This is a genomic window from Gelidibacter mesophilus DSM 14095 (genome assembly GCF_000423005.1).
Classification (GTDB): domain Bacteria; phylum Bacteroidota; class Bacteroidia; order Flavobacteriales; family Flavobacteriaceae; genus Gelidibacter; species Gelidibacter mesophilus.
On the sequence record NZ_AUHD01000005.1, the window covers coordinates 230,687 to 288,357 of the forward strand.

At 38.0% G+C, this 57,671-nt stretch carries 59 protein-coding genes (2 of these 59 running past the window's edge); 29 read left to right on the top strand and 30 right to left on the bottom strand.

The window, feature by feature from the left end:
• From ggt (G525_RS0106265) to G525_RS0106285, 5 genes are all read right to left on the bottom strand, one after another.
• Positions 1–1,080: the 5' portion of a gamma-glutamyltransferase gene (gene ggt, locus G525_RS0106265; RefSeq protein WP_027125392.1), read on the bottom strand. It extends 618 nt beyond the left edge of the window; 1,080 of the gene's 1,698 nt are visible here — the first part of the coding sequence; it begins with the start codon at positions 1,078–1,080; its stop codon lies beyond the left edge, outside the window.
• Positions 1,081–1,227: 147 nt separating this feature from the next.
• Positions 1,228–2,229 (bottom strand): endonuclease/exonuclease/phosphatase family protein, encoded by a 1,002-nt coding sequence (locus G525_RS0106270; RefSeq protein WP_027125393.1) that lies wholly within the window; start codon positions 2,227–2,229, stop codon positions 1,228–1,230.
• A gap of 233 nt (positions 2,230–2,462) precedes the next feature.
• Entirely contained in the window at positions 2,463–3,242 is a 780-nt protein-coding gene (locus G525_RS0106275) for a hypothetical protein (RefSeq protein WP_035479166.1), read from the bottom strand.
• A 329-nt stretch (positions 3,243–3,571) separates the two neighbouring features.
• A complete protein-coding gene (locus tag G525_RS0106280) occupies positions 3,572–5,068 on the bottom strand; it encodes a SusD/RagB family nutrient-binding outer membrane lipoprotein (RefSeq protein WP_027125395.1) in 1,497 nt (498 codons plus the stop codon).
• A gap of 12 nt (positions 5,069–5,080) precedes the next feature.
• Positions 5,081–8,137 (bottom strand): SusC/RagA family TonB-linked outer membrane protein, encoded by a 3,057-nt coding sequence (locus G525_RS0106285; protein WP_027125396.1) that lies wholly within the window; start codon positions 8,135–8,137, stop codon positions 5,081–5,083.
• Between the two features lie 221 nt (positions 8,138–8,358).
• On the opposite strand from G525_RS0106285, the gene G525_RS0106290 reads away from it, so the two are divergent.
• A complete protein-coding gene (locus tag G525_RS0106290; RefSeq protein WP_027125397.1) occupies positions 8,359–9,108 on the top strand; it encodes a DeoR/GlpR family DNA-binding transcription regulator in 750 nt (249 codons plus the stop codon).
• Positions 9,109–9,315: 207 nt separating this feature from the next.
• Here G525_RS0106290 and G525_RS0106295 read toward each other — a convergent pair whose 3' ends face one another.
• The 7 genes from G525_RS0106295 to G525_RS0106325 all read right to left on the bottom strand — a co-directional run bounded on the left by G525_RS0106295 (position 9,316) and on the right by G525_RS0106325 (position 12,788).
• Positions 9,316–9,648, bottom strand: coding sequence for a hypothetical protein (locus tag G525_RS0106295; RefSeq protein WP_027125398.1), 333 nt, complete (start codon positions 9,646–9,648; stop codon positions 9,316–9,318).
• A gap of 98 nt (positions 9,649–9,746) precedes the next feature.
• Positions 9,747–9,980 (bottom strand): hypothetical protein, encoded by a 234-nt coding sequence (locus tag G525_RS0106300; RefSeq protein WP_027125399.1) that lies wholly within the window; start codon positions 9,978–9,980, stop codon positions 9,747–9,749.
• Positions 9,981–10,019: 39 nt separating this feature from the next.
• The gene (locus G525_RS0106305) at positions 10,020–10,325 is read right to left on the bottom strand and encodes a hypothetical protein (protein WP_157491894.1); all 306 of its coding nucleotides are present in this window, start codon (positions 10,323–10,325) and stop codon (positions 10,020–10,022) included.
• Positions 10,326–10,417: 92 nt separating this feature from the next.
• Positions 10,418–11,257 carry a class D beta-lactamase gene (gene blaOXA / locus G525_RS0106310; protein ID WP_027125401.1) on the bottom strand — a complete coding sequence of 280 codons (840 nt, stop codon included), beginning with the start codon at positions 11,255–11,257 and terminating at the stop codon, positions 10,418–10,420.
• 38 nt (positions 11,258–11,295) lie between these two features.
• Positions 11,296–11,997 carry a Dph6-related ATP pyrophosphatase gene (locus tag G525_RS0106315; RefSeq protein ID WP_027125402.1) on the bottom strand — a complete coding sequence of 234 codons (702 nt, stop codon included), beginning with the start codon at positions 11,995–11,997 and terminating at the stop codon, positions 11,296–11,298.
• 201 nt (positions 11,998–12,198) lie between these two features.
• On the bottom strand, positions 12,199–12,501 hold the full coding sequence (locus G525_RS0106320) for a hypothetical protein (protein WP_157491895.1): 303 nt from the start codon (positions 12,499–12,501) through the stop codon (positions 12,199–12,201).
• A gap of 77 nt (positions 12,502–12,578) precedes the next feature.
• Positions 12,579–12,788 (bottom strand): hypothetical protein, encoded by a 210-nt coding sequence (locus G525_RS0106325; RefSeq protein ID WP_027125404.1) that lies wholly within the window; start codon positions 12,786–12,788, stop codon positions 12,579–12,581.
• 255 nt (positions 12,789–13,043) lie between these two features.
• Here G525_RS0106325 and G525_RS0106330 point away from each other — a divergent pair, with 255 nt between their 5' ends.
• From G525_RS0106330 to G525_RS0106340, 3 genes are all read left to right on the top strand, one after another.
• Positions 13,044–14,324 (top strand): DEAD/DEAH box helicase, encoded by a 1,281-nt coding sequence (locus tag G525_RS0106330; RefSeq protein WP_027125405.1) that lies wholly within the window; start codon positions 13,044–13,046, stop codon positions 14,322–14,324.
• A 99-nt stretch (positions 14,325–14,423) separates the two neighbouring features.
• Positions 14,424–14,639, top strand: a complete 216-nt coding sequence (locus G525_RS0106335) for a DUF6500 family protein (protein ID WP_035479169.1) — start codon at positions 14,424–14,426, stop codon at positions 14,637–14,639.
• Positions 14,640–14,913: 274 nt separating this feature from the next.
• On the top strand, positions 14,914–15,132 hold the full coding sequence (locus G525_RS0106340; protein ID WP_027125407.1) for a VF530 family protein: 219 nt from the start codon (positions 14,914–14,916) through the stop codon (positions 15,130–15,132).
• Positions 15,133–15,236: 104 nt separating this feature from the next.
• Here G525_RS0106340 and G525_RS22885 read toward each other — a convergent pair whose 3' ends face one another.
• The 16 genes from G525_RS22885 to G525_RS0106420 form a co-directional block, all read right to left on the bottom strand.
• Positions 15,237–15,437 carry a DUF805 domain-containing protein gene (locus G525_RS22885; protein WP_084647718.1) on the bottom strand — a complete coding sequence of 67 codons (201 nt, stop codon included), beginning with the start codon at positions 15,435–15,437 and terminating at the stop codon, positions 15,237–15,239.
• A 151-nt stretch (positions 15,438–15,588) separates the two neighbouring features.
• On the bottom strand, positions 15,589–16,428 hold the full coding sequence (locus G525_RS0106350; protein WP_027125408.1) for an alpha/beta hydrolase: 840 nt from the start codon (positions 16,426–16,428) through the stop codon (positions 15,589–15,591).
• Positions 16,429–16,786: 358 nt separating this feature from the next.
• On the bottom strand, positions 16,787–17,446 hold the full coding sequence (locus G525_RS0106355; RefSeq protein ID WP_027125409.1) for a hypothetical protein: 660 nt from the start codon (positions 17,444–17,446) through the stop codon (positions 16,787–16,789).
• 2 nt (positions 17,447–17,448) lie between these two features.
• Positions 17,449–18,969: a carbon-nitrogen hydrolase family protein gene (locus tag G525_RS0106360; RefSeq protein WP_027125410.1), complete on the bottom strand. Its 1,521-nt coding sequence runs from the start codon at positions 18,967–18,969 to the stop codon at positions 17,449–17,451.
• A gap of 62 nt (positions 18,970–19,031) precedes the next feature.
• Complete coding sequence (locus G525_RS0106365; protein ID WP_027125411.1) at positions 19,032–19,484, bottom strand: tRNA (cytidine(34)-2'-O)-methyltransferase; 453 nt, start codon at positions 19,482–19,484, stop codon at positions 19,032–19,034.
• 143 nt (positions 19,485–19,627) lie between these two features.
• Positions 19,628–19,771, bottom strand: a complete 144-nt coding sequence (locus tag G525_RS22380; protein WP_169514431.1) for a hypothetical protein — start codon at positions 19,769–19,771, stop codon at positions 19,628–19,630.
• 161 nt (positions 19,772–19,932) lie between these two features.
• Positions 19,933–20,343 (bottom strand): DUF805 domain-containing protein, encoded by a 411-nt coding sequence (locus tag G525_RS0106375; protein ID WP_027125412.1) that lies wholly within the window; start codon positions 20,341–20,343, stop codon positions 19,933–19,935.
• Positions 20,344–20,386: 43 nt separating this feature from the next.
• Positions 20,387–21,157 (bottom strand): tryptophan synthase subunit alpha, encoded by a 771-nt coding sequence (gene trpA, locus G525_RS0106380; RefSeq protein WP_027125413.1) that lies wholly within the window; start codon positions 21,155–21,157, stop codon positions 20,387–20,389.
• A 347-nt stretch (positions 21,158–21,504) separates the two neighbouring features.
• Entirely contained in the window at positions 21,505–22,686 is a 1,182-nt protein-coding gene (gene trpB, locus G525_RS0106385) for a tryptophan synthase subunit beta (RefSeq protein ID WP_027125414.1), read from the bottom strand.
• 44 nt (positions 22,687–22,730) lie between these two features.
• On the bottom strand, positions 22,731–23,426 hold the full coding sequence (locus G525_RS0106390) for a phosphoribosylanthranilate isomerase (protein ID WP_035479214.1): 696 nt from the start codon (positions 23,424–23,426) through the stop codon (positions 22,731–22,733).
• 140 nt (positions 23,427–23,566) lie between these two features.
• On the bottom strand, positions 23,567–24,349 hold the full coding sequence (gene trpC / locus G525_RS0106395; protein ID WP_027125416.1) for an indole-3-glycerol phosphate synthase TrpC: 783 nt from the start codon (positions 24,347–24,349) through the stop codon (positions 23,567–23,569).
• 86 nt (positions 24,350–24,435) lie between these two features.
• Positions 24,436–25,431 carry an anthranilate phosphoribosyltransferase gene (trpD, locus tag G525_RS0106400; protein ID WP_027125417.1) on the bottom strand — a complete coding sequence of 332 codons (996 nt, stop codon included), beginning with the start codon at positions 25,429–25,431 and terminating at the stop codon, positions 24,436–24,438.
• Between the two features lie 226 nt (positions 25,432–25,657).
• Entirely contained in the window at positions 25,658–26,257 is a 600-nt protein-coding gene (locus G525_RS20450) for an anthranilate synthase component II (protein ID WP_051209830.1), read from the bottom strand.
• Between the two features lie 66 nt (positions 26,258–26,323).
• Positions 26,324–27,727 (bottom strand): anthranilate synthase component I family protein, encoded by a 1,404-nt coding sequence (locus G525_RS0106410; protein WP_027125418.1) that lies wholly within the window; start codon positions 27,725–27,727, stop codon positions 26,324–26,326.
• Between the two features lie 289 nt (positions 27,728–28,016).
• Positions 28,017–28,571, bottom strand: a complete 555-nt coding sequence (locus G525_RS0106415; RefSeq protein WP_027125419.1) for a YceI family protein — start codon at positions 28,569–28,571, stop codon at positions 28,017–28,019.
• A 37-nt stretch (positions 28,572–28,608) separates the two neighbouring features.
• Positions 28,609–29,121 (bottom strand): MarR family winged helix-turn-helix transcriptional regulator, encoded by a 513-nt coding sequence (locus G525_RS0106420; protein ID WP_245577739.1) that lies wholly within the window; start codon positions 29,119–29,121, stop codon positions 28,609–28,611.
• A 57-nt stretch (positions 29,122–29,178) separates the two neighbouring features.
• On the opposite strand from G525_RS0106420, the gene G525_RS0106425 reads away from it, so the two are divergent.
• The 8 genes from G525_RS0106425 to G525_RS0106460 all read left to right on the top strand — a co-directional run bounded on the left by G525_RS0106425 (position 29,179) and on the right by G525_RS0106460 (position 35,882).
• A complete protein-coding gene (locus G525_RS0106425; RefSeq protein ID WP_027125421.1) occupies positions 29,179–29,706 on the top strand; it encodes a TlpA family protein disulfide reductase in 528 nt (175 codons plus the stop codon).
• Positions 29,707–29,786: 80 nt separating this feature from the next.
• On the top strand, positions 29,787–30,392 hold the full coding sequence (locus tag G525_RS0106430) for a thioredoxin family protein (protein WP_027125422.1): 606 nt from the start codon (positions 29,787–29,789) through the stop codon (positions 30,390–30,392).
• A gap of 136 nt (positions 30,393–30,528) precedes the next feature.
• Entirely contained in the window at positions 30,529–30,840 is a 312-nt protein-coding gene (locus tag G525_RS0106435; protein ID WP_027125423.1) for a rhodanese-like domain-containing protein, read from the top strand.
• Positions 30,841–30,881: 41 nt separating this feature from the next.
• Positions 30,882–31,280 carry a rhodanese-like domain-containing protein gene (locus G525_RS0106440; RefSeq protein WP_035479173.1) on the top strand — a complete coding sequence of 133 codons (399 nt, stop codon included), beginning with the start codon at positions 30,882–30,884 and terminating at the stop codon, positions 31,278–31,280.
• A 314-nt stretch (positions 31,281–31,594) separates the two neighbouring features.
• Complete coding sequence (locus tag G525_RS0106445) at positions 31,595–32,041, top strand: protein-disulfide reductase DsbD domain-containing protein (RefSeq protein ID WP_035479174.1); 447 nt, start codon at positions 31,595–31,597, stop codon at positions 32,039–32,041.
• A 265-nt stretch (positions 32,042–32,306) separates the two neighbouring features.
• On the top strand, positions 32,307–33,014 hold the full coding sequence (locus G525_RS0106450) for a hypothetical protein (RefSeq protein ID WP_027125426.1): 708 nt from the start codon (positions 32,307–32,309) through the stop codon (positions 33,012–33,014).
• A 589-nt stretch (positions 33,015–33,603) separates the two neighbouring features.
• Positions 33,604–35,097, top strand: a complete 1,494-nt coding sequence (locus G525_RS0106455) for a sulfatase family protein (protein ID WP_027125427.1) — start codon at positions 33,604–33,606, stop codon at positions 35,095–35,097.
• Positions 35,098–35,237: 140 nt separating this feature from the next.
• Positions 35,238–35,882 carry a carbohydrate-binding family 9-like protein gene (locus G525_RS0106460; protein WP_027125428.1) on the top strand — a complete coding sequence of 215 codons (645 nt, stop codon included), beginning with the start codon at positions 35,238–35,240 and terminating at the stop codon, positions 35,880–35,882.
• Here the strand turns inward: G525_RS0106460 and G525_RS0106465 are convergent.
• Positions 35,879–36,919: a LacI family DNA-binding transcriptional regulator gene (locus G525_RS0106465; protein WP_027125429.1), complete on the bottom strand. Its 1,041-nt coding sequence runs from the start codon at positions 36,917–36,919 to the stop codon at positions 35,879–35,881. The genes G525_RS0106460 and G525_RS0106465 overlap by 4 nt on opposite strands.
• Positions 36,920–37,113: 194 nt before the next feature.
• On the opposite strand from G525_RS0106465, the gene G525_RS0106470 reads away from it, so the two are divergent.
• The 17 genes from G525_RS0106470 (at position 37,114) to G525_RS0106555 (ending at position 56,673) form a co-directional block, all read left to right on the top strand.
• A complete protein-coding gene (locus tag G525_RS0106470) occupies positions 37,114–38,025 on the top strand; it encodes a nucleotidyltransferase family protein (protein ID WP_027125430.1) in 912 nt (303 codons plus the stop codon).
• A gap of 1 nt (position 38,026) precedes the next feature.
• Positions 38,027–39,091 (top strand): phosphotransferase enzyme family protein, encoded by a 1,065-nt coding sequence (locus G525_RS0106475; RefSeq protein WP_027125431.1) that lies wholly within the window; start codon positions 38,027–38,029, stop codon positions 39,089–39,091.
• A 58-nt stretch (positions 39,092–39,149) separates the two neighbouring features.
• Complete coding sequence (locus G525_RS0106480) at positions 39,150–40,466, top strand: sugar MFS transporter (RefSeq protein ID WP_027125432.1); 1,317 nt, start codon at positions 39,150–39,152, stop codon at positions 40,464–40,466.
• Between the two features lie 39 nt (positions 40,467–40,505).
• On the top strand, positions 40,506–41,504 hold the full coding sequence (locus G525_RS0106485; RefSeq protein WP_035479175.1) for a Gfo/Idh/MocA family protein: 999 nt from the start codon (positions 40,506–40,508) through the stop codon (positions 41,502–41,504).
• Between the two features lie 12 nt (positions 41,505–41,516).
• Positions 41,517–43,445: a glucosamine-6-phosphate deaminase gene (nagB, locus tag G525_RS0106490; RefSeq protein ID WP_027125434.1), complete on the top strand. Its 1,929-nt coding sequence runs from the start codon at positions 41,517–41,519 to the stop codon at positions 43,443–43,445.
• A 95-nt stretch (positions 43,446–43,540) separates the two neighbouring features.
• Entirely contained in the window at positions 43,541–44,098 is a 558-nt protein-coding gene (locus tag G525_RS20455) for a LacI family DNA-binding transcriptional regulator (RefSeq protein WP_051209831.1), read from the top strand.
• Between the two features lie 564 nt (positions 44,099–44,662).
• Complete coding sequence (locus G525_RS0106505) at positions 44,663–46,117, top strand: sodium:solute symporter family protein (protein WP_027125436.1); 1,455 nt, start codon at positions 44,663–44,665, stop codon at positions 46,115–46,117.
• A 122-nt stretch (positions 46,118–46,239) separates the two neighbouring features.
• Entirely contained in the window at positions 46,240–47,967 is a 1,728-nt protein-coding gene (ggt, locus tag G525_RS0106510) for a gamma-glutamyltransferase (RefSeq protein WP_027125437.1), read from the top strand.
• Positions 47,968–48,041: 74 nt separating this feature from the next.
• Positions 48,042–48,920, top strand: coding sequence for an AraC family transcriptional regulator (locus tag G525_RS0106515; protein WP_027125438.1), 879 nt, complete (start codon positions 48,042–48,044; stop codon positions 48,918–48,920).
• Positions 48,921–49,054: 134 nt separating this feature from the next.
• Positions 49,055–50,374, top strand: coding sequence for an L-fuconate dehydratase (locus G525_RS0106520; RefSeq protein WP_027125439.1), 1,320 nt, complete (start codon positions 49,055–49,057; stop codon positions 50,372–50,374).
• A gap of 2 nt (positions 50,375–50,376) precedes the next feature.
• Positions 50,377–51,153 (top strand): SDR family NAD(P)-dependent oxidoreductase, encoded by a 777-nt coding sequence (locus G525_RS0106525; RefSeq protein ID WP_027125440.1) that lies wholly within the window; start codon positions 50,377–50,379, stop codon positions 51,151–51,153.
• A 236-nt stretch (positions 51,154–51,389) separates the two neighbouring features.
• Positions 51,390–52,241 carry a fumarylacetoacetate hydrolase family protein gene (locus G525_RS0106530; protein WP_027125441.1) on the top strand — a complete coding sequence of 284 codons (852 nt, stop codon included), beginning with the start codon at positions 51,390–51,392 and terminating at the stop codon, positions 52,239–52,241.
• A gap of 1 nt (position 52,242) precedes the next feature.
• Entirely contained in the window at positions 52,243–53,073 is an 831-nt protein-coding gene (locus tag G525_RS0106535; protein ID WP_027125442.1) for an amidohydrolase family protein, read from the top strand.
• Positions 53,074–53,077: 4 nt separating this feature from the next.
• Positions 53,078–53,857 (top strand): L-fucose dehydrogenase, encoded by a 780-nt coding sequence (locus G525_RS0106540; protein ID WP_027125443.1) that lies wholly within the window; start codon positions 53,078–53,080, stop codon positions 53,855–53,857.
• Position 53,858: 1 nt separating this feature from the next.
• Complete coding sequence (gene fucP, locus G525_RS0106545) at positions 53,859–55,187, top strand: L-fucose:H+ symporter permease (protein WP_027125444.1); 1,329 nt, start codon at positions 53,859–53,861, stop codon at positions 55,185–55,187.
• On the top strand, positions 55,174–55,515 hold the full coding sequence (locus tag G525_RS0106550; protein ID WP_027125445.1) for an L-rhamnose mutarotase: 342 nt from the start codon (positions 55,174–55,176) through the stop codon (positions 55,513–55,515). The genes fucP and G525_RS0106550 overlap by 14 nt, the downstream gene beginning before the upstream one ends.
• A 9-nt stretch (positions 55,516–55,524) precedes the next feature.
• Entirely contained in the window at positions 55,525–56,673 is a 1,149-nt protein-coding gene (locus G525_RS0106555) for an alpha-hydroxy acid oxidase (RefSeq protein ID WP_027125446.1), read from the top strand.
• A 59-nt stretch (positions 56,674–56,732) separates the two neighbouring features.
• Here G525_RS0106555 and G525_RS0106560 read toward each other — a convergent pair whose 3' ends face one another.
• Positions 56,733–57,671, bottom strand: the 3' portion of a protein-coding gene (locus G525_RS0106560; protein ID WP_035479177.1) for a 2-hydroxyacid dehydrogenase. It continues 6 nt past the right edge of the window; only the last 939 of its 945 coding nucleotides appear in the window; its start codon lies beyond the right edge, outside the window; it ends in the stop codon at positions 56,733–56,735.

Consider the following 57,671-nt stretch of genomic DNA (forward strand, 5'->3'; position numbering starts at 1 on the left):
GCTTGGAGAGGCTCTATTTTGATCAATATTTTGGTAGCGCATTTTAGCAAATTCCTTTGAAGTCAATCGGTCCAATGGCATCTCCAGATTAAAATCGGGGTCGCCCAAGTGTTCCGCTCTATCCGCAAAAGCGCGACGCATGGTTTCAGCAACCAAATGCACATATGGGGTTGAATTAAAGGCAATAGAGTCTAAATTGGCCTGTTCCATGATGTTCAACATCTCAATTACGGCAACACCTCCTGAACTTGGTGGTGGCATGGCTACGATGCCATATTCCTTGTAAGTTCCGGTAAGTGCTTTACGTTCTACGGCTTCATATTTACTCAAATCTTCCAGGGTAATGATCCCACCATTGGCCTTCATGAAATCGGCTATTTCTTTGGCCACACTGCCTTTATAAAACCCGTCTTTCCCCTTATCTCTAATCAGTTTTAAGGTCTTTGCCAAATTTTTTTGGACCCATACTTCGCCAAATTTGGTCAGTTCACCGTTTGGCTTTTTATAATAATCCTTTAAGAATTGAGGTTGGGTACTGGTAGCAGAATTGAAATTCTTTGCATGTTCTGAAAGAGCGTAAGAAAGCACCACACCTTTTTCAGCTAAATCTACTGACGGCTGCACCAAATCCTTCCAAGGCAGAACGCCATATTTTTCATGCGCCAAATATAATCCGGCAACAGTGCCTGGAACACCAACGGACTTCAGACCTTGATGATTGCTGCCAGGAATTAAATTTCCAGAATCATCTAAATACATGCCTGCAGTAGCAAGCAACGGCGCTTTTTCTCTAAAATCGATGGTTGTGGAAGTGCCTGTAAGATCTGAATAAACAAGGAATCCGCCGCCACCGATGTTTCCTGCTTGTGGATGCGTTACAGCAAGCGCAAATGCGGTAGCAATAGACGCGTCAATTGCATTTCCGCCTTTCTTGAGGATTTCAGTGCCAACTTGTGATGCCACGGAATTATCTGAAACCACCATGCCATTTTGAGCATAGGTTTGCGCAAAACTATGGTTTGAGAAAATAAATGTCGCTAAAAAAAGAACCAGGATAAAAGAGATTTTAGTTTTTTTCATAATGCTGTTTATATGTTGCAATGGAGTGTGTGTTGAATTATATTCAAACTCCTAATTTAGGAAATAATTATTCCAATATATAGTTTTTGTGACAATGTTGATGTCAGTGCTTGTATAATTACAATATGGGAGGTAATAAATGCATTTCTAATTCAATTTAAAAACAGCCATCACATTTTTATGATCCGTGGGCCAAATGCCTTCGGGCGTTTCAATAGGATCGTCAGAGGTTTCCAATTGGCGTTTGTTACCCACAATAGAGCCTTTAGGACCGATGATTTTAACCTCTATAAGTTCTAGTTCTTTGGATGGCAAATAAAAAATATAATCAATCCGATCTCTGTCGTCAGCATCTGGCGCCCAGGCTAATTTTTCAAGAGGCACCAAAGGGGTGTCGGCTGGAAAAGTAAATCCTGGATGGCTTACGGGGTCTGGAAAAAGTTTGCGATAAGCGTCGATAAATCCTGCCTTGTCCAGTTCTAAGGTATTGTGCCAAGGCATCACCACACCGTTATGGTCGTAGAGGTCTTTTGTGGTTGCTGTCCAGTCTAAAAATGAGGCCTCATTAAGATCGCCACCCAAAATTACAAGTCGGCCTTGTGATTTCTCAACCATGGCATCTGCAATAAATGCGCTAACGGCTTCATCTCGCATAGAGGCTAAATTATCGGTAGCAATGGTTAAGGAATCAGTAACTATAGTGTCCAGCTTTTTCCAGGTAGAACTGTCATATCCTCTGGGTAAATAAATACTGCAATGTCTATAATCGAGATGGGCACTATAAAAGGCAATTTCAGCACTTTCGATTTTTAGGACTGCTTTTGTAATAGAGCCTTGGTCATTTTTTACAGGAAACACTGCTGTTTGGGAAAGAATGGGATAACGCGAAAGAATACCAGAATCTTCACTGCGTTCTGAATAATAGGTATGACCACGTTTTTCCAAAGCAGTTACCAATCGTTCTGCCAGACTTTTATTGTCGTAATTTCTTACCTCGCTCAAAGCTATTAGGTCAGCATCGGTGCGAATAACTTCGTCAATAATCGCATCAAAACCATCGGGAACGATGGTGCCTTCTTGCCAAATATTAAACTGTAATACTTTTAGAGATTGTTCTTGCTGTGCAACACAGCAAAATGTGAAATACATAAAAAACAAAATAAATAGACAATATGCGTTTCTAGACATTGTAAATGAAATTTAATGACTGGTAGAAAGGTAATGCTAATTTTTTAATCTATTAACGTCATGATTTTTGAGGTACTAATAACGATGTCGAGGTTTGTGCAGATTTCTAATTAGTTTTAAAGAAATACTTCGGTTGTTAATACTATTAATTCCAATTCTTAGATTGGTTTTATGATGTTTGAGAAAAATTATCTCTAATTTTTAAATGCATGGTTAGGTTTGTAATCAATCAACCAAAAATTTACTTTTAAACTGTTTAACAGTTCATATTCCATGCGCACAAAACCATAGATTGTTGAAAAATAGCTTTTTAGTTTGGTCTCTCCAAGCTCTGATTTTGCTGAACTTTCAATAATATAACACTCGATATCGCCAACGCCAGATTTAAGAACTTCCATTGCCGTGACTTTATAATGGTAGGAGAGCAGTAAATGGCCTTCCCATTTCCCCCATAATTCATTTCCCCAAGGTTCTCCAATCAACATTTTATCCGACCATTCAGTACCAACCATCAGCGGTTTTTTTATAAATGGAAATGGGGCGGTTTCCAAAGCATTAAAAAATCCGGTTCGGATAGGGTGGAGCCAAATGTTTTTGGAATTATCTACAAGTCCTGTTGAACTCATGCCTCTAGAAAGTGGTTCCTGAATATATGAGATTTCAGTTTGACCTTTATTGGTTCTCTCAGCATCTGAAACTTGTTGTACAATCAATCGGATCTTGTCTACTTCAATGTTCTTGGTCGTTGAGGTTACTAGCTCAAAATCGGTACTGGCAAACATACCTTTGTTTCTTTTGAGTTTTAATTTTTTGCCATGCTGGATAATTTCATAATTGAAAACATAATTGTTCCCAACTCTATACACTTCATTATTGGCATCAACCTCTCCCGCTTCAATAATTACCGAGCCATACTGTTGGGCAGCTCCAATTTGGAAAACTATCAGAAATAGCAAGGTCAATTTTAGGTGCATTGTAACTATTTTAAATGAGAATGGACAGATATTTTAAAGATAACGAAATTAAATATTTGAAAGCGTTCCCAAAAGAAAATAACCTGAAATGATAAGTTCTGCTAAGTTTTTGAAAAGTCATTTCGTATTCTGGTTTGTTTCTGGAGAATTTCTTAGATACGAAATTCATCGCTGCTTTTTTGAAGACGATAGGGGTCTACTCTCTTTAGGGGTTCCTTTTTTAATTGCTTTTTGATTGGAATTGTGATGACATAACTCTTGGAATTTAAAAATAAAAAGAGCCAACTTTTTGAAAGTTGGCTCTTTAGTAAATTCTAATGTGATCGTTATTAGTTAGAAGTATTCCACCATAATGGTGTTTTTAAGCGAATTAAAGGATCGTTTGGAGGCATGTTTAGGTAATTTCGATCTTCCTCGTTATACTCGTACATCATTCCCTGAATCCATTCATCATCACCAGGAAATATGTCAAGATTGACATTAACTGGTCTTTTTAAACCGGGATAGATCTCATCACTGTAGTCCATTCGTCGCATATCCACCCATGTTTCTGGATTGAGCATATTGGCAATATACTTTTGAACCATGATGGAGGATAAATTGATTTTGGTTGGACCAACTTCTGTATCCAACAAGGCCAAATAAGCAGTCATCTCGCTCGTTGGAACGTTTAGTTTTTGCATATCAGCCTGAACACCTTCTTTAAATGCAGCATAAGCACCTGGCAAATCATTTTTTCTGAAACGAGCTTCTGCTTCAATAAACTTTACCTCACTATAGGTAAACATATAAGTAGGTGCGGTTGGACTTGTATAAAATCCGCCGTTTCCTTTTGAATAGTTGTCTCCAGAATCTCCATCCAGTCCACGGCCTACATCTAGACCAACATAGCCTCCATTAACCGCTTCAGGAACAATAATCGATAATCTAGGATCCTCAACTGCTACTTCTAAATCCAACGGATTTTTCAGAAGGTTGACAAAAAACGTTGAAAAATATCTGAATCGAGAAGATCCATACCCACCTTCGGCAAATGGTTGTCTTTGGTTTTCAGCTTCACCACCTACAAAGTCTTGTTGTGCATTTAAAGCATTGGAATTGATTCCAGCTTCGCAGGCTGCAATAATAGCATCGGCGTCATAGGCCATATCTCCTGAAGTTTTCTTACTTAAGTGATTTAAGTAACGCGCTTTTAAGGATTTTGCGAATCGGATCCACTTTTCTTGATCGCCTTCATAAAGCACATCGCCACTCTCAACATTAAGTCCGATTGGACTTGAAAGTTGAAGTTCTAAAACAGCTTCGTCCAATAGTCTGAAAATAGTTTTATAAGCTTCTTTTTGAGTCACAAATTTAGGTGTAATGTTCATATTGGATTCACCATCATAAGTGTCTTCCGTTACAATATCACCATATTGATCTGTGGTCATCCCAAAAATATAGGCCCGCAATATTTTGCCTACAGCGGTATAATTTGGCGCATCATACTTTTTGCCCAATACAATCAAATCGGCCGTATTTGGCAATCCGTACACATAAGCGTTTTGCCATAAAAAGTAGCGCCCGGTAGTAAAATTGTTGGTCCACGAGTTAGATTCATAGGCAGCTGTGTGATGTGCTGCGTACTGTGTAACCCCTATTATTTCTCTCGCACCTCTATATTGGGCCGTACCTGTCGTGTTTTCAATAGCTCCTTGTATTCTGAACTGTGGCGCTAATGAAGTTGTTGTAGGAGCAGTTACTGAACTGTTAACATCAAAGTAGTCTTCACTACATGACGTTGCCATTACTGCTAATGCAATGCATGTATATTTTAAAATTTTCATAATTGTTATTTTTTAAAATCTAAATTTTAAACCAAAATCGATTCCTTTCACATTCGGAGTTCCAAGATTATCAATGTTCATGGAACCAGCGCCAGCAATACCAGCACCAAATGTATTGACTTCAGGATCTACACCGCTGTAATTGGTAATCGTAAATAAATTACGGCCAGTTACATAAAGTTCTAAACCGGTTAATGAGAATTTCTCTAAAACATCGGTTGGAAATCTATAGGATAAAGTTACATATCTCAGCCTTGTGAATGAACCATCTTCAACGAAATTCTCAGAATTTTGTGAATAATAATTTTGGTAGTAGTTCTGATCTTTTTCTACCGGAACGGTATTCGTATTTCCGTCGACATCAACGCCTGGCAACACTACCATTTCATTTCTGCCATCAATGGTGTTGGTGCTGAGACCGTAATAGGCCAATGCTGATTCCGTTGCATTGTAAACATCGCCACCTTGCACGAAGTCCAATAAGAATGACAAGTTGAAGTTTTTATAGCCTACAGAATTCGAAATGCCCAAGGTCCAATCTGGCGATCTATTCACGTCATCATAAGTTTGGTCTGTTAATGTTGGCAACCCATTGGAATTGATGATGACATCACCATTTTCATTTTTTACTGGGCGCTTTCCACGCAATCCAAATAATGAACCATTCAAAATAGCGGCTCCAGCAGCGGAGTTTCTAAACGTCCATGAATCAGAAAGGTAAACTTCAGACAGGAAGCCAGGTAATTCTTTTACCTTACTTTTATTGGTGCCAAAGTTGAAATCTAAATTCCAATTTACTTTGGAAGTTTTAGGAAGCATTTGTAGTCTTAACATGGCTTCAACACCGCTGTTGGTAATGGAACCACCATTTAAGGTTGCATAAAATGTTCCTGTAGTTGGCGGGACTCTAATGTCTCTTAAAATTTGATTATCAGAGGTACTGGTGTAATAAGTGAAATCCAATCCTATGCGGTTTTGAAAAAAACGAATGTCGGTTCCTATCTCAAAACTGTTAGTAAATTCAGGCTCCAGATTAGGGTTTCCAACGTTAACCCCATTCCACGTATAAGCTGAACTTGCCAATCCATTGATATTTGTTCCTAAAGAACTTTCTAAGGCTCCAATTGGTGCATCTTTACCAACTTGGGCCCAAGTAGCTCTTAGTTTAAAATAAGTTAAGCCTTTGTCAGAGGTAATATCATTACCGTAAACTTTGAATAAATCACTGACTACGGCAGACATCCCTACAGATGGGTAAAAGAAGGATCTCTTATCCTGTGGAAGGGTTGATGACCAGTCATTTCGCCCGGTTAGGTTTAAAAATACGGCGTTTTTCCAGCCAAATTTTACTTCTCCAAAAAGCCCTACGATTCTTTTTCTTGTAATCAACTCTGAAATCGTTTGATTTTCTTTAAGGATATTTCCAATACTATAAATTCCAGGTGCCAGAAATGAGGTACCAGAGGTGTAAGTGGTTCTCACATCGAGTTCTTCAACAGAATTACCGATCATCCCGTCAAAGGAAAAATCTTCAGTGATGTTTTTTTGATAGGTTAAAAAGATGTTGGAAGTTAAACGTGTATGGTCTTTTTCATATTGACTGATATAACCATCTTCCCTATTTTCTATAAAAGAACCATCTCCTGTAATTTTCTTATTAAACTCAGTGTAGTTATCCGTTCCTATTTTATAAGATAAATTAAAATCATTTAAGAACTTATAGTTCAGGCTTATAACACCAATTAACCGTTTAGTTTCATCGGTATTAGGGCTGTTGTGGACACTCCAATAAGGATTGTCGAATTGTTGGTCTAAAAAAAATGATTTTTGAGAGCCGTCTTCATTTAAATAATCTTTGGCATTGACATCACCAGGATAGGCCAACAAACTACCAAAGCTACTCCCGGAGGCATTCCCTTGCTTACTGCTGGAAATATCCGTAGTGATATAGTTTGCGGAGATGCCAACCGTAAAATTATCGGTAACATTAGAATTCGCATTTACCTTGAATGATGTTTTATCATAACTCGTGCCTTCTATGACCCCTTTTTGTGATAAGTCGCCAATGGACATATAAATATTACCTTTTTCAGTTCCTGAAGAATAACTCACGTTATGATTTTGGGTGGTGGCCGATTTATAAAAATCTTCAATATTATTATATATTGGTGTGCCTGCAGCTATCGGTAATCCAAATGATAACGGCGATTCTGGATCATAAGTGATACCAGCTGTAGTTCTAATTTGGGCACCTTTCCCATAAGTGGTTTGAACGTCAGGCGTGCCAATAACTTTGTCTGAAGAGATAGAGCCGGAATAGGTAACTGTGCTCACACCAGCTTTTCCTCTTTTGGTAGTGATGATCACGGCACCACCGGCAGCTTGAATACCGTATAATGCAGCGGCTGCAGGTCCTTTAAGAACAGAAACGCTCTCAATATCTGCAGGGTTGATGTCAGAAGCCCTGTTGGTGCTTGCTACTTCTAAACTAGAACTCGTAGAGTTGTCAATAGGAATTCCGTCAACCACAAATAAAGGTTGATTGTTGCCTGTAATAGACGATCCTCCCCGAATTAAAATAATAGAGGAAGAGCCCGGAGCACCACCAGAATTTGTGACCGTCACCCCAGAGACTTTACCCTGAAGACCATTAACCATATTGTTCTGGTTACCTTCAAGAAGAGCGTCAGACTCTACAGCCTGTACAGCATAGCCTAATGCACGCTTCTCTTTTTTAATTCCTAAAGCTGTAATGACCACTTCGTCCAGCACATCACCAGGTTCAAGAGAAACATTCAATGATCCTGTGGAGGGGGCTTTAATTTCTTTGGTCTGATAACCAATATAAGAGAATACAAGGGTAGAATTTGCTTCGGCTTCAATAACATAATTGCCATCAAAATCCGTTACGGTGCCCACTGAGGTTCCCTTAATAAGTACACTAGCGCCAAGCAAAGGTAAATTGTCGTCGCTTGATTTTACAGTTCCAGTAACTTTTATGCTTTGGGCAAACGCGCTTTGCGCAAAGCATAAAACGACCAGGAAATGCATAAAAAATTTTCCTTTCATAATAAGTGAGTTTTGATAAAGTTATGTATCAAATATAAATGAATATTTTAGAAACCGCATAAAATATGCATAAATAATGCATCTATTACGCAATAAAAGGGCATTTTGATTAGTTAATCCGTAATTATAAGAGCAAAGACATGCATTTATAAATTGAGATTCTTAAATATTTAAATTTTATTATTACTTTTCAGAAAATTTGAATAAAAGTTATAGTGTGAATGAAAAAGAATGATAGGCAGCAACTTATAATCGACATGGTAATGTTGCAGCGAAAAGTGCTTTCTGATCAATTGTCGTTAGAATTAAATGTTTCTGGTGATACCATTAGGAGAGATTTGAATGAATTGGATGACAAGGGCATGTTGACCAAAGTTCACGGCGGTGCGGTTTCGTCAATTCAAAAATTATTTCACTACAATGAGAATGCTGTTTTTAATAGAGAGAAAAAGAAAATGATTGCTGCTAAGGCTGTTCCTTTATTAGAAGAAGGCATGGTGGCAATTTTGACTGGGGGTACTACCAATCTCGTATTTGTTAGCAACTTACCGAAAGATTTGAAGGCCACAATTTATACGTTTAGCTTAGAGATTGCCTTGCAACTGACCGATCATCCCAATATCGAAACTATTTTTATTGGCGGAAAAATTCGTAAGAAATCAATGGTAGCCATAGGGATTGATGTCTTTCAAAATCTATCAAGGGTCCATGCCGATATTTGCTTTATTGGCGCAAGTGGTATTACTTTAAATGAAGGAATTACAGATGAAGGTTATGAAATTGCGCTAATTAAAAAAGCCATGATTGAGGCTTCAGATAAGGCAATTTCCTTGATCACGTCCAACAAGCTTAGTATAAGGCACAACTACTCTGTCTGTCCACTTTCTGAAATTGATGTGATTGTGACAGATTTAAATGCCGATAATACACTGTTGGATGCTTATAGAATGGAGGAGCTTTTGATTTTGTAATGATGATAGGGAAGGAGCAATTTAATGGCAACTAAGATATATTAAATTTTACGAAGTCTTCCAATTCTTAAAGATGCGTTGGTCTAATTCGCAAACTGCTTCACGAATGTAACTTGTGTTCAGTCTGTTTTTGAAGCCCAGCAGAACCTCTGTTCGTCTGGCTCACTTAATGGCGTTGGGTAAATATGGTATTTAAAATATAGCATTTCATTCAAACTCTCGGAACCCGTATTCTTTAATCGCATCCAAATCATTTACACTGATTCTTCCGATTATCCTTTTTCCACTTAAACAAAAACAGGCATTACAGAGTTGTGGCGTTCCATTGGTGTCGATTTTCACGTTGTAGAGTTCAATATCTAAATCATCAAGATATTCAATTATTACGTCTGCTAATTCTTTATCAGTATCAGGATAGCCCCAAGAATCGAAACAATAGGTTTGATTGTATAAAACAAGAACACCATCATTTAAGTCATCATCTTTAGAGCAGCTCCATACGGTTATTCCAACGGTTATAATTAAAAGGAGGTTTTTCATGATTATTTGGTTTTCTCAATTATATGTTACTGTTCAGGCTGTGATCTAGCGCGCCCAGAGCCATTCCAGTTATATGCTTCCTAAATCAGGCCGTGACTTCAATAAGGTCTAAGAAATTTTTTACTTGCTGAGAGGTCAATGTCCATAAGATAACTAAGTTCTGCCCATTCTACGACGTCATAATTTTCAAATTTATTTTTCCATTCAAATTCCTTTCCTTCTGGAACTTTGAACCTTATAATGCCACTATTCAAATCTATATTGTGATTACCATTCAATTTGAATTCGGTCATAGATACCAGCCAATCTTGTTGGTATTTGAGGTTGTGCATGTCAAAAAGTTTTGGGAATAGCCATATTTGGTTCGTCTTTTAATGTAAATAACCTGATACAAACCAATCTAGACCGTCGTTGGTGTAACTTTTAGCGTTCAAATTATCTAAAATGAACTGTAGGTTTTCAGATGGCAGTTCAGATGTAAAGGACAAGGAGCTGATGTTATCAACTTCGAGCTCAAATTGATTGATGAAATTAAATAGATTTTGGATTTCTGTTCCACTCTTAAGCCCAACGGATACTTCTCCGGCGACAAACTCTCGGGTGTTTTTATCGGAATCATCAGATGAACATGATGTTAAAATTCCTATGATTGCTAAGAGAATAAATGCTTTTTTCATAATCATCTTTTGCTAATAGATTCATTTTATGTGGTTTGGTTGCGTCAAAATTCTGACTAATTTTTTTAGTACAAGAAAAGTCAGAGCATCATTTATTTCAGGAGATTCAATCTTTTAAAAGCAAGAAGTGTTAAATCTGACCTTTGTTTTATAAATAAATCAACATCAAATTCTTCTTGAGGTTCCAAATTTGTGGCAAATATATAAGTGGTGCTCTTTATTTCAATATATCCAACAAACCACCCATTGTAGTGTCCATTCTCATTTGAAAGCCCCGTTTTTCCGCTGAGTTTATATTGGTCAGTTTCCTCAATACGCATAATATGTTTCATTATTTTTTCTGTTCTTCCCGCAATTGGAAGTTCAGAGTTGTAGAGTCTTTTCAAGAAGTCGATTTGTTGCATTTGGCTAATTCGGGATTGGCCAACCAACCAGAATGTGTCAATATGTAGTGCGTCGATTGTTAAGTTTCCGTAGTTTAATTTATCAACGTAATTATTCATCCGTTTAACGCCTATTTCTCTGGCTACTTCTTGATAGCAAGGTACACACGACCACTGAAAAGCGTTTTTCAAAACTAAATCCTGTTCCCAGTTTTTTGACCATTTCTTTTCCCCATCCCATTTGAAGATAGTGCTGTCACTTTCAATCACACCGGTTTCAACACCTATAATTGAATTAGGGATTTTAAACGTTGAGGCTGGCAAATGTCCCATACTTGCCCATTTAAAGTCATTTGAATAATAGCGATCCTCGTTTAAATCATAAATTAAAATGGAACCTGCAACTTTAGAAGAGTCAAGGATGGCTTGCAATTCTGGTTTCAGGATATGCGTTTTGACGGAATTATCGATGTTTAAAGGTTCTGCTTCTTGCTTTTCTTTGCAAGAAATCAATAGGGCTAGAAGCACGATTAGTGTTGTTAAACGCATTTTGAATTATAAATTGTTAGTGTGTGTTTGGTTGTCTATCACGCTGATATTTCCGCTTGCCAATATTCATAGCTTTTCACTTCTCCGTCGTCCATCTTAAAGTCATATGATATGAGATTGGCTTCACAAATTTCAAAGTCGATTTTATATTTAAAAAGCTCTCCGTCATAAGAAAATGTGTGATATTCTCCATTTTCTCCACATAAATCAATTCCTACAGGTAGTGATTTAACAAATGCGCTATCTATCTCTTTGCCAATAAAACTCTGGTCTAATTTGTCTGCTTGTGTTACAATAATTTTTGTCTTAATTCCTGATTTCAGAAACTCGTGCATGACTTCTTCGGACGTCTTGCCCCAAAGTGGTTCAACAACTTCAATTCCTAAAGGATGAAGTTTGCTTTCTCGATACAACTTTACATCTGCCAAAAAGATATCCCCAAAAATAAAATGAGTTACCCCTTGATTTTTAAAATGTCTGATTGCTTCGGCCATTCCTTCTTCATAGGTTTTTTTGCCCTCTGAAAGTGGTACAGAATAAAGCGAGATTCCAATGCTGTCAGCTTGTTTTAATAAGAATTTTAGAGGAATAGCGTGAATCGACGATGTCAATGTATCTTGGTTGATTGTTGTCAATAGTGAAACAACCTCAAGTTCGTTTTCTTGAAGTGTCTTTAGAAGTGCTAATGCAGAATCTTTTCCGCCACTCCAATTAAATACTGCTTTTTTTCTTTCTGTCATAGTTTCTCTTGCTCGGGTTGCTCTTATTTATATTTATGTGTACTGTCCTGCCGGAACGTCCCAGACATCTGCGCTTATCAAGTACCAATTGGAAAATTCTTGTTATTTTTAAGTAAGACGGATTTGGTAATTGCTTATCCATATTAGGTGCAGTTTTGTGTTATTTCAGTCGTGTTACAATTCTACAATTCCAATATTATGTCATTTTAAATAGGGAAGTAAAAGATAACTTGCTTTGGCTGGAATTGAATATTCATATCTTTTTTTTCTTATTTTATGCCATTGCTGATTTGATATTTCTCCCAAATATATACTGTCAATTTTTTTCATCAAAATCAATGCTTTGGCAATTCCTTTTAGAGTTGTTAAATAAGATATTCTATGTTCTGCTTGATGTTCATCCCAAGTTGGAGGTAAATGCTTGTGGCTTATAAATTGATTTCTATTGATCTTAAAGTGATTATCTTTAATAAACTTTTCGAAATCTTTGAATTCGGATTCCAATGATTTTACCTTGCTAGTGGCAAAAAAGAAATTTACTTTTCCATAGCTTTTATGACTTAATTCGGACAATCTTGATATTATTTCGCTTTGAATTTTTTTTTAATTAGATTTATCTTGTTTAATTCTTGGTTTGTTCTATTTTCCATTAAATTATCAGTTTGTAATTCATTGCTTAAAACATAGAAATCACGCATTAAAGTCCAAGACTGAATGATTTCTCCAACTTCTCCTCTTAAATTAGATATTACATTTTCAGTTTCGGTTCTTTTAAATATAGATTTACCCATTTAATTCAAATTGCAACTAACATTTAGACACACACAGTACATATCTTTTTTATATTCATATAATTTCTCAAATTCCATCCTCGAAAATAATATAAATGAACCGTATATCCTATAATTGACTCCACCAACGGCTCAGTCTGCCTCTAATCAAAAAAACCATCCTCAAAACTCCAAACCCCATAAATTAGCTGTATTTTTGCACAAAATTTAAAGGAGTGACCTAAATTCATAGTGTTTGCTTCGTAAACACATTTTATGTCATTTAACTCATTAGGATTATCTGATGCTTTGCTTAAAGCAGTCAGCAAACAAGGCTATACATCGCCTTCACCAATTCAACAAAAAGCCATTCCGTTAATTTTAGAAGGAAAAGATGTCTTAGCATCGGCACAAACGGGAACGGGTAAAACAGCAGGTTTTACACTGCCACTATTACAACTTTTATCACAAGGTCAACCTTTGCGCCAACGCCCAGTGCGTGCTTTGGTATTGACCCCAACCCGTGAATTGGCGGCACAGGTGTATCAAAACGTGAAGCAATACAGTACTTTTTTAGACATTAGAAGCACCGTTATCTTTGGAGGTGTCAACCAAAACCCGCAAGTAGCAACGCTTCGCAACGGTGTGGACGTACTGATTGCCACACCAGGACGTTTGTTGGATCTGCATAATCAGCGCTTATTGTCTCTCGCCAACGTTGAGATTCTCGTATTGGATGAGGCCGATCGTATGTTGGATATGGGCTTTTTGCGGGATATCAAAAAAATAATGGCCATCATGCCAGCAAAACGTCAAAACCTTTTGTTTTCGGCAACGTTCTCGAAGGATATCAAAGCCCTTGCAAATGATATTCTTAATCATCCGGTATTGGTAGAAGCAACTCCTGAAAACACAACGGTGGATGCGATCGACCAACAGGTCTATCGTGTTGCTAAAGGTTTAAAGCCTGATTTATTGGTGAAATTGATTTCTGATGGCAATTGGGAACAAATCTTGATTTTTACGCGTACCAAACACGGCGCGAATAAATTGACGAAAAAACTGATCGACAATCGAATTAGCGCCATGGCCATCCACGGAAATAAAAGTCAAGGTGCTAGAACCAAAGCCTTAGACGGCTTTAAAAGAGGAACGGTGCGTGCCTTGGTGGCAACTGACATCGCAGCGCGCGGATTGGATATTCCATTATTGCCACACGTAGTCAATTTTGAACTTCCTAATATCGCTGAAGATTATGTACATCGAATTGGTAGAACCGGAAGGGCAGGCGCCAGTGGCTTGGCCGTTTCATTGGTAAGTGCAGATGAAACAAGCTTCCTTCGTGATATCGAAAAACTAATAGGGGAACGGATTCCGGTAGAAATCGTAGAAGGTTTTGAACCAGATCCAAATGCATCTACAGAGCCAATCAAACAAGGACAAGGACGTGGCAATAGGCCAAAATCGAGTAGGTCAACAACTTCTAAAAAGTCGAATTCTGGTAGTCAAAGCTCTGGTAATTCCAATAGAAACAGAAATAGGAATAGACGGAATTAATAGTGAGGATGAATTTGTAACGAAAGTGACAAGTTCAAACGTAATTTTAACCGAGTTCACAAAAAATACGAAAAAGAAACGATAAAAGAGAACCTTCAAATGTTGACTCCAACTTTAAAAGATAAAATAATTGCCGTTTGTGAGGCAAAGATTGCTGCAAAAGGTACAAACGTTGGTTTGTCCTTTTATGCATTCTTTGCCAACAAAAATGATAATCCCGAAATGTTAATGGAAGCTGCCACGTGGTGGATACAAACGCACCAGTTGGATCATTTTGAGAAGGCGGTGAAGATATTGGCAATGGTGAAGGGTTAAGAGGATTCTCTGGCAGAGCCGCGAACGCGCAGAGTGACATTCTAAAATCCAAATTCAAATTATCAAATTACAGGTTTTTCAACAATCAATCAAAGACGAAACTCCAAATTATAGAAGAATTGTCTGAAGATTTTTTAATTTAGCAGTCAATGCCAATCAACGTTCTGTTTTTTCAGTATAAGATTTAAAAATTGTTAAAACATATCTTATTTGTTAGTCCGAAATCTTTAACACTTTTAGAAACGAGAAACGAGAAACAAGAAAACTCCAAAACATGCAACCCAATAATCCATTACACGGTGTAAAACTAGAGCAGATCATCAATGAATTGGTGGCGCATTATGGATGGGAATATATGGGCAGCATTATTAAAATCAAGTGTTTTAATGAAGATCCATCAGTGAAATCCAGTTTAAAGTTTTTGAGACGTACGCCTTGGGCACGAGACAAAGTGGAAGTCATGTATTTAAGAATGTTACAAAAAAAACGCTAGAATTCTACGGGTTTTCCTATCTCCATAATGTCGTCAGTATTTAGCGCTTTTAGGGTTAGAACATCAGGTGTGGTAGCCATACGCACTATCTTGAACTGCGAAAATCAAAGAAAACTTCCTCTTAAATATGGAATATGCGTAATGCGATAAAACCAGCCACTTTTTCCTGTATCATGAAGCTTTCTGATCTTTAGCGCCAAAGTAAGACTAATGAAAATAAACCAAAATAAACAGAAGGTTTCAGCCGCTATAATTCCCGCTAAAAATGCGAGGAGAATGATGATCAGGATATGAAAGAAATAAATACCCGATAGTCCGTCCGTCTTGTGTAAAGTCGGATTTTTTTTTGATGGCGTCTAAATACCAGTGCATAAGAGGTTGGATGTGTTGCGGCAAATGCTAAACTAAAAAGATTTCTGATTCATCAACTCAAATCATCCGGAATTAGATGAACGGTTAATTTTCTTTATACGGATAGATGAGTTTAAAGGTGTCGTTAACGCTTTGATGCAAAATGGTCGCATGATTTTCATTTGGTAAAAACAGAAATTCTGCTTTGAGATTTGGCTTTCCCGAGTTTTTCAGAAGATTGGCTAAACTTTTCGCTTCCCGCTCCATAACCTCGCCTTCCGTCCCTACCGAAACATAGACGTTTACTGGCATCTTTTGATGGGCACCCAAAAACATTTTGGCATCTCTAAGTAGCGTTTCGTTATCCCACCACAAACTTGGACTGACAATTATATAATCCGTAAAAAGTTTAGGTCTTTTGAACAGTATTTCTGTGGCGAGCAAGCCACCCAAAGATTGTCCGATGATCATTTTTTGTGCATTGGTTGAATAATTCGCTGTGATAAAAGGCTGCACTTCGTTTTCTATAAAGTCAATAAACTTCCTGGAACCTCCAGTGGTTGGGAAGTCCATTTTCAACTTCTTATCCATGGTAGGAAAAGTAAAATCTCTTTTCCTGTCGATATTTGCAATCCCCACCACTATAGTTTTAGGCATATTCATCTGCAAATTAAAAAACTGAACTAAGCCCACTATATGTATAAAATCTTCATGCATACTGCCATCCAAAACATAGATTACTGGATGTTTTAAGGTGTCCGAAACTTTATAGCCGTCTGGCAAATAAATGTTGAGTGTTCTTGACTCTGATAGAATTTTTGAATCGATGTTGATCACTTCACCAATGGTTAATGGTGTTTTGGAACTTTCCTTTAAAGTAGACTGTGCTTCCGCAGATGTTAGGCCAATGGTAATTAAAAGAAATGTGATGTAAAGATATTTCATTATTGGGATTGTTTAAATGGATTTGTATTTGTAGAAACGTCCCAAATATAATGTATTGATGGGGTTTTAATGCGGTTTTTAACTTTTTGAAATAGGAATTTCACATCTATTTCTTAGACACGGATGATATCAATTTACTATTCTTTAGAGGTAGATTCCACAAATTATACGGATTTAATGATCTCACTAATTTTAAAGAATGATTTAGAAAGCAATTTGGAGCGATGTTCATCCTGAATTCAACAATTTTACAGATTGTATTTATTAAAAACTGAACGCCATCTTTAATGATAGACAGCGCTAGTCTTAATTCTTGATTCCAGAAGTCCCGATTTTTCGGGACGATCTTAAAGTTTTTCTAATCTTCGTCCTCCTCAAAAAACGCAATAGTGGCATCAAACTCAGCATCTTTAAACTCATCGCGGCTGATCCAATATTCAGAAGTAGTCATGATATAAGAATTGTCTCCCGTAGATTTTAATTCCCATACAATGTCCTTGGCTTCATCAAAGGCTTCTTTTCCCGCCAATTGGTCGGCATACAAACGTTTGATGACGTTGTTGTTGGCCAAGGTTTGGTCCAAAATTTTTAAGATGGCTTCTTTGGTGATGTCTTGGTTGGGCGTTATTTCAAATTCGATAATTGTGGCCTTTGCACTCGGAAATGTTCCGTTATAGGCTTTATGCAACAATTGGTTGATATTAAAAAGCTGATGGTGCAAACTAATATCACTGTATTCTTCAGAAATCTTATCGAGCAACATATCGTGCGACATCTGGTCAATTTGCCCTTCATTTAAATGCGCTGACAATTTATAATCCAAGAGTATTGCAGCGGCTTCATGGCCCTCATAATCGGAGATGGCCATAAAAAGCAGTTCTTGGAGCTCTTCCGGTTTTGAGTTTTGGGCATCCGGGAAACCAAAACGCTCCAAAAGTTCTATATAATCGGCATTCGTCCATGCCTCTTTAAATTCTTCAACAGTTTTTACACTATTGATAATGATATGATAAGTCATAATTACTTCTTTTTTAATTCAAATAAATCTTTTCTTCTGTCTTTCAAATTTCTAACGCTACCAAATTGGTTCAGCTCTCTTAAAAGATCAATATCCACATCAGCAATGAGGATCATTTCGGAATTCTGTGTGGCTTCTGCCTTTACCCCATTGGTAGGAAACGCAAAATCACAAGGTGTAAATACGGCAGATTGCGCGTATTGAATGTCCATATTTTGAACATTCGGCAAATTACCTACGCTTCCTGCAATGGCGACATAGCATTCGTTTTCAATGGCTCTGGCTTGTGCGCAATGGCGGACTCGAGAAAAACCGTTTTGAGTATCGGTTAAAAATGGTACAAACAAGATATCCATGCCTTCATCTGCCAAAATACGACTCAATTCAGGAAACTCCACATCATAACAAATGAGGATGCCAATTTTGCCGCAATCGGTGTCAAAAGCTTTCAACACGTTGCCACCAACCATGCCCCAAACTCTGGCCTCATCTGGTGTGATATGTAATTTTTCAAAACGTTCTGTGCTACCATCCCGTCGGCATAAATAACCCACATTAAAAAGTTGGCCATCTACCACTTCCGGCATACTGCCGGTTATGATATTGATATTGTAAGAAATAGCAAGTTTTGAAAAACGCTGTACCATTTCTGGAGTATGCTTTGCCAATTCTCTGATGGCTTCAGGAGTTGATAAGTGATTGTTTCCCGCCATTAATGGGGCGTTGAAAAACTCAGGAAATAATGCAAAATCACTTCGATATCCAGAAACAGAATCAATGAAAAATTCAGCTTGCTGCATCATTTCTTCAATGTCTTTATACAATCGCATTTGCCATTGTACCAATCCGAGGCGTACAACCTTCTTGATGGTGGTTGCCTTTTTTGATTTTTTCTCGTAGTAAATATTACTCCATTCCAACAACACCGCATAATCCTGGGAAGAAGCATCACCTTCGAGATAATTTTTCAGAATACGTGTGGGATGGAAATCATTGGAGATTTGGAAATTAAGCACGGGATCATGAATTTCCTTACGTCGTACCTTATCGATGTATTGTTTGGGTGTTAATGTATCTGCAAATTTGTGATAGTTGGGAATGCGGCCACCAAATGCCAAACCTCTCAGGTTTAAACGTTCACACAGTTCTTTGCGATAGTCATACAAACGTCGTCCCAATCTTAAGCCTCTGAATTCTGGTTTAATGAACACATCAATTCCGTAAATCACATCGCCGTTGTTATTATGGGTGCTGAAGGTGTAATTTCCCGTAATGTCTTTATAGGTATGGTTGTCATCAAATTGATCATAATCAACGATAATACTCAAAGCGCAACCTGCAATTTGATTGTTTATTTTAATGACCACCTGACCTTCTGGAAACTCTTCGGTCAGTTTTTTAATTTGATGCTCTTGCCAGAAGGCATCAGGCATTGTGGTATAAGAAGCAATCATCGCTTCTTTTAACTCTTGGTAATCTTCTAGGTTTAAATATTTTAATTCGATATTTTCAATGTCTTCCATGGTGTGATTCAATCTTGGTTGGTTTTCTGCAAAGATAGTCGTTTGGACATCTTCATTTTGTTTTATTTTAAAGTCTTAATACCTTCGTAAGCTACAATGGCCACGGCATTGGCAAGGTTTAAACTGCGCACATGTGGACTAAATAATGGTATTTTGTAAAGATGTGCTTTATGGGATTCAAGAATAGTTTTGGATAGACCTACAGACTCCTTTCCAAAAACTAAAAACAAATGATCCTCAAATGGAATGTCCCAATAGTCTTTGTCGCCATGACTTGATAGAAATGCCATTTTTTTATCGTGATGTTCCTCAAAAAAGATGGCGACATTGTCATAGGTGCGAATGTTGACGTGTGGCCAATAATCTAATCCGGCACGTTTTAAACGGGCATCGGTAATTTCAAATCCGAATGGTTTTACCAAGTGCAAATGTGCTCCGGAAGCTAAGGCTAATCTGCCGATATTTCCCGTATTATTTGGGATTTCAGGTTCGATTAGTACGATATTTAATGGCATAAATAAAGGATGTTATTTAAAATAAATGGTAGTTTAAGAAAATTGTTTATCAAAAGTTATTTTTGGCAATTCGCGCTATTTATAACCAAAAAGAAACCTATTCATTAAATAAGAATAGGTTTCTTTTTTAAAAATACGAAAAATCATTTTTTCGATTTTTGATCTTTTATCGTTTTTTTGTCAATATCAAACGTATTGGTGTCCATTTTTGTATCCGCTGTCGGATTTGTAGGATTGGTTTGATCTTTAGTAGTTTTAAACTTTTTATTATCTTTTATAATTCCCATGATTTCTATGTTTTTAATTGAATCATAAGATAAGAAAATCATCAGCGATTTCTATTAAAACTATCATAAAATACGTACCTAATTATTAAAGGATCGTAGAGCCGTAAATGATGGAACAAAGTCTTGGACAATTAAAGTTATAAAACTGTTGAAGAATAACTTCAAAATTGGGATACCTTTCCTATTTCATTAATTTCTATTTCATTTGGATTTTTTGGATCTGGACCATATTGGTTGGGACCTTTATCACCTTCTGTTAGTAATAAAACCAGTAACCAAATACTGCCAATTAAAGGGATTAAAGCTATAAAATAGAACCATCCACTTTTATTGACATCATGCAATCTTCTAACTACGACGGCTATACTTGGAATTATAATTCCAAGGAGATAAATAACATAAAGTCCAAAAAATGCCTCAGTATCGGTTAGGGTCGCTAAAGTTCCAGAAATCATGGCAACGCCAATAATAAAAAGACAATTAAATAATACAAACATCCAGTATTCTTCACGTCTGGCACGTCCTTTAAAATTTGCATAATTGTCTCTGACTACTTTTAAATACCATTTCATAAGTTGATTAGTTTAGGGTTGATTAGGGGGGCAAATATATATTTTAATTTAGAATAGAGCGAACGAAGTTACCGATATTATCTGTAGTATTGCTTGTAAGATCTTTAATGAATGCACTTCCAATAATGGCACCTTTTGCATACGTAGTGGCTTGCGTAAAGGATTCATGATCAGAAATTCCGAAACCTATGATTTGCGGATTATTCAGGTTCATATCAGCTATACGTTTGAAATAATCTGTTTGAGTGTCTCCAAAACCAGAACTGCTTCCAGTAACACTGGCGCTACTTACCATATAAATAAAACCTTTTGAAATGGAATCGATAAAACGAATGCGCTCCTCGGAAGTTTGTGGTGTAATCAAAAATGCGTTGATGATGTCATGTTGCTCAAAAATAGCTTTATAGTGCTGGTTATAAACATCTACGGGCAGATCTGGAATAATAAGTCCGTCAATGCCAACTTCGGCACATTTCTTACAAAATGCTTCCACACCGTATTGCAAAATCGGATTAAAGTATCCCATAATAATGAGTGGAATTGTGACTGTTTTTCTGATGTCTTTAAGTTGTTCAAAAAGAAGTTCTGTAGTCATCCCATTTTTTAAAGCTTGGGTTGAACTTGCCTGAATGGTTGGTCCATCCGCCAAAGGATCACTAAAAGGCAATCCGATTTCTATCATTTCCACACCGTTTTTTTCCAAATCTTGGATGATGCCTGCTGTTTCATTGAGATTTGGGTAGCCGGCGGTGAAGTATATTGAAAGTAGCTTTCCGTTACTGTTTTCTTGTAGTTTTTGATTTATTCTATTCATGTTCACTTCCCGCGAAAACGGGAATCATTTTTAGTTAAACTTCATTCCCGCGAAAGCGGGAATCTCATCTTGTTAATTTCAATTTTAGTTCTTCTCCTTTTGATGGAGGATTGGCTTTTACCTTCCGTATTCAGTTTCTTAATAGAAACTGAATACACTTTCCGTTTAAAAAAGGAAGGAATTCTTATTAGTAGCACTTTAATCACAATTATTATTCAAATCAGCCGTGACCGCATTAAGGATTGCTCACGATTTAATTATTAATCGAATGTTGTCGGAGCTGATAGAAGCGAGCGACTATCAAAAGCGCAACCCATTAACATGACATCCTAACACTAATTAAAACATTACAATTTAAAGTGCTTTATATAAGTCTCCAAATCCTTATCGCCACGACCTGACAAACTAACCACAACGATGGCATCAGGTGGAAACTTTTTATGTTGAAGAACGGCCAAGGCATGAGAACTTTCAATGGCCGGAATAATTCCTTCCATTTTACAGAGTTCCAAACCTGATGTCATAGCATCATCATCGGTAATGGCTATGAATTCTGCCCGTCCACTTGTGTACAAATGGGCATGCATAGGTCCTACACCAGGATAATCCAATCCCGCAGAAATACTGTAAGGCTCGGTAATTTGCCCATCTTGTGTTTGCATTAAAAGTGTTTTACTACCATGAATAATCCCTTCCTTTCCTAAAACGGAAGTAGCCGCACTTTCACCGGAATGTACTCCTTTCCCGGCTGCCTCCACGGCAATAAGCTTGACGTCTTTATCCTCCAAGAAGTGATAAAAGGCCCCCGCAGCATTACTGCCACCACCCACACAAGCCACTACATAATCGGGTTTTGAGGTGCCTTCTTTTTCTTTGAGCTGCCATTGGATTTCTTCAGAAACAATAGCCTGAAAACGCGCCACCATATCTGGATAGGGGTGCGGGCCTACCACGCTGCCTATAATATAATGGGTGTCCACAGGGTTGTTGATCCAATCGCGAATGGCTTCATTGGTTGCATCCTTTAAAGTACGGCTCCCAGAAAGTGCAGGAAGAACTTTAGCGCCCAGCATTTTCATTCGGGCGACATTGGGCGCTTGTCGGGCAATGTCAATTTCGCCCATGTAGACAATACATTCCAATCCCATCAGGGCACAAACCGTTGCTGTGGCCACGCCATGCTGACCAGCGCCAGTTTCCGCAATGATTCTATGCTTGCCAAGACGTTTAGCCATTAATATTTGACCAATGGTGTTGTTGATTTTATGAGCACCCGTGTGGTTAAGATCTTCGCGCTTCAAATATATTTTGGTATGGTATTTCTCACTTAATCTTTTTGCGAAGTAGAGTGGGGAAGGACGGCCTACATAATCTTTAAGCAGCGCATTGAATTCTTCTTGGAATTCTGGTTCTGCCATAACTTTTAGATAGTTTTGGCGCAATTCTTCCACATTGGGATAAAGCATTTCTGGAATGAATGCGCCACCAAATTCCCCATAATATCCTTTTTCGTCGATGTTGTATGTCATAATGTTTGTTCCTGCGAAGGCAGAAATCTTGCTTTTTTGAGACTTCACGGGTTTTCAAAACCTTTGAGGTCAGGGTTAATGTTATGTTTAAATTTTTTTAACAATGCGATGTTTTTCAATCCGGGTTCCATCTCGAATTTACTGTTGACGTCGATGGCGTGGCAATACTGAGATTCCTGTTTTTGCAGGAATTTGGCGAGCTTGTCTGCTTCCTCCAAGCCAATCCCTCCGCTTAAAAAATAAGGTTTGGTGGAAGGGTAATTTTTCAAAACTTCCCAATTGAAAGCATACCCGTTGCCGCCCGGTAATTTCCCTTTGGTATCGAACAAATAATAATCACACACCAATTCGTAAGGCTGTAATTTGTCAAAATTGAAATGGTTTTTGATGGAGAACACTTTAATTATTCCAATTTGTACGTCATTGCGAGCGAAGCGTGGCAATCTTTTTTCCTTTATAGAGCTCACTTCGTCAATTCTCTCTTCAAAAAGACGTCTTAACTTCAAGCAAAACTCCGGTGGTTCCTCCCCATGCAACTGCACCAGATCCAAACCGTGTTTTTTTGTCTTTTCTAAAATTTCCTCAATTGACGCATTCACAAATACGCCCACTTTCTTAATATGTGAAGGTAATTCTGGAATGGTACCATCGAAAAACCGCGACGATTTTTCATAAAATATAAATCCAAGATAATCGGGCTGGAGCAAAGCAATTTCAGCGATATTGTCGCTGTATTTCATGCCGCAAACTTTGATTCTTACCCCAGCTTTCTCAAAAGGAGAGGGGGTTTGATCCGGAATGTTTATGGTATTTTTGCTGCTCATTTAAGTCTTGGTTAAACTGAGTTTTATATAAGTAATGCCCTCCTTTTTTGGAGGAATTAGAGGAGGTTTTTAATGAATGATTTTGCACTTTCTCCTGCATTATCTGTTTTCATGAAATTTTCTCCAATTAGAAAACCTTGATAGCCGTATGGTTGTAATTCTTTGATAGCTTCAACGTTGCTGATACCGCTTTCTGAGATCTTTATAAGATCGTTCGGAATTAACGTGCTCAAATGTTTGCTTGTTTCGAGACTGACCTCGAAGGTTTTTAAATTTCTATTATTAACGCCCATCATGTCTAAACTGGGCATGACAGATTTGTGCAATTCTTCCTCGTTATGGATCTCTAGAAGCACTTCGAGGGTTAGGTTTTTTGCCAGTTCTGACAATTGCTTAATTTCTTTTTGGGTTAAAATAGCAGCAATAAGCAAAATAACATCGGCGCCATACGCTTTGGCTTCCAATATTTGGTACGGATCGATGATAAATTCTTTTCGTAACAATGGTAAATTACAACTGGCCCTTGCCAATAGTAAATCGTCTAAAGAGCCCCCAAAATATTTCCCATCGGTCAAAACCGACATCCCGCAAACTCCAGCAAATTCATAACCTTGCGCGACGTCAAATACGTTGAGGTTTTGATTTATAATGGACTTCGATGGCGAACGACGCTTGTGTTCAGCAATAATGCCTGAATCACTATTCTTTAAATTATCAACTAGAGAAATCGTTTCTCTTTCAAACAACACCGATTGCTCCAATTGTGAAGTAGGAATAATTGATTTTCTTAAATCAACTTCTTTTCGTTTATCAGTAACTATTTTATCTAGAATATTCATTTTTTTCAATCTTGTCTTCAGTCTTCCCGCCTCCGCAAAAGTTTCGGACGGGCATGCAGTCTTCAGCATCTGATTTATACTGCGGACTATTTTTTACTTAGTTCAACCAATTTATTAAATTTCTCGTTTGCTTTACCGCTTAGCAATGCCTCCTTTGCCAATCCAAAACTGTCTTCCTCAGATTTTTTGGTGACTGTCGCAATGGCCATCGCGGCATTGGCGCAAACCACATTATTTTGTGCTTCACTGCCTTGACCATTTAATATTTGGGTAAAAATATTAGCGGCACTCTCTATAGAATCTCCACCGTAAATATCGCTTTGCTTTAAAATCTCTACGCCAAAAAAGTCCGGGGAGATAATGGTTTCTGAAGTATTGCGAACCACCTTGGCTGGCCCTGTCAATGAGATTTCATCATAACCATCCAAAGCATGCAGAATGGTGTAGTTGATAGCTGTGTTTTGGTAGAGATAGCTATACATTCTAAGCAATTCCAAATTGAAAACACCCACCAATTGATTTTTTGGAAATGCCGGATTGACCATCGGTCCTAACATATTGAAAAATGTTTTCACCGCTAAGTCCTTACGGATGGGTGCCACATTTTTCATGGCAGGGTGGAAGAGTGGCGCGTGTAAAACGCAGATACTAGCCTCGTCCAAAGACCGTTTTAGAAAATTAATATCTGAAGTGAATTTAATGCCCAAATACTCCATGACGTTCGAAGAGCCACAAGCAGAAGAAACGCCGTAATTGCCATGTTTGGTTACATTGACGCCTGCTCCTGCAGTGACAAAAGATGCTAAGGTAGAAATATTAAAAGTGTCTTTTCCATCGCCGCCAGTGCCGCATAAATCGATGCCGTTGTATTCGTCCAAATCTACGTGTAGGCATAATTCCAAAAGTGCATCCCTAAAACCTTGCAATTCTTCAATGGTGATGCTTCGCATCATATACACCGTAAGGAAAGATGCTATCTGGCTTTGATTATAATGTCCTTTCGAGATATTGACCAAGACGTGTTTCGCTTCTTCGCTAGAGATGCTTTCTTGGTTGATGAGTCTGTTGAGTATGTGTTTCATATTACTTCCTGCGTAGGCAGGAATCTTTTATTGTTAAACTTTATTCATTCTATATTAACTAAGGTTTGGATTATGTAAACCCTTCTCTTTTTTTTTCCTGCTTCCGCGGATTCCATCCACCTTCCATTTAAAAGGTGAGAATTTTTACAACTACTTAATTTTTGACATCTTTTATTAGATTTTACATTTTAAAACTGAAGTAGTTACTTTCCCATAACTTCAAGGATTAGCGCTGTAGATCTTCTGAGATTCCTGCCTTCGCAGGAATGCGAATCCAATTTTCCAATATCTTTTTCCCATCTGGTGTCAACACCGATTCGGGATGAAATTGCACTCCTTTTAAATCGTATGTTCTGTGGCGCAAGGACATCACCTGACCATTTTCATCATAGGAAGTAGCCTCCAATTCATCAGGAAGACGAGGATCAACTACCCAGGAGTGGTAACGTCCAACTTCAATGGTTTTATCCAATCCGTTGAAAAGAGATTCGTCGGTAACGCAACTTGTGACTTTGGTGGCCACACCATGATATACATTATCTAGATTGATTAAGGTGCCACCATAAACTTCACCAATGGCTTGCTGACCTAAACATACGCCCAAAATACTTTTTGTAGAAGCATAGGTTTTAATGATGGCTTTGAGCAATCCGGCTTCGTCAGGAATTCCTGGTCCTGGGGATAGTACAATTTTTTCAAAGTTGTCTACTTCTTCAAGTGTGAGTTGGTCGTTTCGTTTTACAGTGACCTCGCAACCTAAATCTTCAAGATAATGAACGAGATTGTAGGTAAAACTGTCGTAATTGTCTATAACTAGTACTTTCATTTCTATTGCCCGCGAAGCGGGATTTCTGTTAAAATGTTAATTATTTGGTTGTGTCTTGCAGGGTCTTTATATGTCTTTTGCCATTTCAATGGCCTTGGTCAGTGCGCCCAACTTATTATATACTTCCTGCAGTTCATCATCAGGATTTGATTTTGAAACCAAGCCCGCGCCAGCTTGCCAATGCAATTGATGGTTTTTGCTCAAAAAAGTTCTGATCATAATGGCATGATTAAAATTACCTTCAAAATCCATAAATCCAATGGCACCACCGTAAAAATCGCGACTCGTTTTTTCGTATTTTTCAATAAGTTGCATGGCCTTGTGTTTTGGTGCGCCACTCAACGTACCAGCGGGAAATGTATCGGCTACCATTTGCATGGTGGTCGTGCCCTTATGTTTTGTGCCCGTAACCTTACTCACGAGGTGGATGACGTGGGAAAAGAACTGCACTTCTCTGTATTTATCAACGGTAACTTTACTGCCGTTGCGGCTCAAATCATTTCTTGCCAAATCGACGAGCATCACATGTTCTGCATTTTCTTTGTCATCAACCGCTAGTTGTTTGGCGAGTTCCGCATCTTTTTCGTCATCACCAGTCCGTTTAAAAGTACCTGCAATTGGATGGATTTCCGCGAGATCTTCTTTGATAACGAGTTGTGCTTCTGGAGAACTTCCAAAAATCTTGAAATCGCCATAATCAAAATAGAAAAGATAAGGAGACGGATTGATGCTACGTAAAGCACGATACACATTAAATTCATCGCCTTTAAATTGCTGTGAGAACTTTTTGGAGAGAACCAATTGAAACACGTCCCCTCGGGCACAGTGTTTTTTTGCTAAGGCAACATTGTTTTTATAGTCGTCATCAGTTAAATTTGAGGTCGTTTCACCAGCGGTCGAAAAATTGAAAGCCGCAAAGTTCTTTGATTTGATCAGTTGTAAAATCTCGTCAATATTATTATCGGTATCATAACAATGGGCAAATACATAAGCCTCATTTTTAAAATGGTTGATGGCGATAATGTTTTGGTATACCGCATAAGAGATATCCGGAATATCTTGGTGGCCTTCCTTTTTTGAGATCTCTACGTCTTCAAAATAGCGCACCGCATCATAAGCAATATATCCAAAAATACCATTGTTGATAAACTTAAACGATTTGTCAGAATGGGTTTTAAAACGCTGTGTGAATTGATGGATAACATTGGTAACGTTGGTATGGTCATCAATGTTTTGGGTAACGACGCTTTTATCAGGAAAGCTTTCCGTGATCACTTCATCCTTTACTTTTATAGACGCGATGGGATTGCAACAGATATAGGAAAAACTATTGTCATTGCCATGATAATCGCTACTTTCCAGAAGAATACTGTTAGGGAATTTATCTCTGATTTTTAAATAAATACTTACTGGCGTGATCGTATCTGCAAGTATTTTTTTATAATGGGTGTATAGATTATAAGACTTCATAAGTTCAAAATGGTTATAAAAAATGAAAAAGGCCTGTCGTGAATGACAAGCCTTTTTTATATTAGATTTAAATATACTCTAGCATTACCTCACGAATGTTGTTTCGAAAAGTTCCACCACCAAGTATGATTTAAAATTGTGTACATATTTTTGTTTTGTCAAATATAGAAATCAATATTTAGTTATCAAATAATTTGGCAAAAAAATATAAAAAAGAATCCCGCTTCCGAAAAAAACTTCAGAAGCAGGATTTTTTTCTGCTAAATAGTTATAGAACCTAATTATAAGTTTAGAACTTAAGATTTACGTTTAAATCAAATTCGTCATAAATAGCTTTGTCTTTTAGATTGTCAAAGAAACTTGCCGATCTGAATTTGATGTCATATTTGGTACGGTCAACTTTAAGATCTGCGGTAGCTGTGTTTCCAACAACAAGCATATCAAAAGAGTTTGGGTGGGTGATGCCTTTGATGGTTAAATCGCCAGTTACTTTATATTTTCCGTCTTTTCCTGACACATTTGTGATTACGAACGTTGCAGCTGTATGCTTGTCTGTGCTGAAAAAATCATCTGATTTTAAATGCCCTTCAAGTTTGCCTTTCATTTCGCCATCGAGATCAGTTACCGTCAGGGTTGACATATCCATAGTAAAAGAGCCGCCGGTCAATTGTTTGCTATCGTTAAATTTAAGCGTGCCCTTTTGAAGCGTGATATGGCCTTCATGCTCGCCGGTTACTTTATGACCTTTCCAAGTGACTTTACTATTTTGAACGTCAACTTTAGTTTCGTTTGAAGTGATTACTGAACTGGCTACAAATGCCATTGCTAAAATGATTGTTTTCATAAAAATTCTTTTTGTTTAAGTGTAATTGAAATAATGTTTAATTTCTGAGTTTTGTTAATAAAATATTTAGGGTACTGAGTTCTTCCTGAGATAGCGGAGAGGTGATGTTTGTTTCTGCGTTTTGAACAACCGGATCGAGTTCATTTAATAATTCCAACCCTTGGGTGGTAATGAAAATTTCAACTTTTCTACGATTTTTTTCACAAACAAAACGCTCCACAAAGCTTTTTAGAATAAGCTTATCCACCAATCTTGTGGTATTGCTCATCTTGCTGACCATTCTATTTTGAATGTCCTGAAGGTTTGCAGCCTTGCCTTTTTTTCCCCTTAAAATTCTGAGAACATTAAACTGCTCAATGGATAAATCAAAAGGCTTCAGTGCGTTAGAAATGCTATCCTTAATACTATTACTTGTATAAGAAATGTTTAAAACCGTCTTCTTGGCCAAAGGTATTTGGGAGGTGGTCATTAATATATCTTCTAACTCTTTCATGTACAACAATTGTATGTACAAATGTAAACGTATTTTGATGATTCTAGCGTTGTTCATGCCTTAATGTTTTGTTAAATTTTCTTAGGTCTTCAAAGGGAACTCTATTTTTATAGCATGAGAACTTTAGTATTGGTTTTAATGGTAGCGATTATGGTGTCCTGTAAAAATGAGGACCAAAACAATCCTCAGGATACAAATGTCTTGGAAACTAATAATTACGTAGCTCCAACTTTAGAGATTTATGATTTTGAAGGTTTGAAACCATTTTTGGAGACAGCAACTGATACGATTTATGTGGTTAATTTTTGGGCGACCTGGTGTGCGCCTTGCATAAAAGAATTACCTTATTTTGAAGCTTTAAATGCGGCCTACAGTGAAAAAAATGTAGAAGTTGTATTGGTGAGTTTGGATTTTCCTAAAAAATATGATTCTCATTTGAAGCCTTTTATTGCGAAAAACGAATTGAAATCTAAAGTTATAGCTTTGAATGATATGGATTCCGCTATTTGGATTCCGCAGATTGATTCTGATTGGTCGGGCGCTATTCCTGCAACGCTTATTTTTAATAAGGATAAGCGCCAATTTTACGAGCAGACCTTTACTTATGAAGAATTGGAGGCAGAGATCAAACAATTTTTATAATGGCTATCCCGTTTTGTTCTTTTAGAGATTGGAACAATTCTTGAGTAGATACATCCGAATAAATATCTAAAATAAAACATATGAAATATATAAAAGGAATTTTCGCTGTCGTGGCAATAGTCATCCTATCTGCATTTACAACACTAAATAGCGGTTATAAGATTGGCGACGTTGCGACTGATTTTAAACTTGAGAATATTGATGGTACCATGGTGTCCTTATCCGATTATAAAGATGCCAAAGGGTTTATTGTGATTTTCACTGCTAATACCTGCCCTTATGCGGTGGCTTATGAAGATCGAATTGTGGCACTTGACAAGAAATACGCATCACAAGGATTTCCTGTAATTGCTATTATGCCAAATAATACGGACATCCAACCTCGAGATAATATGGAGGCCATGCAGCATAGAGCGCAACAAAAAGGCTTTACATTTCCGTATTTAATAGACAAAAATCAAGATGTTTTTCCGAAATTTGGTGCTACAAAAACGCCTCATGTCTATATCTTACAAAAGACGACTAAAGGGAATGAGGTCAAATATATTGGTGCAATTGACGATAATTATCAAGATGCAAAAGCCGTCAAAACGAAATATGTCGAAAATGCTGTAGATGCGTTGTTATCTGGCCAATCCGTTAAAGAAACTGAAACGAGAGCCATAGGTTGTTCTATAAAAATATAATTTGGATGGTGATCCAAATTTTGGACTCCACGGAGGGGTTAAATGTTAAAAATTGAATCCGAGGTGTAACACTTCGGATTTTTTTTCGTCTTTATCCTAAAGAAATGTTAATTTTGTGCCTTCAAAAATAATTATTATGGCAGATTTAGCACAAGACGTATGGGCCTCTCAATTGGAGAACGATACGAACGCCGTCATTTTAGACGTGAGAACAGAAGAGGAAGTTAGTGAAGGCTACATTCCAGAAGCAATAAATTTAGACATACATAAAGGTCAAGAATTCTTAGATGAAATTAAAAAACTTGATACGGACAAAAACTACTATGTGTATTGCAGATCAGGAGCAAGAAGCGGTCAGGCCTGTTCAATCATGAACCAATTAGGTTTTGAAAATGCTTATAATTTAATTGGAGGCTTTAGTAATTGGAACGGGCCATCCACGGAGTAACCTACAATTTTCTTATTTCAGAGAAAACCAAGTCAAGTATTATGAAACGTATTGTATTTATTTTTATCATAATGTCTGCTTTATTCCTGACGGGATGTAAGGATGATATGGACGGTGAGATAAACGTTGTTACACCCGAAGAAATGCAAGCTTTGATGGAGTTGGAAGATGTGCAATTGGTTGATGTAAGAACTCCAAAGGAACGGCAGGACGGATTTATAAAAAATTCCCAAAATATTGATTTCAACTCGCCAACCTTTGATGAGGACATTTTAAAGTTGGATAAAAACAAACCTGTTATCTTATATTGTCGCTCTGGTGGACGTAGTGCGAAATGCGCCGAAAAACTTAGGGAAGCTGGCTTCGTAAAAATCTATGATCTTCAAGGCGGAATAACCCAATGGAGCTTTAAAGGCTATGATGTTGAGGTTGAAAATTGATTGTTATGCTTTTTTAAAAGTCTAATTTTTCCGAAGGCTTCATTCTATTGGTGTTAAATGAGCTGATGAATTTAACTTATCATATTAGGAAATATTTAATAAATAACTCTATTCAGAAATCGCTCAACAAACCTTTAAATTTATAAAAAAATAACCATCCCTTAATTTATATTGAAACCTTGCATGTCTAACAACTGCGAGGTTTTTTTTGTGGAATTAAAAGACTAAATTATCGGTTTCAATCGGCTTGGCTTAAAAAATGTTGAAAGGTGCCAATACTTCTGAAATAATAATTAAACCATTAAATTGAAATTATGAAAAATTTTATATGTCTTATGCTGATTTTATTGAGTACACAAGCAATCTCTCAAATTCACGATCCTGTAAAATGGAAAACATCGGTGAACAAAATTTCCGATACAGAGTATGAGCTTGTTGCCACTGCCTCAATTCAGGGGAATTGGCATATGTACTCACAAAGTGTTCCTAAAGGTGGACCTAACCCCACAAGTTTTATTTTTAAAGGAAGTTCTGATTATTTAAAACGAGGCAATACTACAGAAGGGTCTGGCTATGAAGTTGATGATAAAACCTATAATATGCGCATCAAATCTTTTGTGAAGACCGCTGATTTTAAACAGCGTATCAAGGTGAAAAATAAAATCCCTTTTAAAGTAAATGCAGTAGTGGAATTCATGGTCTGTAATGATATGCAGTGTTTACCGTCAAAAGAGGTCGACTTAGTTTTTGATGTAAAATAGTTTAGAACTATAAGCTATATTGAGGTTTCCAAATAATGTCCGTTTTTTTATAATGAGATTATTGAATTATGCTTGAAATAAAAGGAATGAAAAGCATTGTTGAAGCCGCGCTTTGTTGTGATTATAGGTGTAAAGATATCTGGTTTAATAGTTGAAAAAACGTTAGGGCGAGTTACCGGTATTTTTGATAAATAAAAATACAATTGCCTCAACTCAAATGGTTTAATCCGTATCTTTATGTGTCAATCTTCTAAAAATATCGTGTATGAAAAAGCTTGGATTTGCATATATGAAATTATTTTTGATGGTCATGTCGCTATATCTTTTTTCTTGTGGCAATGATGATGATTCTGTAGAGTTTGAGCGTCTAAAAACGACAGTGAAAGGAAAGGTTTCTGATGTTCAGCGAGAGATCAATATGCGAGATTTTGAAATTAAAATTATCCGGTTTTGGCCGTGTAGTAGTTTGGGGGGCAGTGGGATTTGCTCTGAGGATGTGGCAACAGTCATGACTGATGAATTTGGCAATTACGAAATAGAATTTGATTACATCAAGGACGGCGTAGGTTACGGGTTTGAAAAAGTGTACTATGGTAGTCCTTACCATTCCGAGTTTATTAAAAAATACGGACCAATAATTCCAGGAGGTATTAACATTAGGGATATGGACGCATGGAGACCTGTAAAAATAAAGCTTAGCCTAAATGTTAAGAACAATAATTACCCGCCTTTACGAGTGGATAATAAAATTGTAGAAACTGGCTACTTCAGCTTTCCTCAAGCCAGTATTTTTAATAGTACTAAAGATTCTATAGTTTATTTGGACAGTAAGCCAAATGCAGAAGTGGAGTTAAATTTTCATTACATGACTGGGAATAGCACAAGCGATCATCACACCAAGAAAGAGCTTATTCAGACCACTTTGAAAGACACTATTGCGTTTTCATATGTTATCGATTGTTCTTCGTTTTAGACTAGGTTTTGATTGCTATAAAATTTAAAAGTTAAGGATGTAAATTGCGGGAATTACTGTAATTTTTAAACGGATAGGTCTTTTGAAACGGTCAGGTTATGAGGTGTCATTATTTTTTAGATGCATGGATTTTAGAACCTCCACTTAACATATTCAACCATTTAATTAAAACTATATTATTGTATATCTGTTTTTAGCCATACGATTAATAATTTGGCGAATAGCTGCGAAATCAGCAGAAAACAAAAACTTAAGTTTGTAAAATCTATCCCACGGATCCATTGGATTAACGCAGGCTAACAGCCAGTTTGTTATTAATTACCTTACCTAAAAATTGCTTTAATAGCACAATCATGACTTTATAATATTTTACGGACCATCATATTCAATAAAATCATTCCCTTAGGATTGAGTCCATGGTGATAAATTTTTAATAGTTGAAATGACATTATTTTATCAAGTTTCGTTTAAAAGAAAATAATGGGTTTGCCAAACTTCTCAACCATTCCGCTTCAAATAATTTCTGCAAAGTCACCAGTCAAATTTGAAAAATCCTGTATATTCGAAGAAACCTTTATAATTCCACTGCATGAAATCAGTTATAAGTTTGACGCTCATATTTTTTGTTTTTCTAAAATTATCAGCGCAACAAAAACCAAACGTCATTTTTATTCTTGCGGATGATTTGGGCTATGGAGACGTCAGCAGTTATGGTGCCACAAAAATAAGCACTCCAAATCTTGATAATTTGGCAGCTCAGGGGGTTCGCTTTACGAATGCACACGCCACTTCTAGCACCTGCACACCATCGCGTTATGCGATCATGACGGGTGAATATCCATGGCGTAAAAGCGGCACCAGAATCTTACCGGGAGATGCAGCATTGATTGTTCCAACAGAGGGCCCAACCTTACCTAAAATTTTTAAACACGCAGGATATACAACTGCCGTTGTTGGTAAATGGCATTTAGGTCTTGGTGATGCCGTAGCAAAAAACTGGAATGGCGCAATTAAACCTGGTCCCAACGAGACGGGTTTTGATTATTCGTTTATCTTTCCAGCCACTGCTGATCGTGTGCCTACGGTTTTTATGGAAAATCATCATGTTGTTGCTTTGGACAGTGACGATCCTATTGAAGTCAATTATCAGAAGAAAGTAGGGAATGATCCCACAGGTCTTGAAAATCCGGAATTATTAAAAATGAAATCCTCTCCAAATCATGGCCATAATAATACGATTGTAAATGGTGTTGGGAGAATTGGGTATATGAGTGGCGGTCATCGTGCGCGATGGACTGATGAGGAGATGCCGATGACGTTTCTCTATAAAGCCAATTCATTTATTGAAGATCATAAAGACAAACCGTTTTTTCTATTTTATGCGTTGACAGAACCCCATGTGCCGCGCATGCCGTCAACCATGTTTAAGGACCAAAGCGGATTGGGCTATCGCGGCGATGCCATTCTGCAATTGGATTGGGCGGTCGGTGAGATAATGAAACAGTTGACCTATTTAGGAATTGAAGATAATACCCTGATCATTTTTTCAAGTGATAATGGACCGGTATTGGATGATGGTTATGTGGATGGTGCGGTCACCCAATTGAACGGTCATACACCTTGGGGGCCATTGCGAGGAGGGAAATATTCCACCTATGAAGCTGGAACGCGAGTTCCGATGATGGTCAGTTGGCCAGGCACAATAAAGCCGTCAGTTTCGGACGCACTATTTTCACAAATAGATTTAATGGCTTCATTCTCAAAAATGTTCGGGATTGTTTCTGAAACTACAGACAGCCACGATATGCTTGAGGTAATGTTGGGAAACTCTACACAGGATCGTGATTATTTGATTGAGCAGGGGAGTTCGGATAATTTAGCGATCATACAAGGGGATTGGAAATACATTGCGCCATCAAAAGGACGTGAAATTAATGAATTGGTCAATATTGAGCTTGGGAATTCGATAAAACCACAGTTGTTTAATTTAAGCGACGACCTTGGAGAGACCACAAATCTTGCTGAGAAATATCCAAATAAAGTCAAAGAACTTCAAAAGAAATTGGAAGAGGTCAGAAAGTAGTCGTTAATTTGCCTGAATCCTTATTAAAGTATTAAATAGAAGCCTTGATTGCCAACGGGGCTTGAACTTAATAAAGGTTGTTTGGATTCTCTATATAGAATTATCTTTATTAGAATTGGAGCTATTTGATTTTTGAAATTATGAAAACATACAAAGTGAATAAGGTTGATGATAATGATATGGATATCAACGGTAAAGGCGATCATCCTTTATGGGAAAAGGCGATGTTATTAAAAGATTTCTCTTCCCCGTGGCATCATGAATCGGTTGAAAATATTGAGTTTCGTGCGCTCTACGATAGTGAAAACTTATACGTATCCTATAAGGTGAAGGACGACTCGCTACATATTGATAGATCGGATAATTCTAAGAAAAGTGTTGACAATTCCGATAGGGTGGAGCTGTTTTTAAGATCAGACCACCATCTTGATCCTTATTATTGTCTTGAGATGGATCCGTTGGCAAGGGTTCAGGATTTTATCGCCCGGCCCAACCGACAGTTTGATTTCAAATGGGACTGGCCCAAAGATGGGATTTCTTTAAAATCCCAGATTACACCAACCTATTTTTGTGTGGAATTAGCTCTCAGCCTGAAATCTCTTATACAATTTGAACTTATTCAGCCCGATGGAAGCATTGAAGCGGGAATTTATCGCGCCAAATATAATCAGCAACCCAATGGTTTATTTGAGCCTACGTGGATCACTTGGGTAGATCCTCAAACAGACAGACCAGATTTTCATATTGCCTCTTCTTTTGGCAAATTACAGCTCGAAGAATATTAATCTCTTAAAAAGGGCGTCACGTTCTCTGAGTTGATGATGTCTATCGGAAGAAGAAATTTATTTGGAATCTGCTTTTCAAATACCAAATGTTCAATTAAAAACTTCAGACCCAAATAAGCCTGTTGTCTTGGGTTCTGATGAATCAAGAAATCAATGACCCCAACTTTAAGATAGTTGACATTCTCAGCTAGGAGGTCATAGCCAACCAGTTTTATATGGTTTTTATTTTCGGTTTCTAATAGTCGTGCCACGTGAAATGCTTTTGAGTTGGTTACAAAAACACCTTTTAAATTGGAATTATTGATTAAGAACGCCCTGAGTTTGTCCTCGGTTTCGGTATACCTTATTTTACATTTTAAGATATGGTCTTGAAAACCACTTAAATCGTCAAAATAACTTTTAAAACCTCTTTCCTTTTCTTGCATATGCACCGCATTCTTATATTTCTCGTCAATATGTATGATGGCCATGTCACCTTTATCCGCAATGGTATGAAGTAGTTTGGCAGCTACGCGCCCACTTTGATAGAGGTCTTGACCTATGAAATTTGCTTTTGAAACTTCAATCTGATTGTTGAAAGTACAGACCTGAATGCCTGCTTCTTCATAATTTTTTAATACACTTTTGGCCTCTTTATAGAATAATGGCACCATTAAAATAATATCGGGAGCAGAGGTCATCAGCTGCTGATGACTCTTTATGAACGATTCTGTGTCGGTTGGATCAAACAACATGGTATGCAATCTAATATCGAAAGCGCTGAACTCAGATAGCGCTTGATTGATACCATCAGTACAAACTTCCCAATAAGCATCTTTTTTAGGATCTGGCAATAATGCGCCAATTTGATAAATGCGATTGTTTTTCAAATTTCTGGCAATGAGGTTGGGTTGATAGTTGATGTCTTCAAGCAATCGTTTCACCTTATTTTCAACATCTTTGGCTACGTTACCACGGTTATGGATCACTCTGTCAATAGTGCCTTTGGAAACGCCTGCTAATTGGGCAATATCTTTAATGGTATATTTTTTCATCATTCAGATTTGTAAAGTACACAAGAGATGTGTATATTCGCATTACTGTGTTCGAGCACAATTTATGAAAAATTCTGTAGCCTATCAAAATTATACGTTAGGATTGTCATAAATCAATAGATTGTACCGGTCGAAATTACAATAATTTCCAAATGACTCTCAATCGTTTGAGGTTATAAAGGATTAAAATAAAAACCATGGTAGAAATAAACAAACCGACATTAGTGATCCTAGCCGCAGGAATGGGGAGTAGGTACGGCGGTTTAAAACAAATTGATGGCTTTACTCCAGAAGGTGATACCATTATGGATTTTTCAATATACGATGCACTTCAAGCTGGATTTGGAAAATTTGTTTTCATCATAAGAAAAAGTTTCGAAGAAGATTTCAAAAAAATATTTAATGAAAAATTAAAGGGAAAGGCTGAAGTGGAGTATGTGTTTCAGGAATTTGACAGCGTTCCCAAAAAATATATTGATCCCAATAGAACCAAGCCTTGGGGTACGGGACATGCCCTTTTAATGGCTAAGGATGTCGTTAACGAAAATTTCGCCATCATTAACGCGGATGACTTTTATGGAAGGGAAGCGTTTATGGTCATGGCAAAATCCTTGTCTGAAAAGAATAAAGATTCGTATGATTTTAACATGATGGCATATCTGCTTAAAAATACGGTTTCTGATCATGGACATGTTGCGAGGGGTGAATGTGAGGTTGATGGCAATGGTTTTTTAGTTGATATCACGGAGCGTACACATATAGAAAAAGTGGATGGCCAACTCATGTGGATGGATCCTAATGGGAAATATTTTCCTATTGATGGCGATACCATCGTATCCATGAATTTTTGGGGTTTTACTCCTAAATGTTTTGAATTTGGTGGCGAATTGTTTGATGCGTTTCTGGAGGTGAATAAGAACAATCCGAAAGCGGAATTCTTCATTCCATATGTAATTAATGAAATATTGAGATCTGATAAGGCAAGCGTTGAGGTTTTGAAATCTGATGCGAAGTGGTTTGGAGTGACTTATTTGGAGGATAAAGAAATTGTACAAGCAGCTATAATGAAACTTAAGGAGAGCGGCGTCTATCCAAAAAAAATATGGTAAGATGGGGACAGACAGGCTAAAATTTATTTTCGGACAATTTGAGCATTCAGGTGAATTTGAAAACTTTACGGAATTGGCATCTGGCCATATTAACGATACCTATTTAATTAGGACCAAAGAAAAACCATATTACGTGCTCCAACGCATTAATCACGGTGTTTTTCAGGACGTTCCAGGACTCATAGAGAATAAGGTCGCCATTAGTCAGCATATCAAAGAAAAACTACAACATCTTTCTCCAAAAAAGCAAAAACGACGCATTCTTAAATTCTTCAGAACAAATACCGAAGCGTCTTATTATAGAGGTGACGAAGGTAACTACTGGAACCTTATGCAATTTATAGATAAAAGTGTGACTCATGAATCTGTATCAAATGAAAAAATCGCCTACGAGGGCGGACGTCTTTTGGGTCAGTTTTTAACACTAACAGATGATTTTGATGCATCTCAATTAGTGGAGGTGATTCCGAAATTTCATGATATGCCCTTTAGATATTTTGAATTTGATGAAGCGTTACGATTGGCTTCTGAAGAACGTAGAGAAAAAGCCAAAGCGTCTATCGAATTAGTGCAAAATGCAAAGGAAGAAATGCACATTCTACAAAACATGAAGGAATCTGGCGCAATCAAAATGCGCGTAACGCATAATGACACCAAAATATCCAACGTCCTTTTCAATAAAAAAGACAAAGGCTTGTGTCTGATAGATTTAGATACTGTTATGCCTGGTATCGTACATTATGATTTTGGTGATGCTATCCGAACCATTTGCAACACCGCGGCAGAAGATGAGACCAATTTGGATCTGGTAGAATTTAATCTCGATTATTACAATGCCTATCTCAAAGGGTTTTTAAAGAAAATGGAAAATTCTCTAACGCCATTAGAAATAAAATACCTACCGTTGGGAGCTAAAACGATGATCTTCATTATCGGATTACGATTCTTAACGGATTATCTCAATAATGATATTTACTTTAAAACGAAATATCCTGAACATAATTTAGACCGTGCCAAAAATCAGTTCAAACTATGGCAGAGCCTTGCAGAAAAATTGAACGTATAAATCGATTAAAAAATAAATAACATTGTAAAACCATTAACATCTAACTAATCTAAAGCTTATGAGCACGAGTACAAAATCACAAAACAATCTAGTCCCAATCCTTATTATTGGAGGACTCTTCGCTATTTTCGGTTTTGTAACCTGGATTAATGGAGCCCTCATTCCTTTTATGAGGACCCTGAATGAATTAACGGAAGCACAATCTTATTTTGTTGCAACAGCCTCTTATATTTCGTTTGTGGTCATGGCCTTACCAGCATCGTATATTATTAACAAGATCGGGTATCGCAACGGCATATCATTGGGGTTGGCAATTATGGCCGTTGGTGCATTAGTGTTCATACCAGCCGCAGATGCACGTACGTACTGGGTGTTTTTACTTGCTATTTTTATTCAAGGTATCGGGATGACTATCTGTCAAACTGCCGCAAATCCTTATATCACAATATTAGGGCCAATTGAAAGTGGAGCCAAACGTATGGCGATGATGGGTATTGCCAACAAAGTAGCGGGAGCTCTTGGATCTGTGATTTTTGGAGCCTTGTTGTTATCAGGAATTGATGAGGTCAATGAGAAATTAACGACTGTTTCCGATGATGAGAAAAATGTCTTGTTAGATGCCATGGCCGATAGTGTACATACCCCATATATTGTAATGGCTGTGGTGCTATTCATCTTTGCGTTCTTTATTAGAAAAGCCAATTTGCCTCACGTTGAAGCGGCTGAAGAGGAAGTCGTTGTTGGTGGTACAAAGACCAACAAAACCATATTTCAATATCCACAACTATGGTTGGGTGTTTTAGCCTTGTTTGTTTATGTTGGCGCAGAAGTCATTGCTGGTGATACGATTATCTCTTACGGTATTTCACTGGGAATTTCTGCTGACGACGCAAAATGGTTTACAACCTACACCCTAATGGCGATGGTCGGAACTTATGCGTTGGGTGTCTTTTTAATTCCAAAATATCTTAAACAAAAAACAGCCTTGATTATCAGTGCCATTTTAGGAATTGTTTTCAGTCTCTGTATTTTATCCACTACCGGATTTACATCGGTCCTTTTCGTTGCAGCATTAGGTATTGCTAACGCCTTGGTGTGGCCTGCAATTTGGCCGTTGACTTTAGATGGCTTAGGAAAACATACCAAAACAGCATCGGCATTACTGATTATGGCAATTTCTGGTGGTGCCATCATTCCACCTTTATATGGTCGTTTGGTTGATTCTGGAAAACATGAGATGATGGCTAACGGCGTTCAAGATGTTTCAGAGTTGTCTGCGGCATCAACCAGCAGTTACTGGATTTTGATTCCTTGTTACCTTATCGTTCTGTTTTTTGCGATTAAAGGCCATAAAATTAAAAGTTGGACAAAATAAATGAAATTATATATCATTGAATTATAGGAAAAGGTCATCATGAAGGGGAGTAAAACATATAAATGGGGAATGGTTGGTTGTGGAAGTGTCACTGAATTAAAAAGTGTTCCTGCTTATCAGAAAACTGAAGGCTTTGAGCTTTTTGCAGTCATGTGCAGAGATATCGCAAAAGCAGAAGATTATGCTAAACGGCATAATGTTCCTCACTTTTATGATGATGCCGATGCGCTAATCAACCATCCAGAAGTTGATGCCATCTATATTGCCACACCGCCTGACTCTCATGAATACTATGCCTTAAAGGTAGCAGAAGCAGGTAAAATATGTTGCATTGAAAAACCAATGGCCCCAAGTTATGAGTCATGTTTAAGAATCAATGCAGCCTTTGAGGACAGAAAACTGCCTTTATTTGTAGCTTACTATAGAAGATCCTTGCCCAGGTTTTTGCAGGTAAAGGAATGGATTGATCAGAATAAAATAGGAACTATTAGACATATTCATTGGCATTTTAGTAAGCCCGCAAATGCTATTGATAAATCAGGATCCTATAATTGGCGTACTGACGCCAAAATTGCCCCAGGAGGCTATTTTGATGATTTAGCTTCCCATGGCTTAGATTTGTTTGTCCATCTTTTAGGGCCTATCAAATCGGCAAATGGCACGGCTGAAAACAAGCAGGGTTTATATACTGCGAAAGACTATATTAAAGGACAATGGGTCCATAATTCGGGTGTTACGGGATATGGAACCTGGGATTTTGGTGCAGAGAAAAGGGAAGATATCGTTAAAATCTATGGCAATGAAGGAAATATTACGTTTTCTGTTTTTGGAGAAGCTCCAATTGTTTTAGAACGTGATGATGACACCAAAAGTTTGAACGTTGCAAACCCTGAGCATGTGCAATGGAACCACGTTCAGAATATAAAAGCCCATTTATCGGGAGAATCGCAGCATCCATCATTAGGAGATACGGCAACGCATACCGCATGGGTCATGGATCAGATATTAGAACATAAAATTGAAGTCATTAATAATTAAATTCGTTAGGAAATGTTAAAAAGCACAATCGATAAGGCAACTGATTTCGAAAAAAGATTCGAAAATATAAATACGGTTATGTTTGAGGATTCTCAAGTAGCCTCTAAAGCCGTTGCTAAAGAAATAGCAGATCTTATTAAGGTTAAACAATCCCAAAAACAACCCTGTATTTTAGGATTGGCAACAGGTTCCTCACCAAAAGGACTGTATGCCGAATTAGTACGACTGCACAAAGAAAAAGGTCTAAGTTTTAAAAATGTGGTGACTTTCAATTTGGATGAGTACTATCCTATGGAGCCAGATGCTGTGAACAGCTATGTGCGTTTTATGAAGAAAATGTTGTTTGATCAAGTAGACATTCTTCCTGAAAACTGCTATATCCCAGACGGTACACTTCCTAAAGATAAAATTGCCAGTTACTGTAGTGATTACGAAAAGAAAATTGAGGCGCTTGGCGGCATCGATCTTCAAATCTTGGGTATTGGTGGTAACGGACATATTGGATTTAATGAATCGGGATCTTTACAGAACTCGAAAACGCGTTTAGTGGCCTTGGATCATATTACACGAGTTGCGGCAAGTAAAGATTTTGCCGGTTTGTCCAACACGCCGAGAACTGCTATTACTTTAGGAGTTAAAAAGATTATGGAAGCTAAGCGTGTCATCCTTTTGGCTTGGGGCGAAAGTAAAGCGGCCATTATCAAAACAGCGTCGGAAGGCCAAGTGACCAATCAAGTACCGGCCTCCTTTCTGCAAGAGCATAATAATGTCACGTTTGTAATCGATAAAGAAGCGGCTTCAAAACTGACCCGTGTGAATGCACCGTGGTTGGTTGAAAAAGTAGTTTGGACGGATAGATTGATACGTAAAGCAGTTTTAGGGCTGGCAATGCATCTTAACAAGCCTATTTTAATGCTGACTGATGCGGATTATATTGAGAACGGGATGAGTGATCTTTTGGCAGAGTTTGGTCAAGCGTATGATATTAATATCAAAATTTTCAACAAACTACAACATACTATTACCGGTTGGCCAGGTGGGAAACCCAATGCTGATGATTCCCATAGACCTGAAAGAGCCGAACCAGGTAAAAAACGCGTTTTAATTTTCAGTCCGCATCCTGATGACGATATTATCAGTATGGGTGGCACTTTTAAAAGACTCCACGAGCAAGGTCATGAAGTACACGTTGCCTATCAAACCTCTGGAAACATTGCCGTTGCCGATGAAGAAGCCTTGCGTTTTGCAAACTTTGTCATTGATTACAATGAAAAGTTTGAAATCAAAAGTGATGCCACCGAGAAAATTTATAAAAAGGTAGTGAAGTCCCTTATTGACAAAAAACCGAGTGAAATTGATATTCCTGAAGCACGTTATATCAAAGGATTGATCAGAAAAGGAGAGGCAAGAGCAACGAGCCATTTTGTTGGGCTGAAAGACTCACATATCCATTTTATGGAAATGCCCTTTTATGATACGGGAACTATTGATAAACACCCTTTAGGCGAAGAAGATATTCAAATGACGGTTGATTTGATTGACAGCATAAAACCACATCAAATTTATGCCGCAGGAGATTTGGCTGACCCCCATGGAACACATAAGGTGTGTTTGGACGCTGTATTTGAAGCAGTGAGAAGATTGAAGGAAAAACCATATATGAAAAATTGCTGGGTTTGGCTTTATAGAGGCGCTTGGCAAGAATGGGGCATCGACGAAATTGAAATGGCTGTACCAATGAGTCCAGATCAAGTATTGGAAAAACGTCATGGCATTTTTAAGCACCAATCACAAAAAGATGGTGTGGTATTTCAAGGAACAGATGCGCGGGAATTTTGGCAACGTGCAGAAGATAGAAATAAAGAAACCGCAGGACTTTATGATCAATTGGGCTTAGCACATTACGCTGCGATGGAAGCCTTTGTAAGATGGCATTTTTAATAGCAAGTAACTTGTATATAAGATAGGGTCTGTCACATCATGCCGTGACAGACTCCTTCTAAAGGGAGGCATGGATTAATTAAAAGAGAAGAACTATGATGGAAGTAACCATGAAAACCTTGTCGCAAATGAGTGGCTATTCTGTGTCAACGGTATCCAAGGCATTGCGGGACAAAAAAGATATTAGTATCAAAACAAGACAGATTATAAAGGAGCTGGCAGAGAGTTATGACTTTGTGCCCAACAACTCAGCCATTGCCTTAAGATCTCAGAAAAGTAATACCATTGCCGTTATTGTACCTCAAATTGACTCGATGATTTACGGCAGTATGTTGCACAGTATCCAAATGGAAGCCTATAAACAAGGCTATCGCGTGGTAGTGCAACAATATTTAAATTACGAAAATGGCGAAATTGAGTGTTTGAAGAGCCTAAGGAATGGTGGCATTGACGGTGTTATTGTTATTGGAACTTCAACAAGATTGGAAGCCCTTAAACAAAGCACCGATGATCAATTTTTTCCGACCATTATTAAAATTGTTGAGGATTTAACATTGAAAGCTCAGGATTATAAGCTTTTTGGAAATAACATCATCACCTCCTTGTTTTCAAAAATAAACAGAAATGATGACATGCGATTAAATGTCGTTTAAATTGCCTATAAATGCTGCTTTGACTGAGATTGCCGCAGGTAGTCATTATATTTCTCTAGAGTAAAAAAGATATTGAAGATGGTAAATAGGACAGATTTAATGGATACAAACCAACACCTTTGGTTTTTGGAGATGAGTTTTCCGTGTTCTAATAACTACGATCAATTCATCAATTGGTTACGAACAGAATTTTATTTTTTTCAACAGGACAATGGGGCGTTTTTGACGATTTATTTCCCAAACGGACATGTCAAGATCGAAAAAATACTGAAGCAGGATAACCTGTTTATTTCTGAGATTACCGTTGAAAGTAAATGTCGAAAATTCGGTTTAAAAATGCGAAAAAACCTTTCAGCTTTTCTAGATTATATAGAACGTTATCATAGACTTAGTGAGCTTAAATATTAAGCTTTCCATTTTACAAAACATAGTAAAACCTATTGATTATTTATTTATAGGTTTTTTTTGAATTTAAAACTAGATATATCTCTTTAGTTCATATAGGCTATATAAATTGAAAGTCTTAAATTTACTTACTTGCCCATTTTAGATTCATTATCCTCGATGCAAAGAACTACACTAACCATAATCTTATTAGCAGTTTATGTCATCGCCATAATTGGCATAGGGTTATGGAACAGGAAAAATGAAAACAGCGAAGACTATTTTTTAGCTTCTCGCAAATTACCTGCATGGTTGCTGGCCATCACATTTATCGCGTCATGGTGGGGTGGAGGTTCTGCTATTGATTTGGTGGATCATGCGCACAAAAATGGATTGAGCTCTTTTTGGATCTATGGCGTACCAGTTTTAATCGCTACAGCCTTGATGTATTTGTTTTCTAAAGGTATAAGAAACGTCGGAACTATTTCGCAACCTGAGCTTATGAGTCAGCGATATAATGACAAGGTGGCTTTAATGCTGACCATATTCATCATTATTTTTATGGTCATTGCCTCAGCCGTTCAGGTCATTGTGATGGGACGGTTTTTTCATGCCTTCTTTGACATGGGTTACGAGAATGGCGCCATTTTAGGAACCATGATAGTGCTTACCTATTCCATGTTTGGCGGATTTAAAGGGGTGGTGTTAACCGATTTGTTACAGTTCGTTTTCTTTTTATTCACGGCGCTATTTTTGTTTTTTCTTGCCTATTCCCAATCTGGCGGATTGGAAGTTGTTAAGATAAATGCGATGGCCAATGCTAAGGACGGCTATACCTCTTTTTTTTCCAACGTAGCCGATAACTTGGCCTATGTGATTACTTTCGGGACGTCTTGGATGATTCAAGCTAATATTTGGCAACGCATCTCAGCCGCAAAACAGGGTTCAGACGCAAAAAAAATGATGTTCATTAGTTTCTTGGCGTTCATTCCATTGTATCTGATGGTGACCTATACTGGAATGTTCAGTTCAGTAATCTATGAAACTGTACCAGAAACTGGAATTATTCCAGATATGGTCAGTAACCTCAGTAACCCATTGCTGAGTGCTATTTTGTTTGTTGGATTATGTTCGGCAATTATGTCCACGATGGATTCGCTAATTAATACAGGAGCTTTATCAATAACTGTAGATGTGTTTCAAAAATACATAAAACCCCATGCCAAACCTAAAACAGGGGTTATAGTGGCCAGAATTGCAACGTTTGCCATGGCCGCCTTGGCGCTGTTTATGGCTCTAAAAATTCAGTCCGTACTTACAATTTCTTGGATCGCATCAGACTTTCTTACCAGTGGCGCTTTTGTACCCTTGGTTTTGGGCTTCCTATGGGCCAGAGGGACTTCTAAAGCGGCTTACGTGTCCATGATTTTTGGATTGCTGTTTTCTACTTATAATCTTATGGTGGCCTTGGAACTTGATCTGCCAGTGGCATGGGAAATAGCATCGGCTAAGCAAGCCATTATCGGTATTTCAATTTCCTTAATCATTTTTGTGGGTATTAGTCTGTTAGCCCCATCAGATACTGAAAAAAGTAGCCGATTTATCCGGAAAGCAAATGTATTTGGTCGGTACTAAGTCAATCGCACCCTCACTACTGAAATTTCAATAAACCGTGCAGTTGTTAACTTATTTTCAATTGCTATAGGTATATACATCAACACTTATTAATTTTATGGCGATATCATTAACTAGAAAACATGAAACATAGTTTGAAATTATTGAGCGCTACATTTATTTCTGTACTTTTTTTAACATGCGGAGGAAGCAAGCATCAAGGCGATGCCTTAACGCATTCCGGAAAATCGGCAATTGCCACCAATGGCATGGTGGTTACTGCGCATCCTGAAGCGACCAAAGTAGGCCTGGAAATTCTAAAACAGGGTGGAAATGCAGTTGATGCTATGGTAGGTGTTCATTTTGCTTTGGCAGTAGTGTTTCCAAATGCTGGGAATTTGGGAGGGGGCGGTTTTATGATGTATAGAAAACACGAAGGCGACGTGTTCTCTTTAGATTTTAGAGAGAAAGCGCCGGGCAATGCTTATGAAGATATGTATTTGGATGAGCTAGGCAATGTTATTGAAGGCGAAAGTTTATACGGTCAAAAGGCATCAGGTGTTCCAGGTTCGGTAGATGGGATCCTAAAGGCGCATGACAAGTTTGGTTCTTTGCCGCTGCCCACATTAATAGAACCAGCGGTTCAACTTGCAACGAAAGGGTTTTCCATTTCATCACAACAGGCTGGAAATTTCAATTATTATAAGGAAGATTTCATCAAAAATAACCGCCACCCAAACAAGGTCACTTTGATTAAGGAAAGTCCATGGAAAATGGGAGATATCTTGGTTCAAAAGGATTTATCAGAAACCTTAGAACGTATAAAACAGAACGGAAGGTCCGGGTTTTATGAAGGAAAAACGGCCGAGTTGATGGTTGCCGAAATGAACGCAGGAAATGGGATTATTACCTTGGAGGATCTCAAGAACTATGATTCCGCCTGGCGAGATCCAATCGCAGGGAATTTTAGGGGCTATAAAGTTTATAGTATGGCGCCTTCAAGTAGTGGAGGGATCGCATTGGTACAGCTTCTGAAGATGTCTGAACATTTTCCATTTTCGGAATATGGATCGAAATCTGCAAAAACCATTCATCTTATGACAGAAATGGAACGACGTGTCTATGCGGACAGAGCAACGCATTTGGGAGATTCTGATTTTTGGGAAGTACCAGTGAAAGAACTTTTGGATGATGATTATATCGCCGAAAGAGTTGCACAAATAAATCTATTGCAAGCCACTAAAAGTGAGGACGTACGAGCCATGGAACTCAAAAATAGTATTCAAAGTGAAGAAACGACACATTATTCCATTGTGGACAAATATGGCAACGCTATTTCCTTAACCACTACTATTAATGATTCCTATGGTTCTAAAGTTTTTGTAGAGGGCGCGGGGTTTTTATTGAATAATGAAATGGACGACTTTAGTGTTAAGGCGGGCGTACCAAATATGTACGGTTTATTGGGAGGTGCGGCAAATTCAATTCAACCGGAAAAACGAATGTTAAGTGCTATGACACCAACCCTTGTTGAAAGGGACGGAAAATTATTTATGGTTGTGGGGACGCCAGGAGGTTCGACTATAATTACTTCTGTTTTTCAAACCATAATCAATGTTATAGATCATGGAATGACTATGAGTGAAGCCGTTTCAGAGAAAAGATTTCACCATCAGTGGCAACCCGATTTGATTTATATAGAAAAGGGCGCTTTGGATAGTTCAGTGCAAAAGCAATTGCAAGACATGGGGCATATCATAAAAGAACGGGGTTCAATTGGACGGGTGGATGCCATCCTGGTAAGGCCTGATGGTTCATTTGAGGGGGCTGGAGACCCACGAGGTGATGATTGGGCAATGGGATTGGATTAGAAATGATCCGGCAAAGCAATACTTTTTTTGCATTTAAAGAGACGATATGACTAAAAAGTGCTATTTTCATAGCGATGAAATTACATTTATTAGACCGTAGCCATACCACTTCTGCTGTATCCGTCAGAAAAAATAGTTATGCCAATTTTCTCAAAATTTGGCACTACCATCCAGAATTGGAGTTGGTGGTTGTTCTGAAAAGTAAGGGTACCCGTTTTATTGGCGATAGCATTAAGAAATTTCAGCCCAAGGACGTGGTGCTCATTGGTAAGAATCTTCCGCACATGTGGTTAAATGATCCAAAGTACTTTCAGGACGATAAAACCTTAAGTGCTGAAGCTATTTCTATTCATTTTAAGGAAGACTTTTTAGGATCGTCCTTTCTTGAATTACCCGAGATAAAACCTATTGTCGATCTTTTTAAAAAAGCAGAACAGGGCATTCAATTTAGAGATGTTCCAAAATCGTTACGACAAGCAATTGTCAATCTGCATACAGAAACAGAATTCAATAAAACCCATATTTTCATTGGAGTATTACATCAATTGGCGATGCATGAAGACTTCAAATTGTTGTCAAGCTCCGGTTATGTGGCCTCATTGAAACTTGAAGAACCTAAATTGTCCAGCAAAGTGATTGCCTATATTTTTAAGAATTTTAATAAAAATATGGATCTCAATACAGTCGCAGAGATTGTCGAAATGAATCCCTCTGCATTCAGTAGGTCTTTTAAACGTGTACATCGGAAAACATTTTCAAAATATGTCAATGAAATCAGAATCGGTTATGCCTGCAAACTGCTCATGGAGAATGAATTAAACGTAGCGGCAATTGCCTACGAGTCTGGTTTCAATAATCTTTCAAATTTCAATAGACAGTTTAAAATTATTAAAAAAATGTCGCCTACAAGTTATTTGAAAAAACATAGTAATTATACAAATTACTCCTTGTAATGTTGCTGAATGCAAAAAAAGTATTAGTTGAGGTGGAATAATTAGTGGACTTTATACATTTCATTCTGTAGATTTGTGAGGTTATGAAATCATTACAGATTTTATACAGTCTCTTAAACACAACAAATCAAGAAATGAAAAAACCAATTACCATTACTGAAGTCTTGAGCAAAGACGTTCGTTTTCCTACAAGCGATGCCTTGGACGGTTCTGATGCCATGAATCCTGATCCGGATTATTCAGCAGCCTATGTGATTATAAAAACTGATCACCCGGAATATGAAGGACACGGCTTAACTTTTACAATTGGTCGTGGGAATGAACTCTGTGTCTCGGCAATTGAGTCGCTTTCCTATTTGATTATTGGAAAAACTTTGGAATCGTTTACTCAAAACATGGGGGATTTTTGGAAGATGATTACCGGCGATAGTCAATTACGCTGGTTGGGTCCTGAAAAAGGGGTGATTCATCTCGCCACGGGTGCCGTTGTAAATGCTGTTTGGGATTTATATGCGAAAGTTGAAGGCAAACCGCTCTGGAAACTAATTGCAGATATGACTCCTGAGGAATTTGTAAAGTGTATTGACTTTACCTATATCACTGATGCCATAACGCCTAAGGAGGCTTTGGAACTTCTTAAAAGCAATCAAGAAACAAAGCAAGAGCGTATTGATCATTTACTTAAAAACGGCTATCCTGCCTATACCACCTCTGCTGGTTGGTTGGGATATAGCGACGCTAAAATGCGTAAATTATGCCAAGAAGCTAAAGCCGATGGCTTTAAACATATGAAAATTAAAGTCGGATCTGATTTGCAGGATGATATGCGCCGCGCGCAAATTATCCGTGAAGAAATTGGGGACGATCTACAGTTAATGATGGATGCCAACCAAAAATGGGATGTGGATGAGGCGATAGAAAATATGGCAGCACTCAAAAAATTTAAGCCTTATTGGATTGAAGAACCTACAAGTCCTGACGATATTTTGGGGCATGCCAAAATTGCAAGGGCCGTAGCACCCATAAAAGTTGCCACCGGAGAACATTGCCAAAACCGTGTCATGTTCAAGCAGCTTATTATGGCAGATGCGCTTCAAATTTGCCAAATAGATAGCTGTCGTGTTGGTGGAGTCAATGAAATATTGGCTATCTTACTAATGGCGGCGAAATATAAGGTCCCCGTGTGTCCGCATGCTGGGGGTGTGGGATTATGCGAGTATGTCCAGCATTTATCCATGATCGATTATATTTGTGTGAGTGGCACTATGGAAGGCCGCATAATAGAATATGTCGATCATTTGCATGAACATTTCTTTGATCCTGTCATTATTAAAAATGGGGCCTACATGGCACCAAAGTTACCGGGTTATAGCATTACCATGAAACCGGAGTCGTTAGAGGAATACAGCTTTCCAAACGGAGAGGTTTGGGCTAAAAAATTAAAAAAAGCATAATTATGATATTCAGTTTGAAAGGAAAAACTGCCATTATCACTGGTGGCGGTAGCGGCATAGGTAAGGCAATTGCCGCCACATTTGCAAAGCAAGGCGCCCATGTGTGCATCTTAGATTTTAATGTAGATAATGGCAGGGCAACGGTTTCAGAAATTGAAAAGACCAAAGGTTCTGCCAGTTTTTACCAATGTGATGTGGCCAATCAAGAACAAATGGAAGGTGTTTTTAGTGAGATATCTAAAAATCACCGGATAGCTATTTTGGTAAATAACGCGGGCATTGCCCATGTTGGAAATATAGAAAACACGAATGTAGAGGATCTTGACCGTTTGTATAACGTGAATATTAAAGGAGTTTATAACGGCATGAAAGCTGCAATTCCATATTTCAAAAAACAGAAAGGTGGGGTGATTGTCAATATGGCATCTATTGCCTCGTGGGTAGGCATTGATGATCGGTTTGCCTATTCTATGACAAAAGGTGCTGTTTTGACCATGTCCTATTCGGTAGCCAAGGATTATGTTAATGACGGCATCAGGTGTAATACCATTTCTCCGGCACGCGTTCACACCCCTTTTGTGGACGGATTTATTGAAAAAAACTATCCTGATAACCAAGCGGAAATGTTTGAAAATCTCTCAAAAACACAGCCTATCGGACGTATGGGGAAGCCTGAAGAAATAGCAAATCTTGCCCTTTATTTGTGCAGCGATGAAGCCTCCTTTATTACTGGAACTGATTTTCCTATTGACGGTGGCTTTATTAAGTTGAATGGTTAGTCACATCTCAATCTTCCCAAAGGGAAGGAGATCAGACGGTAGTAAAAATGAATTACGGTTTACGACTATTAAAACAAATATTAAAAGGTAATGTGAAATGGTTTCCTCTCCATGTTTTAAAAGGAGATGCCGATAGGCAAAGGAGTTTTGGTTAGATTTATTTAATTAGCTCAACGGATATAAAAAATTACCAATCCCAATAAAACATAACAATAAAAATAAACAATACTTTAAAAATGAAACTCATAAGATTCGGCTCGGAAGGCCAAGAAAAACCAGGACTTCAATTAGAAAAGAAGCGTATAGATGTCAGCGCTTTTGGTGAAGATTTCGACGAAAAGTTCTTCGAATCCAACGGATTGCAACGCTTGGAAGAGTGGTTGAAAACCAACAAAGCAAATTGTCCTACGGTTGACGATACGGTGCGGTTGGGATCGCCCATTGGAAGACCTTCAAAATTGGTTTGTGTTGGTTTGAATTATGCGCAACATGCGGCTGAAACTGGTGCCAAAGTTCCTTCAGAACCGGTGTTGTTCTTTAAATCAACGACCGCCATAGTAGGGCCAAATGATAATGTCATCATACCGAAAAACAGTGAAAAAACAGATTGGGAAGTAGAATTGGCCATCGTTATCGGTAAGAAGGCGTCCTACATATCAGTAGAAGAAGCAGACGATTATATTGCAGGATATGTCTTGCATAATGATGTGTCTGAACGTGCTTTTCAAATTGAAAAAGAAGGCCAATGGTGTAAAGGAAAAGGTTGTGATACGTTTGCACCCTTAGGACCATTTATGGCGACAAAAGATGAAATAAAGGATGGAAATAATTTAAAACTGTGGTTAGATGTCAATGGCGAACGTTTGCAGGATTCTTCCACTTCAGATTTTATTTTTAATATCCAACACTGTGTATCCTACATCAGCCAATTTATGACTTTGTTGCCAGGCGATGTGATTTCGACAGGAACTCCTTTTGGGGTTGGATTAGGATTTCAACCACCGCGATATTTAAAGCCCGGAGACGTGATGCGTTTAGGAATTGAAGGTTTAGGCGTTCAAGAACAAACAGCAGTAGCTTACAAATAAAATGCGAATCGATACCCATCAACATTTTTGGAGATTTGATCCGCAAAGAGATGCTTGGATTAGTGAGGACATGTCGGTAATCCAACGCAATTTCTTGCCTGAAGACTTACAGCCTGTATTGCAAAAACATCAATTTGATGGGTGTATTGCCGTGCAAGCGGATACGTCAGAAGAAGAGACCAAATTTTTATTGGAGTTGGCAGATCAGCATCTTTTTATCAAAGGTGTTGTGGGGTGGTTGGATTTGTGCAGTGATGCTATTGATGAGCTTTTAGAACATTATTCAAAATTTAAAAAGCTAAAAGGATTAAGACATATTGTTCAAGCAGAACCGGATGGCTTTCTACTTCGGAAGGATTTTCAACGAGGCATTGCAGCCTTAGAAACACTTCATTTGACCTATGATATCTTGATTTTTCCGCATCAATTGGAAGAAGCGATTACATTGGTCGAATCATTTCCGAATCAAAGATTCATTCTTGATCATTGTGCGAAACCATATATTAAAGATGCAAAAATAAAGATTTGGCAACAGCACATTGTAAAACTGGCAAAGTTTGAAAATGTAGCCTGTAAAGTATCGGGATTAACTACAGAAGCAGATTGGAACCATTGGGATGCCAATACAATGCAGCCTTATTTGGATGTGGTGTTTAATGCCTTTGGAACAAAAAGAACACTTTTTGGCAGCGATTGGCCCGTCAGTTTATTGGCTGGGAGTTATGCGGAAACGATCATGCTTATCGAAGATTATATTTCGAAATTTTCAACAACCGAACAGCAACAAATTATGGGTCTTAACGCAAAGGCCTGGTACCATTTAAAAGATTAAAACTATGGATTTAAAACTGAAGGATAAAGTAATTATTGTCACAGGAGGTTCAAAAGGTATCGGTAACGGTATTTCTAAGGTATTAGCTAATGAAGGCGCTATTCCCGTGATTATTGGGAGAACTGAATCTGATGTTTTAGACGCTGTAGAGGGCATAAAGAACATTGGAGGAAAAGCATTTCACGCCATTGCGGAATTGACCAATAAGGAGGCCTGTAAACTTGCAGTTGAAAGCGTTATTAAGAAATTTGGCCGTATTGATGGCTTGGTAAACAACGCTGGGGTTAATGATGGAGTAGGGCTTGAATCTGGTAATTATGATGATTTCATGATTTCCATCCAGCGCAACGTGGCACATTATTATGCCATGGCACATTACGTGTTACCCGAACTTAAAAAGTCAAAAGGCGCCATCGTCAATATTGGTTCCAAGACTTCGGTAACCGGTCAAGGTGGCACTTCGGGTTACGCTGCATCTAACGGTGCCAGAAACGCACTGACAAGAGAATGGGCATTGGAATTACTGCCGTATAGAATTCGTGTCAATGCCGTAATTGTGGCGGAATGTGACACGCCGCAATATTCCAAATGGCTGAAAACCTTTCCAAATCCGGAAGAACGTTTGGCAGAAATCACAAAAAATATTCCTTTAGAAAACCGAATGACCACCACCACCGAAATCGCCAATACCGTCGTGTTTTTGTTATCTGAAGTTTCAAGCCATACCACCGGACAACTCCTATTTGTTGATGGGGGTTATACTCATTTAGACCGCTCTTTATAAGATGAAAAATGCCTTAAAACATCCCATCGTTTCCCGAAACATAGTCCTACCATTTATATTGATTACCTCCTTATTTGCACTTTGGGGAATAGCTAATGATTTAACCAATCCGATGGTTTCGGCATTTAAAAAAGTAATGCCTGAGCTTTCCAATACGCAAGCGTCATTGGTGCAGTTCGCCTTTTATTTTGGATATTTCTTTATGGCATTGCCGGCAGCATTGTTTATTAGGAAATACAGTTATAAATCTGGAATTCTTGTAGGTTTATCGCTTTATGCCATTGGCGCATTTTTGTTTTTTCCAGCAGCGAAGTTTGAAACTTTTAATTACTTTTTGATTTCTCTTTGGGTAATGACCTGCGGATTGGCATTCTTGGAAACCACTTCAAATCCGCTAATTTTAGCATTGGGACCAAAAGAAACGGCCACACAACGCCTCAATTTGGCCCAGGCTTTTAACCCGATAGGTTCCTTAACGGGAATGATCATCGCACAGGTTTTTATTATTGATGCGTTGCGGTCAGTAGAGTTTTCTGAAGAAACGTATCAGGCACTTTCTACGGTAGAAAAAGCTGCTATTCGGGAAAATGATTTAAGTGTTATCAGTGTGCCGTACATTGCATTGGGCGTTTTAGTTTTGATAATAATGGTGGCTATCATGGCCGTGAAATTTCCGAGGGTAGAGGCACATTCAAAAATAGCGCTATCAAAAACGTTTAAAATATTAGTCAAAAATAAAACCTATGTTACCGGAGTTGTGGCTCAAATGTTTTATGTAGGTGCACAAATTATGTGCTGGACCTTCATTTTTCAATATGTTGATAATCTGAATGCGGCCTTACCTGCTGAAGAACAACTTACAGCAACGTGGTTTAATGTGGGTGCGATGCTGTTGTTCCTTTCTGGAAGATGGTTGGGCACCATATCAATGAAGCGTGTGAGTCCTTCAAAATTATTGTTCGTATTTGGAATTGGAGGTGTTATAACCACGATGATTACGATATTTATTGGTGGACATATCGGTTTGTATAGTTTGGTAGCCACCTCGCTTTTTATGAGTATTATGTTTCCAACCATTTATGGAATTGCATTAAATAATATGGGCGACGAAGCTAAAATTGGCTCTGCAGGTCTGGTCATGGCCATTGTTGGTGGTGCCTTATTGCCGGTATTACAAGGGAGTATATTAGATATTGGTGGACCTGGATTTAATGACAAAGAAATATTGGGTTATATACCTGAAGTTAATTTTTCGTTTATCCTACCTTTAATTTGTTTGGCCGTAGTGGCCCTTTTTGGATATAAAACTATGAAGAATGAAAACGCATAGACACTGTTTTGCACTTGATTTGATCAATGACGCCGAATTGATCGCGGCTTATAAAAATCATCATGATTCAGTATGGCCGGAAATTGTTGAGAGCATTAAGGAAAGCGGGATCATTGCTTTGGAAATTTATTTGGTTGAAAACCGACTTTTCATGATCATGGAGGTTAACGATTCGTTTTCTTTTGAAAAGAAAAATACCCTGGATGCCAATAACCCAAAAGTACAAGAATGGGAAACCTTGATGTGGAAGTATCAAAAAGCATTGCCTACCGCAGAACAGGATGAAAAATGGAAGTTAATGGACCAGATATTTCAATTAAAAGCATAATATAACGTCATGGAGCTAAAAATAAATCCTAAATATCCTTCGGTAACCGACTTAAGAAAACGGGCTATGGTAAAAATGCCAAAGTTTGCATTTGATTATTTAGATGGTGGGTGTAATGAGGATATCAACTTAGATAAAAATCGTTTTGACCTTCAGAAAGTAGAGTTAATGCCACAATATCTATCAAAATTTGATAAGTCCGACACGCGCACTGAATTGTTTGGCCATACGTATGATGCGCCATTTGGAATTGCTCCTGTTGGTTTGCAAGGTTTAATGTGGCCAAACTCTCCAGAAATCCTGGCCAAAGCGGCTTTTGATCACAACATCCCGTTTATACTAAGTACGGTGACCACTTCTAGTATAGAGCGAATTGCAGAAATAACCGAAGGGAAATCCTGGTTTCAATTGTACCATCCAGCGGATGAAAAAGTGAAACGGGATTTGTTGGATAGAGCCGCCAATGCCGGAACGGGTGTTTTAGTCATTTTAGCCGATGTTCCCACTTTTGGGTATCGACCTCGCGATGTGCGCAACGGACTGGCCATGCCACCAACCATGAGCCTCAAGAATATTCTTGAAGTTTTTACCAAACCAGATTGGGCCATCCAAACCTTGATCCATGGGCAACCCGGTTTTAAAACGATGGAAGCCTATATGCCTAAAGGTTTAAATTTGAAGAGGTTGGGAGAGTTTATGGATGTGACCTTTTCAGGGCGTTTAAATGAAGACAGAATTGCGTCTCTAAGAGACCAATGGAAAGGCAAACTGGTTATTAAAGGGGTTGTGAGTGAAGAAGACACACAGAAAGCGATTGATTTAGGCATCGACGGATTGATTGTTTCCAACCATGGTGGGCGTCAATTGGATGCGGGTCAATCTACAATAGTTCCTATGACCCATTTGGCCGAAAAATTCAAAGGTCAAATAAAAATAATGGTCGATTCAGGTTTGCGCGGTGGGCCGGATATTGCAAGAGCCATGGCCAGTGGCGCCGAGTTCACATTTATGGGACGAAGTTTTATGTATGGCGTTGGTGCTTTGGGGAAAGAAGGTGGCAACCATACCATATCGTTGATGAAAACCGAGTTTCAGCAAGTTATGGATCAGATTTGTTGTGAAAAAATTGAAGATCTACCTCAGTTTTTAATCAAATAATTTCTGCAAATTTTATCATTATTTTTTGATTCTTACGATCACTTTAGGATGTTGACCCACTAATAGCCTTTCGCAAGATCAACAACGTCCACAAGTTTATCACCACTTTTCATAGCATTGTAATTGTCTAGTATTTTTTTGATGGCCGATTCAGGAAGCACACTTCCTGCGGTATGGGGTGTTATCGTAATCTGTTTGTTTTTCCAAAAAGAATGCTCCTCGGGCAAAGGTTCATCTTGGAAAACATCTAAAGCGGCACCGGAAAGTTGTCCGCTTTCAATTGCCATTAACAACTCTTCTTCTGCAAGTTGTGGCCCTCTTCCAACGTTGATCAAATAAGCGCCTTTTGGAAGTTGATTAAAAACTTCAGTGTTTAAAATGCCTTCTGTTTCTTTGGTCAGAGGCAAGATGCAGACCAAGACATCTGCTGTTTCAAGAAACGCTTTTCTTTGTTTCTCTCCGTGAAACGTTGTAATTTGGTCTATGTTTTTTTCTGATCGTGACCATCCTGTTACCTTAAAATTATTTTTCAGCATGACCTTGCCGATGGTCGTTCCAATGGCTCCAATGCCCATGATCCCAATAGTTGTATCTTCCGGACGCAGGTAGGGGCAAGACTGCCATATTCGCTGGTCTTGTTGTTGAAAATAGATGGGTAACCGTCTCATATAACTTAAGGTCAAAGTCAAGACAAAATCAGCCATGTCGTCATGATGTTGCGGGTCATTAACTTTGGTAACGCTCACATCATTCGGAATCTTATGATTGTTTGTGATGTGATTAATTCCAGCGGCCATCGAGGCAATAACTTTCAGGTTGGGGTAATTTACAAAAGCATTTTCAGGAGGACCGAATGTTAAGACAAATTGAGTCTTTTTTCTTTCGGTATCATTGGGGTAGACTTCAACCACCATATGTGGCGCCTCATTCTTTATCGCCTTTGTCCAGTCCCGGACAATCTTTTCATCAGCGCATATAATAACTATTTTGTCAGTTTT

Excerpts from the sequence above, each read along its gene's own strand:
- G525_RS0106410 (WP_027125418.1), bottom strand. The coding sequence starts at position 27,727 with ATGAAGTCTTATAATCTATACACCCATTATAAAAAAATACTTGCAGAT.
- G525_RS0106550 (WP_027125445.1), top strand. The coding sequence starts at position 55,174 with ATGAAAACGCATAGACACTGTTTTGCACTTGATTTGATCAATGACGCC.
- G525_RS0106445 (WP_035479174.1), top strand. The coding sequence starts at position 31,595 with ATGAAAAATTTTATATGTCTTATGCTGATTTTATTGAGTACACAAGCA.
- G525_RS0106460 (WP_027125428.1), top strand. The coding sequence starts at position 35,238 with ATGAAAACATACAAAGTGAATAAGGTTGATGATAATGATATGGATATC.
- G525_RS0106305 (WP_157491894.1), bottom strand. The coding sequence starts at position 10,325 with ATGAAAAAAGCATTTATTCTCTTAGCAATCATAGGAATTTTAACATCA.
- G525_RS0106290 (WP_027125397.1), top strand. The coding sequence starts at position 8,359 with ATGAAAAAGAATGATAGGCAGCAACTTATAATCGACATGGTAATGTTG.
- G525_RS0106540 (WP_027125443.1), top strand. The coding sequence starts at position 53,078 with ATGGATTTAAAACTGAAGGATAAAGTAATTATTGTCACAGGAGGTTCA.
- G525_RS0106275 (WP_035479166.1), bottom strand. The coding sequence starts at position 3,242 with ATGCACCTAAAATTGACCTTGCTATTTCTGATAGTTTTCCAAATTGGA.
- G525_RS0106530 (WP_027125441.1), top strand. The coding sequence starts at position 51,390 with ATGAAACTCATAAGATTCGGCTCGGAAGGCCAAGAAAAACCAGGACTT.
- G525_RS0106415 (WP_027125419.1), bottom strand. The coding sequence starts at position 28,571 with ATGAAAACAATCATTTTAGCAATGGCATTTGTAGCCAGTTCAGTAATC.
- G525_RS0106300 (WP_027125399.1), bottom strand. The coding sequence starts at position 9,980 with ATGCACAACCTCAAATACCAACAAGATTGGCTGGTATCTATGACCGAA.
- G525_RS0106280 (WP_027125395.1), bottom strand. The coding sequence starts at position 5,068 with ATGAAAATTTTAAAATATACATGCATTGCATTAGCAGTAATGGCAACG.
- G525_RS0106520 (WP_027125439.1), top strand. The coding sequence starts at position 49,055 with ATGAAAAAACCAATTACCATTACTGAAGTCTTGAGCAAAGACGTTCGT.
- blaOXA (WP_027125401.1), bottom strand. The coding sequence starts at position 11,257 with ATGCGTTTAACAACACTAATCGTGCTTCTAGCCCTATTGATTTCTTGC.
- G525_RS0106455 (WP_027125427.1), top strand. The coding sequence starts at position 33,604 with ATGAAATCAGTTATAAGTTTGACGCTCATATTTTTTGTTTTTCTAAAA.
- G525_RS0106315 (WP_027125402.1), bottom strand. The coding sequence starts at position 11,997 with ATGACAGAAAGAAAAAAAGCAGTATTTAATTGGAGTGGCGGAAAAGAT.
- G525_RS0106375 (WP_027125412.1), bottom strand. The coding sequence starts at position 20,343 with ATGAAATGGTATTTAAAAGTAGTCAGAGACAATTATGCAAATTTTAAA.
- nagB (WP_027125434.1), top strand. The coding sequence starts at position 41,517 with ATGTTAAAAAGCACAATCGATAAGGCAACTGATTTCGAAAAAAGATTC.
- G525_RS0106505 (WP_027125436.1), top strand. The coding sequence starts at position 44,663 with ATGCAAAGAACTACACTAACCATAATCTTATTAGCAGTTTATGTCATC.
- ggt (WP_027125437.1), top strand. The coding sequence starts at position 46,240 with ATGAAACATAGTTTGAAATTATTGAGCGCTACATTTATTTCTGTACTT.
- G525_RS0106485 (WP_035479175.1), top strand. The coding sequence starts at position 40,506 with ATGAAGGGGAGTAAAACATATAAATGGGGAATGGTTGGTTGTGGAAGT.
- G525_RS20450 (WP_051209830.1), bottom strand. The coding sequence starts at position 26,257 with ATGAAAGTACTAGTTATAGACAATTACGACAGTTTTACCTACAATCTC.
- G525_RS0106475 (WP_027125431.1), top strand. The coding sequence starts at position 38,027 with ATGGGGACAGACAGGCTAAAATTTATTTTCGGACAATTTGAGCATTCA.
- G525_RS0106355 (WP_027125409.1), bottom strand. The coding sequence starts at position 17,446 with ATGACTTATCATATCATTATCAATAGTGTAAAAACTGTTGAAGAATTT.
- G525_RS0106350 (WP_027125408.1), bottom strand. The coding sequence starts at position 16,428 with ATGAAATATCTTTACATCACATTTCTTTTAATTACCATTGGCCTAACA.
- G525_RS0106470 (WP_027125430.1), top strand. The coding sequence starts at position 37,114 with ATGGTAGAAATAAACAAACCGACATTAGTGATCCTAGCCGCAGGAATG.
- G525_RS0106440 (WP_035479173.1), top strand. The coding sequence starts at position 30,882 with ATGAAACGTATTGTATTTATTTTTATCATAATGTCTGCTTTATTCCTG.
- G525_RS22380 (WP_169514431.1), bottom strand. The coding sequence starts at position 19,771 with ATGGGAATTATAAAAGATAATAAAAAGTTTAAAACTACTAAAGATCAA.
- G525_RS0106430 (WP_027125422.1), top strand. The coding sequence starts at position 29,787 with ATGAAATATATAAAAGGAATTTTCGCTGTCGTGGCAATAGTCATCCTA.
- fucP (WP_027125444.1), top strand. The coding sequence starts at position 53,859 with ATGAAAAATGCCTTAAAACATCCCATCGTTTCCCGAAACATAGTCCTA.
- G525_RS0106295 (WP_027125398.1), bottom strand. The coding sequence starts at position 9,648 with ATGAAAAACCTCCTTTTAATTATAACCGTTGGAATAACCGTATGGAGC.
- G525_RS20455 (WP_051209831.1), top strand. The coding sequence starts at position 43,541 with ATGATGGAAGTAACCATGAAAACCTTGTCGCAAATGAGTGGCTATTCT.
- trpC (WP_027125416.1), bottom strand. The coding sequence starts at position 24,349 with ATGAATATTCTAGATAAAATAGTTACTGATAAACGAAAAGAAGTTGAT.
- G525_RS0106285 (WP_027125396.1), bottom strand. The coding sequence starts at position 8,137 with ATGAAAGGAAAATTTTTTATGCATTTCCTGGTCGTTTTATGCTTTGCG.
- G525_RS0106365 (WP_027125411.1), bottom strand. The coding sequence starts at position 19,484 with ATGCCATTAAATATCGTACTAATCGAACCTGAAATCCCAAATAATACG.
- trpB (WP_027125414.1), bottom strand. The coding sequence starts at position 22,686 with ATGACATACAACATCGACGAAAAAGGATATTATGGGGAATTTGGTGGC.
- G525_RS0106515 (WP_027125438.1), top strand. The coding sequence starts at position 48,042 with ATGAAATTACATTTATTAGACCGTAGCCATACCACTTCTGCTGTATCC.
- G525_RS0106360 (WP_027125410.1), bottom strand. The coding sequence starts at position 18,969 with ATGGAAGACATTGAAAATATCGAATTAAAATATTTAAACCTAGAAGAT.
- G525_RS0106330 (WP_027125405.1), top strand. The coding sequence starts at position 13,044 with ATGTCATTTAACTCATTAGGATTATCTGATGCTTTGCTTAAAGCAGTC.
- G525_RS0106480 (WP_027125432.1), top strand. The coding sequence starts at position 39,150 with ATGAGCACGAGTACAAAATCACAAAACAATCTAGTCCCAATCCTTATT.
- G525_RS0106535 (WP_027125442.1), top strand. The coding sequence starts at position 52,243 with ATGCGAATCGATACCCATCAACATTTTTGGAGATTTGATCCGCAAAGA.
- G525_RS0106450 (WP_027125426.1), top strand. The coding sequence starts at position 32,307 with ATGAAAAAGCTTGGATTTGCATATATGAAATTATTTTTGATGGTCATG.
- G525_RS0106435 (WP_027125423.1), top strand. The coding sequence starts at position 30,529 with ATGGCAGATTTAGCACAAGACGTATGGGCCTCTCAATTGGAGAACGAT.
- G525_RS0106420 (WP_245577739.1), bottom strand. The coding sequence starts at position 29,121 with ATGAACAACGCTAGAATCATCAAAATACGTTTACATTTGTACATACAA.
- G525_RS0106335 (WP_035479169.1), top strand. The coding sequence starts at position 14,424 with ATGTTGACTCCAACTTTAAAAGATAAAATAATTGCCGTTTGTGAGGCA.
- G525_RS0106465 (WP_027125429.1), bottom strand. The coding sequence starts at position 36,919 with ATGATGAAAAAATATACCATTAAAGATATTGCCCAATTAGCAGGCGTT.
- trpA (WP_027125413.1), bottom strand. The coding sequence starts at position 21,157 with ATGAATAGAATAAATCAAAAACTACAAGAAAACAGTAACGGAAAGCTA.
- G525_RS0106425 (WP_027125421.1), top strand. The coding sequence starts at position 29,179 with ATGAGAACTTTAGTATTGGTTTTAATGGTAGCGATTATGGTGTCCTGT.
- G525_RS0106340 (WP_027125407.1), top strand. The coding sequence starts at position 14,914 with ATGCAACCCAATAATCCATTACACGGTGTAAAACTAGAGCAGATCATC.
- trpD (WP_027125417.1), bottom strand. The coding sequence starts at position 25,431 with ATGAAACACATACTCAACAGACTCATCAACCAAGAAAGCATCTCTAGC.
- G525_RS0106270 (WP_027125393.1), bottom strand. The coding sequence starts at position 2,229 with ATGTATTTCACATTTTGCTGTGTTGCACAGCAAGAACAATCTCTAAAA.
- G525_RS0106325 (WP_027125404.1), bottom strand. The coding sequence starts at position 12,788 with ATGGGTAAATCTATATTTAAAAGAACCGAAACTGAAAATGTAATATCT.
- G525_RS0106390 (WP_035479214.1), bottom strand. The coding sequence starts at position 23,426 with ATGAAATACAGCGACAATATCGCTGAAATTGCTTTGCTCCAGCCCGAT.
- G525_RS0106555 (WP_027125446.1), top strand. The coding sequence starts at position 55,525 with ATGGAGCTAAAAATAAATCCTAAATATCCTTCGGTAACCGACTTAAGA.
- G525_RS0106525 (WP_027125440.1), top strand. The coding sequence starts at position 50,377 with ATGATATTCAGTTTGAAAGGAAAAACTGCCATTATCACTGGTGGCGGT.